Here is a 56895-nt window from a genome sequence, read left to right as displayed (position 1 = left end):
TTGTGCGGCCCGCAAACCGGACAGTCGGGGTCGGGAGCCAGAGTGAGGGTCTGCCACTGATGGGCCAGCGCATCGAAGCGGCGCAGGGTGCCGGCGACCGGGCTCGGCAGGCCGAGCAACAGTTTCAGTGCCTCCAGCGCCTGCAGGGTACCCATCACCCCGACCAGCGGGCCGGTGACGCCGCTGGTCTCGCAGCTCTGACTCACCTTGGTATCCTGCGGATAGAGGCAGGCGTAGCAGGCGTGATCGCTGTTTACTCGTGCCATAAGCTGTCCCTGCCAGCCCACCGCGGCGGCGGAGATCCAGGGTTTGCCCTGGGCCACGCAGGCGGCGTTGATGGCCTGGCGGGTGGCCAGGTTGTCGCAGCAGTCGACAACCAGATCCACCTCTTCCACAAAACCGGGCAGGCTGGCGGCATCGAGCCGTTGGTTGATGGCGATCAGCTCCACCAGCGGGTTGTGGGCGGCCAAACGCTCGCGGGCCAGCTCCGCCTTGGAGTGGTTGACTGCATCAGAGTCGAACAGGATCTGGCGCGGCAGATTGCTGGAATCCACAGTATCGCCATCGGCTAGCCAGAGGGTGCCCACACCGGCCCCAGCCAGATAGAGGGCGAGCGGCGAGCCGAGCCCGCCGAGGCCCACGATCAGCACGGACTTATCTTTGAGCCGCGCCTGACCCGCCTCCCCCACTTCCGCCAGCATCAGCTGGCGGCCGTATCTGAGATACTCTTTGTCACTGAGAGATGCGGCATCAGAGCGCATGTTCCACCTCCCGCATCACACAGGCCGAACGTGGCTCGTCCCCCGCCCCCACGGCGGCGAGCAGCCGCTCGGTCGCCCCCTGCCAGTCGTCGCTCGCCGTGATGGCCGAGACCAAGGCGATGCTGCCGACCCCACTCTCTTTTACCGCCGCGACCCGCTCCTCGCTGATGCCGCCGATGGCCACCGTAGGCCAGTCGCACATCAGGGCGCGGTAGCGGTGCAGCCGCGCCAGCCCCTGAGGGCGCGAAGGCATCGCCTTGGTGTTGGTCGGGAAGATATGGCCGAGCGCTATATAGGAGGGGGCCAGCTCGCGGGCCCGCATCAGCTCGAAGTAGCCGTGGGTGGAGATGCCAAGGCGCAGCCCGGCCGCCTGAATGGCGGCGAGATCGGCGGTCTCCATGTCCTCCTGCCCCAGGTGCACGCCCCAGGCGCCCGCCTCGATGGCCTGTTGCCAGTAGTCGTTGATAAAGAGCCGCGCCCCATGGCGGCGACCGAGCGCCACAGCATCGCGAATGGCCGGTGCCACCTGAGCGGCGGGCAGATTCTTGATGCGCAGCTGTATGGTCTTGACCCCCTGCCCCAGCAGGCGGCGCAGCCACTTGACCGAATCCACCACCGGATAGAGGCCGAGGCTGTGTTCGGTCGCGGCGAAGGGGCCCTGCGGCAGGCGAGCGCTGCTCGATTCATACAGGCCGAAGCGGCGATCGAGGGTTGACCCCGCCAATACGGCGCGGGGGAAGTGAGCCAGAGCGGCGGGCCAACCGAGATGGGCGATGGGGCCCGGGCCTGCCCCCACTCCTTGCGCCGCCGCCAAGCCCTGTTGCAGGTAGGCGCGAGCGAGGGTGATGGCATCCTCTACCGGATAATCCTGCGCCACCACGGCGGCGATGGCGCTGGCGTAACAGCAGCCGGTGCCATGGCCGTGGCGGGTATCGAGGCGCGGTGCGGCGAGCCAGAATTCACGCTGCTCATCCTGGTAGTAGTCGAGGCAGAGATCGCCGCTCCACTCAAGATGCCCCCCCTTGACCAGCACGGCGCGAGCGCCGAGTTCACGCAGACGGCGGGCAGCGAGGCGCACCAGTTCGGGACTGCTGACCGGCAGTCCGGTCAGGGCTTCCAGCTCGGGGCCGTTGGGGGTGATCAAGGAGAGGCGCGGCAACAGCTGCTCGCGCACCGCCTCCAGCATATTGGGCTCCGCCATCGGGGTGCCGGTGCTGGCGATGGCCACCGGATCGTAGACCACGAAGGGCGCCTCGATGGCTGCCAGTCGGCGGGCCAGCACCTCGACGTGAAGCCGGGTCGGCAGCAGGCCTATCTTGATGGCGGCGGGCGGCAGATCGACGCCAAGGGCGTCGATCTGGGCGGTGAAGGTCTGCATCAGCACAGGGTCGACCATCTTCACCGCCACCGAGTTCTGGGCGGTAATGGCGGAGATGACCGAGCAACCATGCACGCCGAGGTCGTGCAATGTGTGCAAGTCGGCCTGAATACCGGCGCCGCCGCCGGAGTCTGATCCCGCTATGGTCCAGACCACGGGACGGGCCTGCGTCACGGCGGACAGGTCGGCGGGGCTGACAGCCCCGCGCTCGCTGCTCACGCCTCCTCCCCTGCGGCCTGCTTCAGGGTCGCCGCCTGGTGGTAGATCTCGCCGCCGGTCTCCTTGAAGGTCTCGGCCATCCGCGCCATGCCGCTCTCGACGTCGGTCTGCTTGAAGGTCTCGGGCTCCTTGTGGGCCATGCCGCTCTCCACCTCGGCCACCACCCGCTCCTGCTGGCCATCCATGCCCACCAGCTTGATCTCCACCGCTTCCAGCTTGGCGGCGTAGTCGCGCACGTCCTGGGTGATCTTCATGGAGCAGAACTTGGGCCCGCACATGGAGCAGAAGTGCGCCACCTTGCCGGACTCCTGGGGCAGGGTCTCGTCGTGGTAGGCACGGGCGGTGTCGGGATCCAGCGCCAGGTTGAACTGATCCTCCCAGCGGAACTCGAAGCGCGCCTTGGACATGGCGTTGTCGCGGATCTGGGCGCCCGGGTGGCCCTTGGCAAGGTCAGCTGCGTGGGCGGCGATCTTGTAGGTGATGAGCCCCTGCTTCACGTCTTCCTTGTTGGGCAGGCCCAGGTGCTCCTTGGGGGTCACGTAGCAGAGCATGGCGCAGCCGTACCAGCCGATGAGCGCGGCGCCGATGCCGGAGGTGAAGTGATCGTAACCCGGGGCGATATCGGTGGTGAGCGGCCCCAGGGTATAGAAAGGCGCCTCGTGGCAGTGCTCCAGCTGCTCGGTCATGTTGCGCTCGATCATGTGCATGGGCACGTGGCCGGGGCCCTCGATCATCACCTGCACGTCGTATTCCCAGGCAATTTTGGTGAGCTCGCCCAGGGTGCGCAGCTCGGCGAACTGGGCCTCGTCGTTGGCGTCATAGACGGAGCCCGGACGCAGGCCGTCACCCAGCGACAGGCTGACGTCGTAGGCGGCGCAGATCTCGCAGATCTCGCGGAAATGCTCGTAGAGGAAGTTCTCCTTGTGGTGGGAGAGGCACCACTTGGCCATGATGCTACCGCCACGGGAGACGATGCCGGTAAGGCGCTTGGCGGTCATGGGCACGAAGCGCAGCAAGACTCCTGCGTGGATGGTGAAGTAGTCCACCCCCTGCTCGGCCTGCTCCAGCAGGGTGTCGCGGAACAGCTCCCAGGTGAGATCCTCGGCGATGCCGTTGGTCTTCTCCAGCGCCTGATAGATGGGCACGGTACCGATGGGCACCGGGCTGTTGCGCAGGATCCACTCGCGGGTCTCGTGGATGTAGCGGCCGGTGGAGAGATCCATCACTGTGTCGGCGCCCCAGCGGGTGGACCACACCAGCTTCTCCACTTCCTCTTCGATGCTGGAAGTGACCGCCGAGTTGCCGATATTGGCGTTGATCTTCACCAGGAAGTTGCGGCCGATGATCATGGGCTCCGCTTCCGGGTGGTTGATGTTGCTGGGGATGATGGCGCGACCGGCGGCCACCTCATCGCGCACGAACTCGGGGGTGATGTTCTCCGGCAGTCTGGCGCCAAAGCCCTGACCCGGATGCTGGGTGCGCAGGAGCTCGGAGCGCACCCGCTCGCGGCCCATGTTCTCGCGCAGGGCAATAAATTCCATCTCGGGGGTGACGATGCCTTGGCGGGCATAGTGCAGCTGGGTGACCCGGCGGCCCGGCTTGGCACGGCGGGCGCTCGGCAGATGCTCGAAGCGCAGGTGATCCAGCCCCTCGTCCGCCAGCCGCTCCTGAGTGAAGGTGGAGCTCAGCCCGTCCAGCGCGTCGGTGTCATCGCGCTCCAGCACCCAGGCTTCGCGCAGGCGCGGCAGACCGCGGCGCACGTCGATGGGGGCGGCCTCTTCCCCATAGGGGCCCGAGGTATCGTAAACCGGCACCGGCTCGTTGGGCTCGAACTGGGGGGCTTCCTTGGTGCCGCCGACGAAGGTGTCGGCCAGCTGGATCTCCCGCAAAGGAACACGGATGTCGGGGCGAGAACCCTGGATGAAGATGCGGCGGGAGTTGGGGTGAGCCATCCCCTTGAGGTTGTCGATAAAGGTCTGGGCGCTGGAGCGCTGCTCGCGGCGGCTGGATTTATTGGTATCAGAAACATTGGTAGACATAGCAAAACTCACATTAACTGGTTGAAGTTATGGGTGTTTGCTTGTCTGGAGTTCGAGGAGAAGATGAACTTGCGGCGGGATGTGTTCGGGGGGAGTGAGTCGGGCATGGATCTTCCCTGCTCTGCCGTCCCGTGTTTCCCTTGTTCTGGAAACCCGGCGCCCTATGAACAACCGGATGGGACAGCCTCCCCCTGTGCGCCTGTAGCGGCCAGAGGCGATCTGCCTCTGGCTGGCGGGAAGATGCTTCTTCCCCGGCGCGGTAACCCGCAAGTTACCCTTGTTTCCCTTCGCAGGTCTTAACCTGATCAGGTTCCACGGATCCCGAATTAACGGTCTCAGCTTAGCGTCGTTCGACGGTCAGCACTCCGACAAGATGGCGCCAGTATAAGTGGGGAAATGGAAAGCACAAGCCTTTAACAAGCCCGACCAGTGCAAACGAAAACCGGGCCAGAGGCCCGGTTTCATCACTACAACGCACTGCCGTTATTGATTGGCTGCTGGCGTCACGCTCAGGCTGACGTTGCTGAAGCCAAGCCCGGAGAGCTCTTGCGCATCGAGCGGGATCTCCAGTCGCAGGCCCTGTTCTCCCCTTCTCGCGCTGAGAGCTCGAGGCGCCTTGCCATCCGCCGCGAGGGGCACGGGCGCACCGATTTCGATATTGCCGGCAAACTGGCTCTCGGCGCTGAAATCGCCGGTGATCCCAGCCCGCACCGGGCGCAGCACTCTGGCCAGGTTGTTCTGCATGGTAGACAGGCCGTTCTGCTGGATGGTCCAGTTCCAGTCCCACCACTTCACTTCACCCGGGATGTAACGCTTGTCCCACTGGTAGCGAATGCTGCTCGCCTTGTCCTTGTACGGCCCGATGACGAAGGTGTGGTTCCAGTTCGGGCGATTGTCCGGATGGGTATACCAGGCATTGCCACCCCAACGCAGGAAGCCACTCAGGGTCAGGTCATAACTGACATCGGCCTTGAACTCATAGGGATAGGAGATATCAGCCTTGTAGAGCTCGATCTTCACCGGGATCTTGGAGCGGGCCGGCACCGTCGGCCGCACGGATTGCGACAGGGAGGTGGTGGTAGAACCCCCGTTCTGGGATGCCCATGACTGGTTGGCCGCAATCTCGATGGAGAGTTCGGTTTCCCCTACCAGTGGCCACTTGAACTTGTTCTTGGTGGTCACCTTCTCGCTCAGGCCATAGGTATTGGTCTTGGACCAGTTGGTGGCAGTATCGTAACGCAGAGTGACGTCATACCCGGATTGCGGGGTGTCGCTGTCGTTGATCGCCCAGCCCACCACCGTCTTGACCAGCTGACGGTCAGACTGGGTCACGTCACCATGTTTGAAGCTGTCAGGGTCCAGGTTGTACGCAAAATTGCTGACCTTGATGGACGTCTTCTCGCCACAACGATAACCCTCGCAGCCGCCGTCATTGTTGCCGCGGATCACCCAGCCATCACCATCACGGGTCACATCCATGTCTTCACCGACATATTGGCTGTGATTGCCGCCCACCCAGGCATAGCCGAGATAATGCGCCAGATAGCTGGTTGGTTTGATGAAATTCGCACTGTCGTGTACCAGTCGCCACTGCACATCCACCTCATCACCATCTGGAATATCCAGAGCTGACAAGGTGGGTATTTCTCCGGTAACAGGATTGACCGGGTAACACCAGGTATTGGACGCCGAGCCAGGTTTTATTTCACCATTATAACCCGGTCCCATTATTACCCAGCCGTTGGCCAGACCGCTTATTTGCCACTGGCCCATCATATTGACAATATTACTTTTAACGCTCTGCGCTTCTTCTCGAGTAATAGGGCGATACTTGTCGCCACAGACCTCCTGACCCAGCGAGAACAGGCGCAACTGGTCTGGATAGACGGGCTCTGCCGCGTGAGCCTGGGCCATCAGCAGGCCGGATATGATCAATGACAAGCCAGTTATTTTTAGTTTTTGCATAGCAACCCCAATATATTGAACATTGACATACATTCACCAGCGCTTATATATCAGCAGGTGACATGTGAGTACGACAATATCAGTCATATTGGCTTTAATATGCGATCCAGACCACGTTTTGATGCATGTATAACATTAATAAAATAATTAACTGAAGGTTTTTATATTAACAAAAATAATATCAGAGCATTCACTTTATTATTTCATTCATCACTTAATCATATTTTAGAATATAGATAAAAAGATATCTCTAATTTAGCAAAATATATATTAAGTAGCGGGATAACATGGCTCTTATTCTGGTTCATCTTCCGGATTGGCTATCAGGATCTCGGTCAGGTGGCCCTGCTGGTTACGACTGAGCACCAGTTTGCGGCCCGGTTGCAGGTCGGCCGGGCTGCCATTCAGCCAGCGAGTATCGTCATCGAAGGACAGCACGCCAAGCCCCTGTAGCCGCAGGGCGCGGCCCGTGACGGCCAGCAGGGAGGCTTCGGCCCGGCGCCACTGGCTGGTCGGCAAGAATCCGGCGATGGCGTCGGCCATGCCAATGCGCTCGGCGACTCCGTCACGGTTGAGGATGGCCAGATGCATGCCGGGTCTGAGTTCATCGTTGCCTGCCACCCCGCTCAGCGCGGCATTGCCGAGCTCGAGTTCGGCCCCCTGAAACTGCAGGCGCAGGCCATCGTTGTGTTCCAGCTCCACCAGCCAGAGCTCGCCATCGGCGGCCAAAGCGCAGAGCGGCAGTGCCAGCAGCAGGAGGGAGGTACGTGTCATAGCAAAAGGCCCATGGTCAAACCGTGCGAGGTTTAACTATGGGCCCGGGGAGTGGTTTTTTCCGCCCGATTCGTCTTGTCGTGCGTCAATCATCCTCGCGGCAGCGGCTCAGGCGCATGCCGTCAAACTTGCACTCCAGCTCCAGCCAGCGTCCTTCGAACGGCGCCAGGCTGTCGTCCGAGGTGACATAACCCCAGATCCGCCCCTGTTCCACCGGCCCTTCCAGATCCATCTCGTCATCCTCCTCCAGCTTCTCGATCTCCCGGATCATCCGCAGCTCGCCCTCGACCACCCCTTCCAGATCGACCCAGGTGCCGCCGAGATCGTCCTCTCTCAGCCCGTCCTTGAAACGGGTCTGTTCGTCGAGCACAAAGGGAATGCCGTTGACCATCAGCTGGCCCAGCTGCCAGGTGGTGCGGCCGGTCAATTTGAACTCCGCCGACTGCGCAGCGCCGAGTGGCAACAAGATCAGCAGCAGGAGAGTGCAGAGAGACTTCTTCATCGGGGATCCTCGGGGTTACACTGCCACACAGGATGCCTCATCCGGTGTGAGATGACCGTGAAATGGCGGTCAAGACCAGGAGATCAAAGCATGAAAATACTGGTGGTGGAAGACAATCCCCAGGTCGCGGAAACCATCATGGATTATCTGGAGCTGGCTGGCCACCGGCTGGACTGCGCCTACCACGGCCAGGCGGCCCTGCAGTTGCTGGCCGAGCAGCGCTTCGACGTCATCATCATGGACGTCATGATGCCGCGCCTCGACGGTCTCAGCACGGTGGCCCGCCTGCGGGAGCAGGGGATCCCGACCCCGGTGCTGTTTCTCACCGCCCGCGACAGCCTGGATGACAAGCTGGCGGGCTTCAAGGCCGGCGGCGACGACTACCTGGTCAAACCGTTCGCCATGGAGGAGCTGGAGGTGCGGTTGCAGGCGCTGGCCCTGCGCGGCCCCCGCAGCGACATGGGGGCCCTGTGCGTGGGCGAGCTGACCCTGGATCCCGCCAGCGGCCGCGCCACCCGGGCTGGGGTCGAGCTCAAGCTCGGCAAGATCCCGTTCCAGATCCTCACCCTGCTGGCCCGCCGGGCCCCCGCGCTGGTCACCCGCCAGGAGGTGCTCGACACCGTCTGGGGCGACGAGGAGCCCGACTCCGACGCCTTGCGCAGCCACATCTATGCCCTGCGCAACGCCCTCGACAAGCCCTTCCCTGCTCCCATGCTGGAAACCCTGCACGGCCAGGGCTATCGACTGGTGACCCCATGACGGGCCGCCAGCGCGGCCTGAACCTGCCCGCAGGGAGGCCATCATGAGCCTGCCCAGCCTGCGCCGTCGCCTGATCCTCACCCTGAGCGGCGCCGGCCTGCTGCTGCTGATCATCATCAGCCTGCTGATGGTGGTGGCGGAGGACAAGATGGAGGAACTCAGCCTGCGTCACTGGCTGGAGGCGGAGGTGACCCGCTACAGCGACGACTGGTTGCGGCTCGGCATGGCGGCCCCCGCCCCCAGCCCGCGCCAGTTCTCCAGCTACTGGACCGAGGCCGGCCGCCTGCCGGTCTGGCTCAAACCCTACCGAAGCCCCGGTTTCTACGAACACGTGCTGGGGGACGAGGACAAGCACTTCCTGGTGCGGCCCCATCCGTCCGGTAAGGGGCTGCTCTATCTGGTGTTCAACGACGACGCCGACGACTACCTGGATCCCTACGAGGATCAGCTGCACCTGGCGACCCGGCTGATCGGGCTGACCCTGCTGCTCGGCTGCATCGGCTTCGGCATCTGGCTGGTGCGCCACATCACCCGGCCGCTGCAGCGGCTGCAACAGCGGGTCGCTCACCTCACCCCGGATCAGGCGGACTTCGTGCCCGACGCCCCCTGGCAGGAGCTCAGGGACATAGAGCTGGCACTGCTGGCCGGTAAGCAGGAGGTGGCCGCGGTATTTGCCCGCGAGCAGGAGTTCAGCCGCTTCGCCAGTCACGAGCTGCGCACCCCCAACATGGTGATCCAGGGCTCGGCCGCCCTGCTCGGCAAGGTGAGCGATCTGCCCGCCCCCGCCGCCCGCGCCACCACCCGCATTCGCGCCGCCGCCGACGAGATGGCGCTGCTCACCGAGACCTTTCTACTGCTGGGCCGCAAGGAAGAGGTGGAGCGCCCGCCCCAACAGGTGGCACCGCTCATACGCCAGGAGCTGGCCCGTCTCGCCCCGCTGCTGCAGCGGGAGGAGCTGGATATCCGGCTGCAGCTGGACGATGAGAGCGAGGCGCTGGCCCCCCTCTCTCTGCTCGCCATTGCGCTCGGCAACCTGCTGAAGAATGCCCTTAGCTACGCCGAGGGGCACATCGACATCGAGCTGGTCGGCCCCCTGCTCACCATCAGCAACCCCACTGCCGCCGCGCCGGATCAGATCCTCGGCTACGGTTGCGGCCTCACCATCATCCAGCGCATCTGCGAGAAGCTGGGCTGGCAGATAGAGACCCGGCTGGAAGAGGGCATCTTCAGCGCCAGGCTGGTGATGATCACCAACGACCCCGCGAAAGATAAGGCATAGCGCTCCTTCCTCATCCCCGACCCTTCTTCCCGTCAATTCAGAGTGCCCTAAGGGCTAGGATGAGGGCGCTGTGGTACCCGCCAGATAACAACAGGGCGCCCAAAGGCGCCCTGTTTGCAATGCGTTGGCGGCAAGCCCGGCGTCACTCCGCCGGCTTGTGCTTGCGACTCGCCTTGAGCTCGAGAAACTCGATGATCTTGCCGGCCACGTCCTTGCCGGAGGCAGCCTCCACCCCTTGCAGACCAGGGGAGGAGTTGACCTCCAGCACCAGCGGGCCGCGGGCACTGCGCAGGATATCCACCCCGGCCACGTCCAGCCCCATGATCTTGGCGGCCTGCACCGCGGTGGCCCGCTCTTCCGGGCTTATCTTGATCGCCTCGGCGGTGCCGCCCCGATGCAGGTTGGAGCGAAACTCCCCCGGCTGGGCCTGGCGACGCATGGCGGCCACCACCTTGCCGTTGACCACCAGACAGCGGATGTCGGCGCCGTTGGCCTCGCGGATGTACTCCTGCACCAGGATGTTGTTGTTGGTCTGTATGAAGGCCTCGATCACGCTCTCGGCAGCCTTCTGGGTCTCGCACAGCACCACGCCGATCCCCTGGGTTCCCTCCAGCAGCTTCACCACCAGGGGCGCACCGCCCACCATGGTAATGAGGTCGGGCACGTCGTGGGTGCTGTGGGCATAGCCGGTCACCGGCAGGCCGATGCCGTGGCGGGAGAGCAGTTGCATGGCCCGCAGCTTGTCGCGGGAGCGGGAGATGGCCACCGAGCTGTTGAGCGCCATGGTGTTCATCATCTCGAACTGACGCAGCACGGCGGTGCCGTAGAAGGTGATGCTGGCCCCGATGCGCGGGATCACCGCATCATAGCTCTCCAGCTCCCGTCCTTCGTAATGGATGGAGGGGTTGTGGGAGGCGATGTTCATGTAACAGCGCAGGGTGTCGAGCACCTCGACCTGATGACCGCGCGCCTGCGCCACCTCGACCAGACGGCGGGTGGAGTAGTTTTTCGGCTCACGGGATAAAATGGCGATCTTCATGACAATTCCGCTAGGAGGCAGTGCCTGGGCAGGATGGGGCGGGAGAGTATAAAGTGCCACAGCGCCAAGACAACGCCAATTGTTTCTCCTGACAACAAGACAAACCACACAGAAACGTGCGCTGCCATCCTGCTGTCACCCGCTTGTCAAACGACGGCACCAGACTGGTCTGTCTCCCGGGTCTGGATGCCGCCTCCTTCAGCGAGGATCAATCGGGCCGACCCCTCAGTGCAGGTTCGGCCCCAGCCAGCGTTCGGCCTCTGCCAGGGTCATCCCTTTGCGTACGGCGTAGTCCTCCACCTGATCCCGCTGGATCTGGGCCACCGCGAAGTACTTGCTGTCGGGGTGGGAGAAGTACCAGCCGGACACCGCCGCTCCCGGCCACATGGCGTAGGACTCGGTGAGCTGCATGCCGATGGCCTGTTCCACGTCCAGCAGCTCCCAGATGCTCCCCTTCTCGGTGTGCTCCGGGCAGGCCGGGTAGCCGGGGGCCGGGCGGATGCCCTGGTAATTCTCGCGGATCAGCTCCTCGTTGGAGAGCGCCTCGTCCGGGGCATAGCCCCAGTGCACTTTGCGCACCTGCTCGTGCAGGTACTCGGCAAAGGCCTCTGCCAGACGGTCGCACACCGCCTGAATGAGGATGGCGTTGTAGTCGTCGTGATCCGCCTTGTAGGCCTTGGCGATGGCTTCTTCACCGATGCCGCCGGTCACCGCAAAGGCGCCGATCCAGTCGGGCTTGCCGCTCTCCTTCGGCGCCACATAGTCCGCCAGACAGTAGTTGGGAAAGCCCTGCTTCTCGCTCTGCTGGCGCAGGTGGTGCAGCACTTTTTTCACTTCAGTGCGCGACTCGTCGGTGTAGACCTCGATGCTGTCCCCCACGGCGTTGGCGGGGAACAGGCCGACGATGCCGGCGCAGCGCACGCTCTGATCCTTTTCCAGCTGATCCAGCATGGCGTTGGCGTCGGCAAAGAGGCGCGTCGCTTCCTCACCCACCACTTCATCTTCCAGGATGCGGGGGAACTTGCCCGCCAGCTCCCAGCTGAGGAAAAACGGCGTCCAGTCGATGTAGGGGCGTAGCACCGAGATGGGCACATTCTCGAACTTCTGTACGCCGAGCTCCCGGGGCGCCGGTGGCTCATACCCCACCCAGTCCAGCTGATGGCGGTTGGCGCGGGCCTCCGCCAGCGTGATGGGGCGCGAGCGCGGCTGCTTGCGGGCGTGCTGCTCGCGGGCGATCTCGTACTCCTTGTCGATGCGGGCGACAAACGCCTCCTTGAGATCCGCACTTAATAGGCTCTGGGCCACCCCCACTGCGCGGGAGGCGTTGGAGACATAGACCACGGGCTCGGAGTAGTTCTGCTCTATCTTCACCGCGGTGTGCGCCTTGGAGGTGGTGGCACCGCCGATCAAGAGCGGCAGCTTGAAGCCCTGGCGCTCCATCTCTTTGGCCACGTGCACCATCTCGTCCAGCGACGGGGTGATGAGGCCCGACAGGCCTATAATGTCAGCCCCCACCTCCCGCGCCGTCTTGAGGATGGTCTCGCAAGGCACCATGACCCCAAGGTCGATGATCTCGAAGTTGTTGCACTGCAGCACCACGCCGACGATGTTTTTGCCGATGTCGTGCACGTCGCCCTTGACGGTGGCCAACACGATTTTGCCGTTGCTGGAGCCGCCCGATTTTTCAGCCTCGATATAGGGCTGCAGATAGGCCACCGCCCGCTTCATCACCCGGGCTGACTTCACCACCTGGGGCAGGAACATCTTGCCGGCGCCGAACAGATCGCCCACCACATTCATGCCGTCCATCAGCGGCCCCTCGATGACGTGCAGCGGCCGCTCGGCCCCGGCGCGCGCCTCTTCGGTGTCCTCCTCTATAAAGTCGGTGATGCCCTTGACCAGAGCGTGTTCGAGCCGCTTGCCCACCGGCCAGCTGCGCCACTCCTGCTCCCGCGGATCCTCGGCCTGGGCGCCGGCACCGCGGTACTTCTCGGCGATGGCCAGCAGCTCCTCGGTGGCGTTGTCATTGAGGTTGAGCACCACCGCCTCGACCTTCTCTTTGAGCTCGGCCGGGATGTCTTCATAGATGGCGAGCTGGCCGGCGTTGACGATCCCCATGTCCATCCCGTTCTTGATGGCGTGGTAGAGGAAGACGGCGTGGATCGCCTCGCGCACCGGCTCGTTGCCCCTAAACGAGAAGGAGACATTGGAGACGCCGCCGGAGATCATGGCGTGGGGCAGGTTATCCTTGATGTCCTTCACCGCATCGATGAAGTCCACCGCGTAGTTGTTGTGCTCGTCGATGCCGGTCGCCACCGCGAAGATGTTGGGGTCGAAGATGATGTCTTCCGGCGGGAAGCCCACCTGATCCACCAGGATGCGGTAGGCGCGCTGACAGATTTCGAACTTGCGGGCGCGGGTATCCGCCTGCCCCACCTCGTCGAACGCCATCACGATGACGGCGGCGCCGTAGCGGCGCAGCAGTTTCGCCTGCTCGATGAACTTGTCCACCCCCTCCTTCATGGAGATGGAGTTGACCACCGGCTTGCCCTGCACGCACTTGAGACCGGCCTCCAGCACTTCCCACTTGGAGGAGTCGATCATCACCGGCACCCGGGCGATATCCGGCTCGCCGGCGATGAGGTTCAAGAAGCGCACCATGGCCGCCTCGGCGTCCAGCATCCCCTCGTCCATGTTGATGTCGATGATCTGGGCGCCGTTTTCCACCTGCTGCTTGGCGACGTCCAGGGCCTCGTCGTAGAGCCCCTCCTTGATGAGCCGCTTGAACTTGGCCGAGCCGGTGACGTTGGTGCGCTCACCCACGTTCACGAACATGGAGTCCGCCGTGATGATGAGGGGCTCCAGGCCCGACAGGCGGCAGGCTACCGGCAGATCCGGCAAGGCGCGCGGCTTGATGCCCGCCACGGCGTCTGCCATGGCGCGGATGTGGGCCGGGGTGGTGCCACAGCAGCCGCCCACTAGGTTGAGAAAGCCGCTTTGGGCCCACTCGCGGATATGCTCCGCCATCTCGACGGCATCGAGGTCGTACTCGCCGAAGGCGTTCGGCAGACCGGCGTTCGGGTGGGCACTCACGAAGGTTTCGCTGATGCGAGACAGCTCCTCCACATACTGGCGCAGCTCGTCGGGCCCCAGCGCGCAGTTGAGACCGAAGGAGACGGGTCTGACGTGGCGCAGCGAATGGTAGAAGGCCTCGGTAGTCTGGCCCGAGAGAGTGCGGCCGGAGGCGTCCGTGATGGTGCCGGAGATCATCACCGGCAGGCTATAGCCCAGCTCCTCGAACACCAGGTCCACCGCGAAGGCGGCCGCCTTGGCGTTGAGGGTATCGAAGATGGTCTCGATCAGGATGATGTCGGCACCGCCCTCAATGAGGGCATGGGTCGATTCGGTGTAGGCGGCCACCAGCTGGTCATAGGTGACGTTGCGCTTGCCGGGGTCGTTCACGTCCGGCGAGATGGAGGCGGTGCGGTTGGTGGGCCCCAAGACGCCTGCCACGAAGCGCGGCTTGTGGGGCTCTTTCGCCGTCCACTCATCCGCCACGGCGCGGGCCAGCCGGGCCGCCTCGCGGTTGATCTCGGCCGAGAGATCTTCCATCTCGTAGTCGGCCATGGCGATGCGGGTGGCGTTGAAGGTGTTGGTCTCGAGGATGTCGGCGCCGGCGGCACAGTACTGATCGTGGATCTCGTGAATGACAGAGGGGCGACTCAGCACCAGCAGATCGTTGTTGCCCTTGATGTCGGTATGCCAGTCGGCAAACCGCTCCCCCCGGTAGTCCGCCTCACCGAGCTTGTAGCCCTGGATCATGGTGCCCATGGCCCCGTCGATGATCAGGATCCGCTCCTTGAGGCAGGCTTCCAGCTTGTTTGTCACATCCGACTTTTTGTTCGACACCGCTCGTTCCTCTTACATCCATGCAACTGCGTAAACAGCATCCTAACAGCAAACAAATCAAATGGAAATCTAGCCGTCTATCTGTCTATATTGGCGCTCTATATACTCACAAATGGGTAATGAGTAACATGTGACCCAAGAGTACCCTATGCCCGTCCTCAATAGGGATACGTGCTTGCTGTTTACTAAAGAGAAAAATAACTATGAGCGTCTACTACACACTCTGCTTCCTGGCAGCGTTGGCGATCTTTATCGCCTTTGCCAATCAGTATGTTGTGAAGATCCAGACCACCATCGCCATCACTGCGGGCTCCATGCTGATCTCCGCACTGATGGTGCTGTTCGGTAAGCTGGGCTGGTTCAATCTGGAACCCCTGGCCGTCAAGACCATGGAAAGCATCGACTTCCAGAATTTCCTGCTGAAGGGGATCCTGGGCTTCCTGCTGTTCGCCGGTGGTCTCGGGATCAACCTGAAAGCCCTGCGCAGCCAGAAGTGGGAAATCACCATTCTGGCCATATTGGCGACCCTGCTCTCCACCTTCCTCATCGGCTATGGCTTCTGGTTCATCGCCAAGCTGCTGGGTTGGGACGTGCCGCTGGTCTACTGCATGTTGTTCGGTGCCCTGATCTCCCCCACCGACCCCATCGCCGTGCTGGCCATCGTCAAGAAGATGAAGGCACCACCCCAGATCGCCATCCAGATCGAGGGGGAGTCGCTGTTCAACGACGGTGTCGGTCTGGTGATCTTCGCCACCGTGTTTGCCGTGGCGTTTGGCGGCGTCGAGCCCACCTTCGGCAGCGTGGCCGGCCTGTTCCTGCATGAGGCCCTCGGCGGCATCCTGTTCGGTGCCGTGCTGGGTCTCATCGCCCACGTGATGATCAGCGCCACCGATGACGGCTCGCTGGAGCTGCTGCTGACCCTCTGCATCCCGACCGCCGGTTTCGCCTTCGCCAACATGATCGGCGTCTCCGGCGCTCTGGCCATGGTGGTGACCGGCATCATGATCGGCAACTGGACCCGTCACAGCGGCTTCTCCGAGCAGAGCAGCCATCACCTGGATCACTTCTGGGAGTTGATGGACCAGTTCCTCAACGCCCTGCTGTTCCTGCTGATCGGTCTGGCGCTGGTGCTGCTGGATCTGGCCTGGCAAGACTGGATCCTGCTGGTCATCGCGGTGCCGCTCTGCCTGGCCGCCCGCTTTATCAGCGTGTCGCTGCCCTATGTGGCCTTCCGCAAGTTCCGCAGCTACAACAAGTTCTCGGTGCGGATCCTCACCTGGGGCGGTCTGCGCGGCGGTCTGGCCATGGCCATGGCGCTGGCACTGCCGTCCGGCGTCATGATGCTGCCGGAGCACGGCGTCGATCTGCGCCAGGTGATCCTGGTGATGACCTACTCGGTGGTGATGTTCTCCATCGTGGTACAGGGCATGACCATCACCCCCATGATCACCGCAGCCAAGAAGGCCTGCGGCGACTACTGAGCCATTGGCTGATGGTCACCTGATGATGAAAAAGGGGCTCCTTCGGGAGCCCTTTTTGTGGTCGCCAGACGGCCGTGAAAGAAAAACTGCAAATAACTGTTTGCTTTTTACCCATGTCGAGGAGAGAATGCGCGCCGGCTAGTTAATCAGCCCTGTTTATGTTTGCCCTGCAATGCTTCACCTCACGATGAATCCTGTCAGTACCCGCATAACCTTCTTCTGATTTACTCGCCCTGAGAACCGTTCAGGCTGTCTGCCTGCGTTGCCCGGCTCTCACGGTGCAGACCCGATCTGCCCACTCCCAAGTAGCATCATGCATCCGCGTGGTCCTTGGCGTATTCCTTGAAAGTGCAGACGCCCCTGAACCGGGCTGGGTATTCCTGCGCGCCCGTCAGCCTACGGCTGGCCGCGCCCATCGACCTGACATTTGCCAATACAAGGAGCAAAAACTTAATTTATATAGAGAAATACCATGATGAAAAGCGTACAAACTCGCAAACCCCTGCGTCGCAGCAAGCCCATCAACCTGCCCGTGCAAGAGCACGACTATGATGCGTTTCTGATCCAGTTCAGCACCCGTTTCAGCGGCGGCTTCGCCGTCTCCTGTGACGGCATTGCCGGCGAGTTCTCCATCGAAGAGCTCAACTGATCCTGCCTGCCCACCGGCAGCGCCCGATGCAGACAGGCCGCAACTCACGGCGGCCTCTTTGCCTCATTCCCCCGGCCCTGCTGATATCCTGCCAGCCATGCCGCAGCCCCTCAGATCGGGCAAGCCTCTACCCCTTCAGCCTCCAGCAACAGACACTCATCCGCATCCTCGGCCAGTTTGACCAACCGGCTTTGCACCAGCCCCAGCTTGGCCAGCAGCGCTACCGAACGCGCGTTGCCCGGGGTGACGATGGCGACCACTCGCTCGATGCCGAGCCGCTCCCGACCATCCTGCAGCGCCGCCTGTGCCGCTTCGATGCCATAACCCTGACCGCGCCAGGCGGGCAGGAAGGCGTAGCCGATGTCTTCACAAGGCAGGGTATCGCGCTTGATCAGGCCGCAGATGCCGAGCTTGGCTCCGTCGCTGCGCCTTGCCACCAGATAGAGACCGTGACCATGACGGGCATAGCTGACCGCCGGCCCCTGCTGGATGTAGTTTTCGGCATCCTGCAGGGTGCGGATGCCCCGATCGCCGATGTAGCGATGAAAGTCGGGATCGTTGAGCAGTTCGAGAATGAAGGGGGCATCGGCAACCGTCAGTTCGCGCAGTTCCAGGCGCTCGGAGAGGATCATGACAAGGGCTCGCTTAGAAGAGACAGGCCCCAAGACTGCCCCCGCAACCGCTCATTGGCAAGGCCGTCACCATGAAAAAGGGCCGCGGTGCGGCCCTGGTCGATGAAATGGGTGGCGTCAGGCCGCCAGCAAGCCGGCATAACCGTTGCCCTGCTCGCGCAGCGCCACGAACACGGCGGCGCAATCGGGCCAGGCGAGGCCGAGCCGCTCGGCCACCTGGGTTGGCCACTCGGGCGGCGCCGCTTCCCCCACATCCGACTGCGCCGCCAGTGCGATGGCCAGATGGATGATCGCAGCCTCGGCAGAGAACTCCTTGGCCAGCAAGGGGTTGTAGTGATACTCCACCGCATGACAGATGCTCAGGGGGAATTGCCAGCGCCTGGCCATCTCGGCCCCGGTCTGGGCATAGTTGAAGCCGACCACCAGCTCCTCGGCCTTGGCGCGCCCCTTGCTGGGCTCCAGATCCTTGATGTGGTTCACCATGTTCTCCGGCAGCCCCACGTGCATGATGAGCCGCCCCATGTCGTAGAGCAGGGCGCAGGTGAACACCTCCTCCCCCTTCATGCCCTTGAGCTTGGCCAGCCGCCTGGCCAGTTCGGCCACGTCGAACACCTTGCCCCAGAAATGCTTGAGCTCGATGCCGGGCACGGCACCGATGGAGCCGGTCAGGCCGCAGGCGAACACCATGTTGCGCACCACGTCGACCCCGAGCCGCACCACGGCCTCGTTGACGGTGGCGACCTGGCGACTGCCACCAAACTTGGCGGAGTTGGCCAGCCGCAGCAGCTTGGCGGAGATCACCGGATCCTTGTTGATCTTCTTGGCAATCAACAGGATATCCGGTTCTTTCTCATTGAAGGTCTGCACCAGTTCGCGCATGACTTCGGGCACGTTGGGCAGGTTCTGGGGCTTGGATAACAGCGAGTCTATGGTGGGCATATTGGTATCCGTCCATGCGATTTCATGATGGTTGTCGTTTGCAGACCGCAAACCCACATTAATTATGAGTAACAAAAACAGCCCATACAGAAATGTTTTTATCGAAATATTTCAATGTGTTAATGGCTATATCGCTATACTGGCATCCCTTATGACATGACGAGGCACAGCACATGAGCGAACCCACCGAGTTCTTCGACGAGCAAACCCTGCTGGAGATGGTCGACAACCAGCTCAGCGACGGCCACCCGCTGCAGGTTAAGGCGACCCTGATGCGGCTGGTGATGAAGGGCACCCCACGCGAGGAGGCGCTGCAATATATCGCCTGCGCCCTGGGGGCCGAGCTGATGGCGATGGAAGCGGATCAGGGCCCCTTCAACCTCGAGCGCTACGGTCAGTTTCTGGACTCCCTGCCCGAGATGCCCTGGGCCGAATAAACCTTCTTGCCCGCCGGCGGCAACCCGGTCGCCGGCCTGCTCCCGTTAGGCAAGCCGTCCCGCCAGCCATTATCATTACTGCCACCGGACAGCAGGGGAGCAAGCATATGCGCTGGCAAGATCGCCGCGAGAGCAACAATGTGGAAGACAGGCGCCAGCAGGGGGGCGGTGGCGGGATCCCCATCGGCGGCAAGGGGCGTCTGATCCTGCTGGTGGTGGTCATGGTGGCCGGCTATTACGGGGTGGATCTCTCCCCCCTGCTCAGCGAGCCGACCGCCCAGAGCCAGCCCCAGCGTCAGGAGATGTCTCAGCCGGCCAAGGATCCCCTCGCCAGGTTCACCTCGGTGATGCTTGCCTCCACCGAGGATTCCTGGGGCGAAATCTTCCAGCAGAGCGGCAACCGCTATCAAGCCCCCAAACTGGTGCTCTATCGCGGCGCAACCCGTACCGGCTGTGGCCAGGGTCAGTCGGTGATGGGGCCCTTCTACTGCCCGGCGGATCGCACCGTCTACATCGATCTCTCCTTCTATCAGGAGATGCGCGACAAGCTGGGAGCCGACGGCGACTTCGCCCAGGGCTACGTGGTGGCGCACGAGGTGGGCCACCACGTGCAGAACCTGCTCGGCATCGAGCGCAAGATGCGTGAGCAGCAGCAGGGGCTGAGCCGGGCCGAGCAGAACAAGCTGTCGGTCAAACTCGAGTTGCAGGCTGACTGTTTTGCCGGTGTCTGGGGCCACTACATGGAGCGGGAACAGGCGCTGGAAACCGGTGATCTGGAGGAGGCGCTCAACGCCGCCCAGGCCATCGGCGACGATCGTCTGCAGCAGCAGAGCCAGGGCCGGGTGATCCCGGACAGCTTCACCCACGGCAGCTCGGCCCAGCGCTACGCCTGGTTCAAGCGCGGCTTTGACAGCGGCAAGCCCGCCAGCTGCAACACCTTCGCCACCCGCTAGACGCCCAAAAAAGGGGCCGGCTCCTGACAGGATCCGGCCCCTTTTCTCATGCAGGGATGAACATCAGTACTGGGAGTTGACGATCACCTCCTCCCCCAACGCGCCAGCCAGCGGCAGCGGCCGGTAGGTGGAGTTTGCCGCGCGCAGCAGCCGGATGCCGCGAATGCCGATCTCCTGCGCGGCCTTGATGTCGCCATCGGCATCGCCGTAGAAGACCTTCATCTGCTTCTCCTTGAGCCACTGCACCTTGGTGTTCTGGCCCGGCTGGTCACCGGCGAAGATCACCGGGTTGAGTCGATCGGCGGGGATCCCCATGGTCTGCTGCAGGGTCTGGCTGACGGTCTCGGTCTTGGTGGCCGAACGGCCGGTAACGAAATAGATGTGATCGCCGCGCTGGAGGTGCATGGCGATGAGCGCCTTGCCCACCTCTTTCGGCACGCTGAAGGCGTCCCAACCGTTGTTCATCTTCTCCCAGAAGGCGGGGTTCTTCAGGTAGCTCTCGTCGTTGGGCGAGAACTCCTGCTTGCCGCGATAGAACCCCGGGCTGGAAAAGAGCAGGGTGTCGTCGATGTCAAAACCGACCGCCATCGGCGGCAACCCATCCAGGCTCCTGGCAATCTGCGCCACCGACACCCAGTGAATGGGCGCCTGCTGGGACAGGGTCACCGCAGTGACACCGGCAGGGCTGACCGGGGCTTCGACGGCCACGGCAGGCAGGGTCAGGCTGGCGGCAATCAGGGAGGCAAGCAGGGCAAAACGGGGAGATAAGGACATGATACGGCTCGTGACATGAAGGAAACAGGGGGCCGATCCTGCCCCATGCCGGCACAGGAAACCGTGAAACCCGCCACAAAACAGGGCCAGGTGGCACGCATCACCACCGCAAGCCCCCATCTTGGCGCAATCGCCAAACAGGATGGCGTAGACGCCAAGGTCGGAGCAGACCACAGGCCCCATACTGGCCGCTCCCATCCACTCAGGAGCCCATCATGGATTACAAGCAACGGCTGCAAGCCTGCCTCAACCGGGTCATCTGCGACCCCGATTTCACCCCGGCCGAACTCGATCACTGGTTCTGCCCGGACTATGTCCAGCTGGTGGATGACCAGCGGCTGGATCGCGCCGCCTTCGAGCAACACCTGCTGGCGCTGCGCCAGAGCCTGGCCCGCTGCGAGATCCGTTTTGTCTCGCTGCTGGCAGAGGGAAACCGGGTGCACTCCCTGCATCGGGTGCGGGCCTGGCGTCACGACGGCGCACGGATCGAGTGCAAGGTGAGCGCCCTGTTCACCTTTCAGGGCGAGCGCCTGAGCCACACCGATGAACTGACCTGCCTGCTGGCGGGGGAGCCGGCCGACCGGGATCTCGGCTCCCGCCTCACGGCCCCGCCGGTTCCCGCAAGCAGCGATTGAAAGCGTGAGAAAAGGCGCTGAAATCCCCGTACCCCAGTTCAAGGGCTATCCGCGACAGCGGCTGGCCCTGTTGCTGCAACTGGCGGGCTCGCCCCATCACCACCTGTTGCCGCCATTGTCGAAAGCTGCAGCCCAGTTGCTGACTGAACAGCCGGTTGAGGGTGCGCACCGAGGCCCCTGAACCGGCAGCCAGCTCCGCCAGCCCGTATTCGATGGAAGGGCGCCTGCAGACCTGCTCCAGCACCCGCAGCAGCCGCACATCCAGCCCCGCGCTCAGCATGAATCCGGTCGCCGCCGGCGTATGTCTCAGCTCGGCTGCCAGTACCGTCAGATAGGCATCCCTGAGGCCCGGCTCCGCCATGTCTGCCAGCCGATCGAACAGGCCGACCAACAGCGGGCTCACCTGGCGGGTCGTCAACTCGCCCCCTCCATCCAGGTCATCCAGATAGACCAGACTGAGTTGGGAGTGGCGCAGCACCCTGAACTCATGGGCAAGTCCGGCCGGGATCAGACAGAGCTGACCCGCCACCAGCAGCACGCCTGTCCCCTCACTGCTGATCACGCCGCCGCCCCGATGCAGGTAGCAAAACTGCGGGCCGTCGTGACAGTGAAGGGACGTGAGCGCGCCCTGGGGGTAGTCGCGATACAGGAGGTTCATGACGAAGCCCCCAGGCCCAGGGCCCGCCCGCAGACAGGTTCTTTCGGCACTTCTTGTCCCACGCTCTCGCCCCGGTGGGCTATAACTGCTGTACGCTTTCTAGTGACATTCAAGTCAATTGCGCCTTATTGGAGATGCCATGGACGTGCACACCGCCGTTGCCCACCCGAACACAGCGACTCCCTCTTCACCCCAGGCCAGGCTCGATGCCATCGACCAGCTGATGGCCAGACTCGAACTCTCTCCTGACGGGCAGATCCTGGACGCCAACCCGCGTTTTCTCGCCATCATGGGCTATCAGCTAAGCGAGCTCAAGGGCCAGCATTACGCCATGCTGTTGCCGCACGACGTGCTCGACTCGCCTGCTCATGCCGCCCACTGGGAGGCATTGAAGGCGGGCAGGGAGCAGGAGGGAGAGTTTCACCGGCTGGATCGGCACGGCCGGGACATCTGGCTGCGGGGCAGTTGCAGCCCCCTGCTGGACGAGCAGGGCGCGCTGAGCCGGATCATCGAATACAGCATGGATCTGACCGAGCAGAAACAGCTCAACGCCAACTTCGAGGGGCAGCTCAACGCCCTGAGCCGGGTCATGGGCAAGGTGGAGTTCTCGCTGGATGGCACCATTCTCGATGCCAACCCGCGCTTTCTCGAGATCGTGGGTTATCAGCTGGATGAGCTGAAAGGCAAACACCACAGGCTGCTTGTCGACCCTGATTATGCCCAGTCGGCCGATTATGGCGCCTTCTGGGAGACCCTGCGCCGCGGCGAATACCTGGCGGGAGAGTTCTGCCGGATCGGCAAGCAGGGGCAGGAGGTCTGGATCCAGGGATCCTACAACCCGGTGCTGGATCTGACCGGCAAACCCAGCAAGATCGTCAAGTTTGCCACCGACATCACGGCTCAGGTGGAGCAGCATCACCAGCTCAAGCGCGCCATGGAGGAGGCCGAAGAGGCCGCCAGGGTGCGCGAGGAGCTGCACAAGTCGCTGCAGGAGATGTCGACCCCGGTGACCCCCATCTGGGACGGGATCCTGCTGCTGCCGCTGGTGGGGATCATCGACTCCATGCGCACCGCCGACGTGATGAACAAGTCGCTGACCAAGATTGCCGAGACCCGGGCCCGGGTCTTCGTGCTGGACATCGCCGGGGTCGCCACCGTGGACACCGGGGTCGCCAATCAGCTGATCAAGATCACCAAGGCGACCCAGTTCATGGGGTGCGAGGCCATCATTTCCGGCGTCTCGCCAGCCATCGCCCGTACCATGGTGGAGCTGGGCGTATCGGTCGGTGACATCCGAACCACGGCGACCCTGCGGGATGCGTTCGAGATCGCCCTCAAGCGGGTCGGATCCACCCTCTAGGAGCGCCGATCATGTTGCTCAACAACGATCTGGGCATCGCCGACGTGGCTGGCTGCATCGTCGTCAGCATGCGGCCAGACCTCGGTGACGAAGGCATGCAGCAACTGATGCAGGCACTCTCCCTGCGGCTGGTGCAGGGGCGCCAGCACGCGGTGCTGCTCGACTTCTCCGGGGTCATGCTGCTCGATCACCACGAGTTTCGGCAGGTTCGCAAACTGGCCGAGGTGTGCCGCCTGCTGGGAGCCGTCTGCCTGCTGGTGGGGCTGAATGCGGGGATCGCCGCCTTCCTGGCGCTGGCCGACGTCGAGCCGGGACCGCTGCGCTGCTTTCTCGACATGGACGACGCCTTCGCCCATGCCCGAACCCTCAAGGGCGAGGAGTAGGCACCATGGAGCAGGAGCTGAGCACCCAGCAGGCCCGCTACCCATTGCGTCACGACATCGATCTGCACCTGACGGTGATGGCGGTGCGTCGCCTCCCCTTCATCGCCGACCTCTCCGAGGTGGATCGCACCATGCTCTCCACCGTGGTCTCCGAGCTTGGCAGCAACATCCTGAAGTATGCCGAACGGGGGGAGATCACCCTTACCCTCCACCATCCCAGAGGACGCCCCTGCATCGACATCATCGCCCGCGATCAGGGCCCCGGCATCCCCGACATACATCAAGCCATGCAGGAGCACTACAGCACCTCGGGTACCCTGGGGCTGGGGCTGCCCGGCGTGCGGCGCATGATGTCTGAACTCACCATCAGCACCCCGCCGGAGGGAGGTACCCTGGTGCAGGCCCGCAAGTGGCTGGGTGCGGCCCCCGTGGAGCCAAGGCCGGTTTCTCCCCTCTCGTGCACTGGGCATCTGCACGCCGGCCTTGGCCTGGCATGGGCCAGCGAGAACCGTCCCTGCTACCCGGAGCGGGTCTCCGGCGATCTGGCCTTCATCCGGCCGGGGCCCGAGGGGGTGTCGCTGGTCCTGATCGACGTGAGCGGTCACGGCGCCTCTGCCAACCAGCTGGTACAGATATTGGAAGCGACGTTGCAGCAGACCCGTGAACAGGAACCCGCCCGTCTGCTGCAACTGCTGCACCAGCGCTGCATCGGTACCCGGGGAGCCGCCGCCGGCGTGGCGCTGGTCAACGGCGAGCGGGGTGAGCTGAGCTATGCCGGCATCGGCAATACCCGCATCTGTCTGCGCGGTCACGCCCCCTGGCGCGGCATCTCCCGCGACGGGGTGCTGGGGGAGCGTTTCCCCACCCCTCTGCTGCAGCGCCAGCCCCTCGTCGCCGGAGACGTGGTGATGCTCTACTCGGACGGCATCAGCGAATCCCTCAACCTGCGCGACGGCGCACTGGATCTTGCCGCCGAGCCCGCCACGCTGGCCCACCAGGTCATCGCCCACAGCGGCCGCAGCACCGACGATGCCAGCTGCATCGTGTTGCGCGTGCTGCCGGCAGAGGAGAAGTAGATGCGGCAACTGATCGGTGAAACCCTGTTGTCCGGCCCTGCGGCGGCCCTCACCGCCCGGCGCAAAGTGATCCAGGTGCTCACCTGCCTCGACAAATCGCCGACCTTCGTGGCCCCGCTGGCGGGGGCAACCTCAGAGCTGGTGCGCCAGCTGATGGCGACCTCGGATCCACTGCAACTGCAGCTGTGGCTGGAACCAGAGGCGCAGGAGCTGTGGCTCACCCTCACAGCCGATGTCCCGCTCTCCCCCGCCCCTGCCGACATGCATCCGGGCAACATCCGGCTGGAGGTGCACGCCGACAATCTCCTCGCCCTGGTCTGCCGGTTGCCGCACTGGCCAGATGCCGGGCGGCAACAACAGATGCAGCAGCAGTTCGCCGAACCGACCCGGGAAGAGCTGTTTGCGGTAATGCAGGCCAAGAACCAGGAGCTGGAACAGGCCTATGAACTGGCGGAGAGCGCGACCCGGGCAAAAAGCGAATTTCTCGCCAACATGAGCCACGAGATCCGCACCCCCATGAACGCCATCCTCGGCATGTCCCACCTCGCCCTGCAGACCCGGCTCGATCCGCAGCAGCTCGACTATGTCAGCAAGATCCAGCGCGCCGCGCAGCACCTGCTCGGCATCATCAACGACATCCTGGATTTCTCGAAGATCGAGGCGGGCAAGCTGGATCTGGAACGGATCGAGTTCGATCTCGACCACGTGCTGGAAAACCTTGCCACCCTGGTGGGTGAAAAGGCGGAAGCCAAGGGCATAGAGCTGTTGTTCGAGGTCGACCACCAGCTCGACACCCTGCTCTATGGCGATCCCCTGCGTCTCGGCCAGATCCTCATCAACTACGCCAACAACGCGGTCAAGTTCACCGAGCAGGGAGAGATCCTGGTCAAGGTCCGCTGTCTGGAGAAGCTGCCGCAGGAGGTACTGCTGCACTGCTCGGTGCAGGATACCGGGATCGGCATGAGCCAGGATCAGCAGCAGCGGCTGTTCCAGTCCTTCCAGCAGGCGGATAGCTCCACCACCCGCAAGTACGGCGGCACCGGGCTTGGCCTTGCCATTTGCCGCAAGCTGGCGGGCCTGATGGGGGGCGAGGTGGGCGTGCAGAGCGAGCCGGGCCAGGGCAGCACCTTCTGGTTTACCGCCAGGCTCGGCCGCGGCAGGCGCAGATCCCGCTATCTGCCGAGCCTGGATCTGCGCGGCCGCCGCATGCTGGTGGCCGACGACAGCGCCAGTGCCCGTACCATACTGGCCGCCCTGCTGCGCGGCATGAGCTTTGTGGTGGACACTGCGGAGTCCGGCCAACAGGCCCTGCAGATGATCGCGGATGCCGAGCAGCAGGGAACCCCCTATGAGGTGGTGCTGCTGGACTGGCGCATGCCGGGGCTGGATGGCATCGAGACCGGGCGTCGTCTCATCGCCCGAGGTGCGGGCCGGCGCCCCTATCGGGTCATGGTGACCGGCTACGGGCGCGAGGAGATCTTTCGCGAGGCCGATGCTGCCGGTTTTGATCGGGTACTGGTCAAGCCGGTCTGCGCCTCCGTGCTGTTCGATACCGTCATCGGCCTGTTCGGGCAACAGGCAGCGACCCTCTCCTTCAAGCATCAGGCGACCCATCACTATCGCTTCGACGGCCTGCAGATCCTGCTGGCGGAAGACAATGAGCTCAATCAACAGGTGGCGTTGGAACTGCTGCAGGCGGTCGGCGCCAAAGTAAGCGTGGCCAGCAATGGTGCCATCGCCCTGGATATGGCGACCAAGGCCCTCTACGACCTGATCCTGATGGACATGCAAATGCCGGTGATGGATGGGCTGGCCGCCACCCGGCAACTGCGCCAGCAAGAGGGAACCGGGCAACACATTCCGATCCTGGCGATGACCGCCAACGTCATGGCCGGCGATCGCGAGCGCTGCCTCGCCGCCGGCATGGACGATCACATCGCCAAGCCTATCGATCCCGACAAGCTCTATGACGCCCTGCAACGCTGGGCAACCTCCTTCAGCCGCGAGGTCGGGGCCAGATTCAAAACGTCGCAACCGCCCCCGGCATCGTCGTTGCTGCCACAGCTGTGCGAGCTCGGGCTCAATGCCGAGCGGGCCTTGCAGCGGCTGATGAACAACTGGGGCTGGTATCAGGATCTGCTGCTGCGCTTCGCCCAGCAGGGTACGCAACCCATAGCAAGCCTGCTGACCGCTTTGCAGGCAGACGAACGGGAAGAGGCACACCGGCATGCCCATACCCTCAAGGGAATAGCGGCCACCCTGGGCGCCGAATCATTGCAGGAGATCGCGGCCACACTGGAAAACGCCATCACCCGGGGCGACGAGGCTGCCGCTCTGCTGCCACTGGCCGAACAGGGGCTGCAACTGCAAGCACAACTGGCGCAGGGGCTGCTGCAGTTGCTGCCAGACGAAGTACCCGAGCAGCCAGAACAGGAGAAGATCGATACCGCTCCCCTGCTGAACCGACTCACCGGGCTGCTGCTGGAGGATGATGCCGAAGCCTTCACCCTGTTTCAGCGCCATCAGGCCCGGCTCGCCCCCCTGCTGGGGGAGAGGGCGCCAGCCATCGGTGAGGCCATGAGCCATTTTCGTTTCGACGATGCACTGGCTCATCTGCAACAAGTCCGGGCCCTCAGACCCGATCTGTTCAACCAAGAGTGAGGGCACCATCATGCTCAACTTGCTGGATCCAGATACCAAACCCACCCTGCTGGTGGTCGACGACACGCCGGAGAACCTCTCCCTGCTCAGCGCCCTGCTCAGCCCCCACTATCGGGTCAAGATAGCCATCAGCGGCCAGCGGGCGCTGGAGATCCTCTCGACCGGCCCCCGGGTGGACTTGATCCTGCTCGACGTGGTGATGCCCCAGATGGATGGCTACCAGGTGATGCAGGCGCTACAGGAGATGCCGCAGGCGCGGGAGATCCCGGTGATCTTCCTGACCGCCCAGGTGGAGGAGAGCGCGGAGGCGCACGGCCTGGCACTCGGGGCCGTCGACTACATCCACAAGCCGATCTCCCCCGCCATCGTGCTGGCCAGGGTCAGAAACCACCTGGAGCTGAAAACGGCGCGGGATCTGCTGCACGATCAGAACGCCTATCTGGAGCAGGAGGTGGAGCGGCGCACCCGGGAGAACGAGCTGATCCAGAACATCACCATCCACTCCCTCGCCTCGCTGGCCGAAACCCGCGACAACGAGACCGGCAACCACATATTGCGCACCCAGCACTATGTGCGGCTGCTGGCGGAGACCCTCTGCGATCACCCCCGCTTCCATGCCGAACTGACCCCCAAGACCATAGATCTGCTGTTCAAGTCGGCCCCCCTGCACGACATCGGCAAGGTCGGCGTACCGGACCGCATCCTGCTCAAACCCGGCAAGCTGGATGAAGCGGAGTTTGCCCAGATGAAACACCACTCCATCCTCGGCAAGGAGGCCATCGTCCACGCCGAGGAGGCGCTCGGGGTGGAGGTGGAGTTCCTGCGGCTGGCCAAGGAGATCGCCTGCTACCACCACGAGAAGTGGGACGGCACCGGTTATCCCTACGGTCTGATCGGCGACGAGATTCCCCTCTCGGCCCGGCTGATGGCGCTGGCCGACGTGTACGACGCCCTCATCAGCAAGCGCTGCTACAAGGCCGCCATGTCCCACCAGGAGGTGGTGCCCATCATACTCGCCGGGCGGGGCAACCACTTCGACCCCGACATCACGGACGCCTTTGCCTCCATCCACCAGCAGTTCCACGAGATCGCCCTGCGCTACAACGACGACAAGGGCGAACGGGAGCCTAACCGCGACTAGGCGGTGGCGGGCAGCAGATCGGTGAAGACGAAGCCGTCCCGCTCCACCGTCTCGCCGATCCGGATGGCCAGCGGTTGGCGGAACATGGGGCCATCCCAGGCCAGGGTATGAAACTCGCCGTTCTCGCCGCACGGGTCCACCCCGGCGGGCAGCGCCGCCAGCAAGGCCGCATCAAACTCATGCCCGCCGAGGGTGGCAGGCAGCTTGCGCGGATCCAGGGTGCTGATCCTGGCCCTGAGCCCTGCCGCCATCATCTGTTGCGCCAGCTCGTCTGTCTTGCTGCCCCACAGCGGAAACAACGGCGTGATCCCCGTCCCCGCCAGCTGCCGCTCCCGATAGGCGCGCACGTCCTCGAGAAAGAGATCGCCAAACGCCATGTGGCGGATCCCCTGCGCCACCACGTCGGCGATGAAGTCGGTCATGATGCGGGCGTAATCTTCGTTGCTGCAGGGCCAGGGCAGGTCGATGGTGGTCAGCGGCAATCCCACGCATTCGGCCTGCGCCAGCAGCAACTGCTTGCGCACCCCGTGCATGGCCACCCGCTCGAACGCCTGGTTGAGGGTGGTGAACAGCCCCACCACCTCGATGGCAGGATCCTGCCGCAGTGTGTGCAGCGCCCAGGCGCTGTCCTTGCCGCTGCTCCAGGAGAGCAGCACCTTGGTCTTCGTCATGATATCTCCAGCAATCCGGTGGCCGGGCACTGGCGGCCAGCCGGCACACCTTGGTTGTCATTCGCCCCGGGCGCGGTGCCCACCCTCGCCTTGCTGCACCAAAAAGCTGCAAGACAGTGTTGCGAATTGTGCGATTTACAGGTCGGGATGCAAAAGCATACCCTCGGTAGTGAGCGTGTCCCCTGCAAGGATGGGGAACAATAACTAAAAAGACGATGGGAAACATAAGGATATGACGACAGTCACGCAAGCTTACGACCACAGCCGTCCCCTCAACCGACAGGACTACAAGACCCTGAGCCTGGCGGCGCTGGGCGGTGCCCTCGAATTTTACGACTTCATCATCTTCGTCTTCTTCGCCGTGGTGATCGGCGAGCTCTTCTTCCCCGCCGACATTCCCGAGTGGTTGCGCCAGTTCCAGACCTTCGGCATCTTCGCCGCCGGCTATCTGGCCCGTCCGCTGGGCGGCATCATCATGGCTCACTTTGGCGATCTCATCGGCCGCAAGCGGATGTTCACCCTGAGCATCATCATGATGGCGCTGCCCACCCTGCTGATCGGCCTGCTGCCCACCTACGCCGTGCTTGGCATCGCCGCCCCCCTGCTGTTGCTGCTGCTGCGGATCCTGCAAGGGGCCGCCATCGGGGGTGAAGTGCCCGGCGCCTGGGTGTTCGTCGCGGAGCACGTACCCGCCCGCCGGATCGGGGTCGCCTGCGGCACCCTCACCGCGGGATTGACGGCCGGCATCCTGCTCGGCTCCCTAGTGGCCACCGCCATCAACCGCGGCATGAGCCCGAGCGAGGTGAGCGACTGGGGCTGGCGTCTGGCCTTCGTGCTTGGCGGGGTGTTCGGCATCGTCGCCATGTACCTGCGCCGCTGGCTGCACGAGACCCCGGTCTTTGCCGAGATGCAGGCCAACAAGGCGCTGGCGGAAGAGCTGCCGCTCAAGACGGTGCTGCGCAGCCACAAGAGCAGCGTCGTGATTTCCATGCTGCTCACCTGGCTGCTCTCCGCCGGCATAGTGGTGGTGATCCTGATGACCCCCACCTACCTGCAGAAGGTGCACGGCATCAGCCCGGCCGATGCACTGACCGCCAACTCGCTGGCCATTCTGGCCCTGACGCTGGGTTGCATCGTCTATGGCCGGCTCATCGATGCCCTCGGCAGCGGCCCCACCTTCATGCTGGGCTCATTGCTGCTGGCCGGCGCCAGCTACGCCTTCTATCACGGGCTGGCGAGTGACACCAGCCAGCTGGTGCCGCTCTATGTCCTGGCCGGTTTCGCGGTGGGGATCGTCGGCGCCGTGCCCTACGTCATGGTCAACGCCTTCCCGGCGGTGGTGCGCTTCTCCGGGTTGTCGTTCTCCTACAACGTGGCCTACGCCATCTTCGGCGGCCTCACCCCCATGCTGGTGACCCTGTGGATGAAGAGCGACATGCTGGCCCCCTCCCACTATGTGGTCAGCCTGTCGGTGCTGGGCTTTGCCATCGGCCTGTGGCTCTGGCTGCAGCAGCGCAGTCAGCGCCAGAGCGCGCCACAGGCCGCCTGAATCCTCCCGAGCCCCGCCCAGTGCGGGGATTTTTTCATATGGCTGGTGTTCAGCCCGACCGACATAAGATAGCCTCCCTCTCGGGCCCCTCGACGGCCCGGGACACTCCTCCACCCTAGTCATCCGAGGTTCATGATGTTCTTTCAGGTCGTATTTCTCGCCTTGCTGGCGCTGCTGCCCATGGTCAACCCGCCCACCACGGCCACCCTGCTGCTGGGGCTGAGCAAGGGGATGTCGCGCGAACACGTGCGCCGCCAGATCAACCTGGCCGCCATCTATCTGTTTGCCACCCTCTGCGTCAGCTTCTTCATCGGCTCCTCCATCCTGGATCTGTTCGGGATCTCCATTCCTGGCCTGCGCCTGGCCGGCGGTCTCATCATCGCCTTCATCGGCTTTCGCATGCTGTTCCCGGCCCCCAGCCAGGCGGACGGGGTCGACATCAACCAGAGCATCGCCTTCGTGCCGCTCACCATGCCCAGCATGTGCGGGCCCGGCACCATGGCGTTGGTGATCAGCGGCGCCGCCCAAATCGCCGAGCTGCCGGACGAATACAACCGCTTCACCATCTATGCCGCCATGGTCACCGCCTTCGCCCTGATGAGCCTGCTCAGCTGGGGCGTGCTCAAGCTGGCGGATCCGGTCTGCAAGATCCTGGGCGCCACCGGCATCGACGCCATGACCCGGATCATGGGCTTCTTGCTGGTCTGCATGGGTATGCAGTTCTGCATCAACGGCATCAAGGAGGTGGCCCAGGATCCGGTGTTCCACAGTGCGCCGACGGTACAAATGGCACCCGCGTTGCCACACGTATCCGGCACCCTTGATCAACTGCAGGATCCGCGCCAGCCCTGACTGAAAACGGTGTCATAAATGCGCAAAAATCGGCGCTGATCTTGCGCCTGATCATGTTGCTGACACACAAATGAGTTAGTTTGTTTTTTATACAGATTCGATTCAGAGTGTGCTTGGTAGGTTTGTGGATGGACACCCACTCACTTCAGGAGATGTGCAAATGGAAAAGATGCTGACCGAGATTGGAAGCTACAGCCTGTTTCATGAATATCTGAACGTGGTCGGTGCCGCCAGCCCCGCTCTGACCCGGATCAAGAGCCGGTGGGAGTACAAACAGAGCGATCGTCTGGTTGCCCAGATCAGGGTCGACCAACAAGGCAATGCGCGCTTCTTCATCGACGCCCGCGCCATTTCAGTCAACTGACCGAGCCCCGTATCTGCAGCCCCGGCCCTTGCCGGGGCTTTTTGTTTCCCATGATCCCGGATAGCAAAACCCCGGCACCTGGCCGGGGTTTGGCGATCACGGGAGTGCCGCTCACTGCCCTTACTGGGTGCCGCCCACGGTGAGCTGATCCAGCTTGAGGGTGGGCTGGCCGACACCGACCGGCACGCTTTGCCCCTCCTTGCCGCAGACCCCGACCCCGCGATCCAGCGCGAGATCCTTGCCAACCATGGAGACCTGGCTCATCGCCTCGGGGCCGTTGCCGATCAGGGTCGCCCCCTTGATGGGCGCGGTGATCTTGCCATCCTCGATGAGGTAGGCCTCGGAGGCGGAGAAGACAAACTTGCCAGAGGTGATGTCCACCTGACCGCCGCCGAAGCTGGGGGCATAGATCCCCTTCTTCACCGAGGCGATGATCTCGGCCGGGTCGTACTGACCCGCCAGCATGTAGGTGTTGGTCATGCGCGGCATCGGCAGGGCCGCGTAGGATTCGCGCCGGCCGTTGCCAGTGAGCGGCACGCCCATCAGACGGGCATTCTGCTTGTCCTGCAGGTAACCCTTGAGGATGCCGTTCTCGATCAGCACGTTGTAGCCGCCCGGCGTCCCCTCATCGTCGATGGAGACGGAGCCGCGCCGACCCGGCAGGGTGCCGTCATCGACGATGGTGCAGTGCTTGGAGGCCACCTGCTCACCGATGCGACCGGCAAAGGCAGAGGAGCCCTTGCGGTTGAAGTCCCCCTCCAGACCGTGACCCACCGCCTCGTGCAGCAGCACGCCGGGCCAGCCTGCACCAAGCACCACCGGCATGGTGCCGGCCGGTGCATCGATGGCGTCGAGGTTGACCAGCGCCTGGCGCACCGCTTCGCGCACATAGCCAAACGCCCGGCTCTCCAGCCCGTCCAGTTCGAGGAAATAGTCGTAGCCGAAGCGGCCACCGCCACCGGCACTGCCGCGTTCGCGACGATCGCCCTTTTCGGCGATGACGGTCACCGAGAGGCGCACCAGCGGACGCACATCGGCGGCCAGGGTGCCGTCGGTGGCGGCCACCAGCACCTCTTCATAGACGCCACTGATGGAGGCCATCACCTGATTGATGGCGGGATCCAGGCTTCTGGCGAACTTGTCCATCTGCTCCAGCAGGGCGATCTTCTGCTGCTTGTCGAGGGTCTGCAGCGGATCCAGCGCCGGGTAGAGCAGGTTTGCCGAGGTTCTGGCCCACGCCTTTACCTTGCCCTGCGCACCGGCAGCCGCGATGCCACGGGCGGCAGTCACCGACTGTTGCAGCGCCAGCAGGCTCAGCTCGTCCGAGTAGGCGAAACCGGTCTTCTCGCCGCTGACGGCGCGTACCCCCACCCCCTGATCGATGTTGTAGCTGCCATCCTTGACGATGCCGTCCTCCAGCATCCAGGACTCGTGCCAGCTGCGCTGGAAATAGAGGTCGCCGAACTCCACCTGATGGCTCATCAGGCTGCCGAGCAGCTGCTGCAGGCGCCCTTCGTCGAGATCGTTCGGGGCCAACAGGGAGGCACTAACCTGGCTCAATAGACTCAATCTTTCTCTCCACTCTCGATGCGAGATGTCGTAACGGTTAAATCCCCGACCGTGGGTTCGCTTGGCGAAACGTCAGTGGACGTCCAACCCACCATCGGGTTTGCAAGCGTCCGACTCCCCCACCACAGGGCGAATCGAACCTGCACATGTTCATAGCAGACGGGCATGACCCAGCACCGGCATGGTGCGTTGCAGTTCGTCGACAAGACCAGTATCCAGCGGCGCCAGCACGGTGCCGCGCCCGCTGGCCAGGCTGGCCAGCACCCTGCCCCAGGGGTCGATCACCATGCTGTGGCCCCAGGTCTGGCGCCCCGTCTCGTGGGTGCCGCCCTGATTGGCGGCCACCACGTAGCACTGGTTCTCGATGGCGCGGGCCCGCAGCAGGGGTTCCCAGTGCGCCTCGCCGGTCACGGCGGTGAAGGCGGCAGGCACCAGCAGCACGCGGGCGCCGGCGCGGGCCAGCCGGCGGTACAGCTCGGGAAAGCGCAGATCATAACAGATAGAGAGGCCGAGGGGACCAAACGGGGAGTCCACCAGCACAGGCTCCTCGCCGGGGCTGAAGGTCTCCGACTCCCGATAGCGGCCGTGATTGTCCGCCACGTCCACGTCGAACAGGTGGATCTTGTGGTAATGGCCCTTGCGCTCGCCGCTGGGGTCAAACACCAGGGTACTGGTGTGGATATGGTCGGAACCGGCGATGCTGGTGGGCATGGCCCCGGCCACCAGCCAGATACCGTAGTCACGGGCCCATTCGGCCAGTTGCTGCTGGATCGGCGCTGCTCCGCCCAGAGTAGGACCTATGGTCTCGGCCCCGTCCAGATAGCCCTGCCGCTCGCCAAACAGGGCGAAATTCTCCGGCAGCAGCACCAGCAGCGGCCGCTCCTTGGGCAACAGGGCCAGCTCGGCGGCGATCTGCTCCCGGTTATCCTGCCAGTGACGGCCTGATACCAGCTGTATTGCGGCTAACCACATGGTTCTCTCCTTGTCCACGTTACTCGCGATCCACAATATTCGGGTCTTTATCCATCTCTGCCAACAGTTTACGCAGATGATGCCTGACTAATCCCCGTTCGCCCCGTTCCGCCCATTTGAGGCAGTCGAACAGCTCCCACACCAGACCATCACCGTCTCCCATGTAGGCAGGGAAATCCCAATGGCTGGGAGCAGGCCCCGCGACCTCCAGTGCCGATAGCGAATGGGCTTTATCAAAAAGAGGCAAGTAAGGCTTGGCAAGCGGAAAACCGGCATCGCGATCAAGGATATGGATCTCGATGCTGGACATATCCAGGAAGATATAACGCCAGTAGGAACAGACATCTTCATGTCTTCCTTGCCAGCAGTGGAACACCGTACGTTCGCCCACGATGGAACGTACCAGTTCTTCCCCATGCTGATGAAAGCCCGGTTCGGCCAGCAGCAATACATCGACATCGGATACCCGGTCAGCCGTGCCCTTGGCAAGCGAGCCAACCACCACCCCGGCAGCAATGGCGGGATGGGCTTTGCCATGTTCCACCACTGCCTGCAGCAGTGCGAACTGAAGCGGTGGAATCTTGGCCCAACGAGCCTCGTCCATCATGACTGCGACCCTAGCATGACCGCATCGCCAGCCTGCAGGGTGTAATCCAGCACTATGATGCGCTCCAGCACCGGGCGGAAGATGGCCTTGAGGGCATCGTGATCCGGGTGGGGCAGATAGCGCTGGCGGGCCGCCTCGTCGGCAAAGGTCATCAGCACGCTGTGGGTGAAGCCCTCGGCCCGCCCCTCCGGGCTGTCATCCCGCCCCCACTCCACCGCCAGCACGCCGCTGACCTGATGGGGGATGGCGAGAAAGGCGGCGCGCACCGCGTCTATCTGTTCGATCTGGGTGCCCGGCTTGAAGGCGATCAGCAGGATATGTCGGATCATGGCTCACTCCTTGTGATGTTGCCGAACCGTCCGCTCAGCGCTGGGCGGGGCCGGCGTGCTTGGGGCTGAGCAGGAAGGGGGTCACCTCCTGCGCCGGCAGGTTGGGGGCCACCGCATCGACCGCCTCCTTCTGCTGCTGATTGAGCTTGATGCGGGCCCGGTTGCGCCCCGCCTCGATCAGCTTGGGGTCGTCGAGCGGGCCGGAGATCCGGAAATCGATGCGGGTGACCACGTCCACCACCGGCTCCAGCAGTTTGGAGAGCGCCAGCACGTAGAGCCCGGTGATCGGGGTCAGCGAGAAGGCCGCCACCACCGGCAGGGTGCCGCCCAGGTTCGGCGAGAAGCTCAGCTCGTAGTCGAGCCGCCAGCGCACCAGGTCGGCGACGCCCTCGCCGCGCAGGTTGCCGGCCGCCCCCTTCATGTAGAAGTCGTCGTTCTCCACCACCCCCTGCTTGATCCTGGCGGAGGCCGACATGGACTCGAAGTAGAAGCCCTTGTCGAACACGTCACGAAAATCGAGGCGCAGCTTGCGCAGCAATGAGTCGAGGCTGAGCAGGGAGAGCAGTCGCGCCCCCTTGTCGTTGACCTCCCGCAGGGTGCCCCCTTCCAGCTGGTAGTCGACCTTGCCGGCCAGGGTCGGCAGGTTCGGCCGGTAGGGCACGTCGCGCCAGCTCAAGTCCAGCGCCATCTTGCCGGGCGCATCGCCGATGGGCGAGGTGTAGCCGAGCCGCTTGAGCAGCAGCTCGCTGTTGTTGCTGCTGATGTGGGCGCGGGCACGGGTCTGCATGCCGCCCTCCCCGGCCAGCCACTCGGCGCTGCCGCTCAGCTGGCTGCCCGCCAGCCGCATCTCCAGCCCCTTGAGACTCATCTTGTCGGCCCCCGGGATCAGCTCCCCCTTCACCTCCCCCAGCGGCAACTCACCGAAGCGGCAATCCACGCAGCTGAAGGTGAGCCAGGGGATGGCATCCATGATGGCTCTGTCCTGTCTGGCATCGGGATCCGGGCTCAGATCCGAACTCTTGCCGGACCAGTAGATACGGGCGAACTTGGCATCGATGGGCTGGCGATCGGAGACCGGCAGGCGCACCACCCCCATCACGTCCGGGCTGTCGATCATCACCTCGGTGGCCTGATTGACCGGCCCCACGGTGAAGTGCACCGCCTTGAGGTTGGCACTGCCGATGTCGGCACGGGCCAGCTGGCCGTCCACCCACCACTCCTGCGGCAAGAAAGAGGGGCCCACCACCGCATTGCCGCTCGGCGCCGTGCTGGCCGGCAGCCACTGCTTGAGGCGGGCCAGCCAGCCGGCCACGTCGGCCTGCTGCTGGTTGATGGCGAGCAGCATGGGCCGGTCGCGCAGCACCCGGGCACCGGGCTGACCCACGTCCACCCGCACCCGGCTGAGGTAGGGCACGCCGTCGCCGTACACCAGCCGGCTCTGCATGTCGACGTCGGCCCCCAGCACGGCACGGATGTCGGCACTGCCGTCGCGGCCGCGGGCGGTCACCTTGAGCGGCAGCCGGCTGTCGGCCGCCTTGACGAGCGGTGCTGGCAGATCCAGCCCCATCCCCTGCAGGTTGGAGTCGAGCGCCAGCTGGAAGCTGAACGGCTGATCGCTCGGCAGGGTCAACCCCAGGCTGCCGGCCCAGTTGCTGCGCCCCTTGAGGATGGCCAGCGCCGGGATGTCCTGGCGCTGGCGGCGGCTGTCCCACTGCCCCTTGAACTTGAGATCGACCTGATAGCGATTGGGCTGCTGGCGGCCCTGATAGTCGAGGGTGAGCGGCTGGTTCCACAGGCTCGCCTTGAGGTTGCTGAAACGGGTCTGCTCGTTGTCATACTCGAGCCGCCCCTGAACCTGCTCCAGCGGCAGATCCAGGCTGGTGATCCGCACCTTGTTGTTGCTGAACAGGGCGTCGCCGCTGGCCTTGACCTCGCTCTCGCCATCCAGCGGAATATCCAGCTTGACCGAGCCCTTCATGGGGCCGCGGATCTCCACCTCCTGCAGCGCCTGACCGACCGAGCCACCGAGCGGCGAGTCCTGCAGGTAGTCACTGATGGCCTTGCCCTCGCCCTCAACCTTGGCATCCACGTAGAGGTGGGCCCCCGGGTAGAGATCCGGAATCCAGGCGTGCACCGAGTCGGAGCTGGCTTTGCCGAGCCGGGTGGCGCGGCTGTTCATGTCGAGGCTGGCGTTCTGGAACAGCAGATCGATCTGCAGGTCGGTAAGCGGTTGCCAACCGGGGAAGAATTCGTAGGAGGCCTGCTTGAGCGGCACCGCCACCTGGAAGATGCCCTCGCCCTTGCTGTAGGGGAAGTCGCGGAACTCGCCGTACCAGAGCAGGTCAGCCCCCTTGGCCTTGCCCCCCTTGATGGCCCCGCTCAGGTAGTCCACCAGGCTCTTGTCCATCACCTGCAGCGGATAGTAGCGATCGGCGTTGGCCGCATTCTTGACGTCGATGCGGCCGGTCAGGGCGAGGAAGGGGTGTTCGAACAGCTCGAGCCGAAAGCGGCTGGCGAGGCTCAAATCCGGGTTGTCCAGCACCAGATCCTGGCCATAGAGCACCCAGCCCTGCGGCACCTGCCACCAGTCGAGCCGCGCCGAGAAGCGATCGACGGGGATCGGCTCCTTGAAGTGGCGGGCCGGGTCTATGGCATCGTTTGCCAGTTGCAGCCTGGCGCTGCCGCCGGTCGGAGTGAGCCAGAACTCGCCGTTGAGGTCGCGCACGCCGGGCACGTCGCGCCAGGCGTTGACCCTGATGTGGGAGAGCTGGCCGCTGACGGAGAGCCCCTGCCAGCCGGCATCCGCCTGCAGGATCAGATCCTCTATCTTGCCGGTCGGGCGGGTGCGTTTGAGGGTCTCGGTCAATTCGGGATAGATCCCCGATACCAGCTGGCTCAGATTGGCGATCTGGTCCAGATCGATGGCCGGCACATAACCCTGGATGCGATCGCCGACCCGTTCGAGCTGCAGCCGGCTGTGCAGCCAGGGCTTGCCGTCGAGCTTGAAGGTGACGTCGTGGCTGGCAAACTGCCACTCCTTGCCGTCCCGGCGCAGCTGGATCTTGCCCCCCTGCAGCCCGAGCCGGTGCAGGTCACCCTGTTTTTTTTCATCCTGCCAGATGAGGTAGTTGTCGCCGAACGCCAACAGCGAATCCCCCAGCTGACCGGCCTTGAACTCGCTCCAGAGCTGGAAGTCGAGCTGGCCGCTCACCTTGGGCTCCCCTGCATGGGTGCGCGCCAGCATGGGGCTGATGTCGAGCTGGCGGGCCCCCAGATAGAGCTGGCCCTTGAGCCGGTCGAGCCGCACCTGAGGGGCATCCACGTCGACGATGAGGTCGAGGGTGCTCTCGCCCACCCCGTTGATGAGGTAGGCCTTGCCGACCCCTTGGTGGCGCTTGCCGCGGTTCTGCCAGCGCAGCTGGGCGATGTCGAGGGCTCGCACCTCCCCCAGCGCCGTGGTGAGGCTGAGGCGGGTGTCGTGAATATCGAAGGTGGAGAGCTGGGTCAGCAGAAAGCGCAGCAGGGCCTGCTGCTGGTCGCTGCCGTCACCGGTTTCCGGCTCCGCGGGCTGACTCAAATCCAGCGCTATGTCGCCATCGCTCAGGATCAGCTGACCAAATACCGGCTTGAGTTCGTTGAGGGAGCGCCAGAAGTCGAGGTGGGCCCACACCTTGCCAAGGCGCAGGGCGAAGCGACCCGAGTTCGGCGCGATCACCAGCTGCTGCAGCTCGAGGGCCGGGCCGCGCTGGGTCCAGTCCAGCCCGATGCGATCGACGCTGGCCTCCAGCTTGCTGTCGGCCAGCAGGGTATCGAGCAGCGCCTGTCTGTGCTGATTGAGCAGGGGGCCGCCAACGCGTACCAGACTGACCAGGATGGCCAGCAGCACGAAGAAGACCCCGAGGGCCAACCAGCCCCGACTCAGCCAGCGATAGACCAATTACATCATCACCACGTCGAACTGCTCCTGCCCGCAGAGCGGCTCGCTCACCACCCTGACCTGCTTGCCGATGAACACTTCCAGCTCCGCCAGACTGTGGGACTCCTCGCCCCGCAGATAGTCGGCCACCGCCGGGGCGGCATAGACGGTGAACTGATCCGCGTCGTAAGCCCGGTTGACCCGGATGATCTCCCGCAGGATCTCGAAGCAGACCGACTCCACCGTCTTGACCCGGCCGCGCCCCTTGCACTCGGGGCACTCGGAGCAGAGCACGTGCTCCAGGCTCTCGCGGGTACGCTTGCGGGTCATCTCCACCAGGCCGAGCTGGGAGAAGCCGTTGACGTTGGTCTTGGCTCTGTCCTTCGACAGCGCCTGCTCCAGGCTGTGCAGCACCCGGCGGCGGTGATCCTCGGACTGCATGTCGATGAAGTCGATGATGATGATGCCGCCGAGGTTGCGCAGGCGCAGGTGGCGAGCGATGGCCGCCGTCGCCTCGACGTTGGTATTGAAGATGGTCTCTTCCAGATTGCGATGGCCGACGAAGGCCCCGGTGTTGATGTCCACCGTGGTCATGGCTTCGGTCTGGTCGATGATGAGGTAGCCGCCGGATTTGAGCTCAACCTTGCGCTCCAGCGCGCGCTGGATCTCGTTCTCCACGTCGTAGAGATCGAAGATGGGGGATTCGCCGGAGTAGTACTCCAGCTTGCCGGCCAGCTCAGGCACGTACTCCTCGGTGAAGCGCTTGAGCTGATCGAAGCTCTGGCGCGAGTCCACCCGGATCTTGTCGAGCTCGGCGCCGACGAAGTCGCGCACCACCCGAAAGGCCAGGCTGGGATCCTCGTAGAGGATCTTGCAGGGGGGATACTTCTGCTTGCGCTCCAGGATCTTGCGCCACAGGCGTTTGAGGAAGGCGGCATCCTGCTCCAGCTCCTGCTCACCCACCCCTTCGGCGGCGGTACGGATGATGTAGCCACCCAGCTCGTCCACATAGCCGGCCACGGTGCGCTTGAGGCGCTCGCGCTCCGCCTCTGATTCGATGCGCTGGGAGACACCCACATGGGCGCTGCCCGGCATGAACACCAGATAGCGGGACGGCAAGGTGATGTCGGTGGTGAGGCGGGCCCCCTTGGTGCCTAGCGGATCTTTCACCACCTGCACCATGATGTCCTGCCCCTGGCGCACCAGCTCGGCGATGTTGCCGGCCTGGAACTGCTCCTTCTCCTTCACCGCCACGCACTCGGTGTGGGGGACGATGTCGGAGGCGTGCAGGAAAGCCGCCTTGTCCATGCCGATGTCGACGAAGGCCGCCTGCATGCCGGGCAGCACCCGGCTGATCTTGCCCTTGTAGATGTTGCCCACGATGCCACGCTTGGCCTGACGCTCCACGTGCACTTCCTGCAGCAGACCGTTCTCGACCAGGGCGACCCGGGTTTCGGAGGGGGTGACGTTTACCAGCAGTTCTACCGACATAAGTTACCTTGCCTTTCTAGTTTTAAATTCTGGCAGCCAAACCGGCGCGCAACCGGTGAGTAACGCAGTAAGAAACAGCCGGCGGTTGTCACCGACCTATGCCTTGCCTGTGATGGCTTCAAATTCTGGCCGCCCTGTTCGAATGCCATGCCGGCCAGCGAGGCGGCGGCGCTGACCACGGCGGCGACGGGATTAGCGAACCTGTTCCAGATGATGCTTGATCAGCAGATCCGTTTCCAGCAAGGGCAGGCCGACCACGGCGCTGTAGCTCCCCTCGATGCGGCTGACGAACTTGCCGGCGATGCCCTGGATAGCATAGGCGCCGGCCTTGTCGCACGGCTCGCCGGTACGCCAGTATGCCTCGATCTCGGCCTCGTCCAGCTTGCGAAAGGCCACATTGGTGGTGACCAGCCGCACATCGCAGCGCTCCGGGGTGGCCAGCGCCACCGCCGTCATCACCTGATGCACCTTGCCGGAGAGCGCCTCCAGCATGTCCTTGGCATCGAGCAGATCGGAGGGCTTCTCCAGCACCCGGTCACCCAGCACCACTATGGTGTCGGCCCCCAGCACCGGCAGCGCCGTGGGCGCGGCGGCCACGCCGGCCATCGCCTTGTCGCGTGCCAGCCGGCACACGTAATCCTGGGGCTTTTCACCCTCTTCCCGTTGCTCCGGCACATCCAGCTTGAGGACTTCGAAACGGTAACCCAGCTGGGTCAGCAGTTCGTGGCGGCGGGGTGAGCCCGAGGCGAGATAGAGTTGCAGTTCGTTGTGCTTGTTCATAATCGCTTGATGAGATGAGGTACGGTTACAATTAGTTGTTTTTACTCACATTCACTTGATATTGAAGCGCCGGCGCACCTTGCGCAAGACCAGGAAGACCCAGGGCCATATTAGCATGGTGCTCAGGGTCGACCAGAAGTAGGCGAAATTGAGGCTGGCCCGGCTGAACAGGTGCTCGGCCCAGAAGATGGTCACCTTGCCCACCAGCGAGAGGCAGCCGATGATCAGCGCCTGTTGCCAGAGGGAGAAGTTGCGGATCTTCTGGAACTGGAACGCCGCCAGGTAGGTGGTGATGGCCATCGCCATGGCCCGCACGCCGAGGGTGCTGCCGAGCAGCACGTCCAACAGCAGGCCCGCCACCCAGGCGGTACCGACGTTGGTCCGGTGCGGCAACGCCAGTGCCCAGTAGATGAGCACCATGGCGAGCCAGTCAGGCCGGAAGGGTTCGAGTTGGAAAGGAAGCGGCAGGATCGACAGGCTCAAGGCCAGCAGGATCGAGATCCAGATCCAGATCCTGCCGCTGGCGGGTTGTAACATCAGCGCGTCGCTCCCGCAGCAGAAGGCGCCGGCGTGGTAGCCGGGGCCTCTTCATCGTCATGCACTTCCGGTTTCTTGTCGGTCCACAGCAGCAGCAGATAGCGCAGGCGGTCCAGCGCTACCAGCGGTTTGGCCTCGACCTGGGCGAAGGGCTTGCCCTCCACGTAGTCGGAGCGGGTCACGGTCGCCACCGGATACCCTTCCGGGAAGCGGCCGCCGAGGCCCGAGGTGACCAGCAGATCGCCGACCTGCACGTCGGTATTGCGCGGCAGGTTGCGCAGCTCCAGCTTGTCGAGCTCGCCGCTGCCGGAGGCAATGGCACGCAAGTCGTTGCGCAGCACCCGCACCGGGATGCCGTGGCTGGAGTCGGTGATGAGCAGGACGCGGCTGGTGGTGGAGCCCACGTGCAGCACCTGACCTATCACCCCCTGATCGTTGATCACCGGCTGGCCGTTGTAGACACCGTCCAGCGCCCCCTTGTTGATCAGCACCTGATGGCTGAAGGGGTCGGAATCCACCGACAGCAGCTCGGCCACCATCTTGCGGGACTCCTTGTGCACCGGCGAACCGAGCAGCTCGCGTAGGCGCTGGTTCTCGTGCTCCAGATGATCCATCTTGAGCAGGCGCGAGCGCAGGGTGAACAGCTGTTGTTCCTGCTGCTTGGTCTGCTCGATGAGGCCGGCCCGGGTCTGCACCTGGGTCGACATGGTGTCAAGCAGGGTGCCTGGCGCATTGGCCATGTATTGCAGCGGGCTGACGAGTGAGCTGAGGTAGACGCGGACGTGGCTGAACACACCGAAGCGGGAGTCCGCGACGATGGCAGCAATGGAGATGATGACGGCGAGAAACAACCGTAACTGAAGCGAAGGGCCTCTACCAAAAATGGGTTTCATGGGTCGTCAAAAAAGAGCCGGCACGCTGGCCGGCTTTGGGTCTTATTCGTAGTGGAACAGATCGCCACCGTGCATATCGATCAGCTCCAGCGCCTTGCCGCCGCCACGGGCCACGCAAGTCAGCGGATCTTCGGCCACCACCACAGGGATGCCGGTCTCTTCCATCAGCAGACGGTCGATATCTTTGAGCAGGGCACCACCACCGGTCAGCACCATGCCGCGCTCGGAGATGTCGGAGGCCAGCTCGGGCGGTGACTGCTCCAGCGCCACCATCACGGCGGAGACGATGCCGGACAGCGGCTCTTGCAGCGCTTCCAGGATCTCGTTGGAATTCAGGGTGAAGCTGCGCGGCACACCTTCGGCCAGGTTGCGACCACGGACTTCGATCTCGCGCACCTCTTCGCCCGGATAGGCGGAGCCGATCTCGTGCTTGATGCGCTCGGCGGTGGCTTCCCCGATCAGGCTGCCGTAGTTGCGGCGCACGTAGCTGATGATGGCTTCGTCGAACTTGTCGCCGCCGATGCGGACGGACTGGGAGTAAACCACACCGTTCAGGGAGATGATGGCCACTTCGGTGGTACCACCACCGATATCGACCACCATGGAGCCGGTCGCTTCGGAGACCGGCAGGCCGGCACCGATGGCGGCAGCCATGGGTTCATCGATCAGGTAAACCTCGCGGGCGCCGGCGCCCAGAGCGGATTCCTTGATGGCGCGACGTTCCACCTGGGTGGAGCCGCACGGTACGCACACCAGCACACGCGGGCTGGGGCGGAAATAGTTGTTGTCGTGAACCTGCTTGATGAAGTGCTGCAGCATCTTCTCGGTCACGTAGAAGTCGGCGATCACGCCGTCTTTCATCGGGCGAATAGCGGAGATGTTACCCGGGGTACGACCCAGCATCTGCTTGGCGGCATGACCGACAGCAGCGACCGATTTGGCGTTCCCGCGCTCTTGGCGAATGGCGACAACTGAGGGTTCGTTAAGGACGATCCCTTGATCTTTTACATAGATCAGGGTGTTGGCAGTTCCCAAGTCGATCGACAGATCGTTGGAAAAGACGCCTCTGAGCTTTTTGAACATGGCTACGGGAAATCCTAAGAATTTGGAGGTGCAGAAAACCGGCTAACTTTACCAATGCCCACCCCAATCGGCAAGCGCTCAAACTGTCGCCAGCCCATCGGGCGCGACAAAAATGCGAGTCATCACTCACCCGCACAAGCCGGCAAACGCTAATAAACAAGGGGATAGGGGGCCGGCGGCCGGCCAGCGCCCCCGCAGCCCCGCTCAATGCATCACTTCGCGCCGATAAATAATTCTGTCATTACCGCGACTTGAGCCGAAAATGGCCTCCCCCTGCAGAGTCTGGGGATCCGACAGCCAGAGTGGCTGTGTCGGCTGTTTCACTAGCTCCACCCGATAGGGAATGCGCACCGCTATCTCGGGTTTGCCAAACTGCAGCAGGATTTCGCCATCTTTGGCCACCGCCGCCATGCCGCCCGGTGGCGAGCTGCCCAGCCCCAGCTTTATCTTGCGATTGCCCCCTATGTTGAGCTCGCTGCTGGCAGTATCGAGGCTCTGGCCTGCGCCCGAGAAGCTGAAGCCCTGATTGGCCAGCGACAGCAAGGTGCATTGATCCAGCCTGTTTTGCTGCCAGCCACCGGCCTCGTAATACTGCATCTGCTGCGCCACGGCCAAGGCGGCCGATGCCACCCCGGTCTCGGTCTTCGCCAGCAGCCGGCCGAAATAGACCTGCATCGGCACTGTGTCGATCAGGCGGGCGTTGCAACTGCCACCACTGCAGTCACCCACCACCCCATCGTTGAAATTGGGCATGGCGATCAGGCTTCTGTCGCCATCGTTATCCCGCATGTATAGGCCAAACAGCAGCGACTTGTAGGGGCCATCCGGCTGGACGTCAGACACGCGAACGAACTCGCTGCTGCCGGTAAAGGCGGCTCGTCCATCGAGCCATGGCAGCGGCTGCAGGCTGCGCAGGCGGCTCGACAGGGTCTTGCCATCCTTGTCGTTGGCCGCGGTGATAAACGCACTGCCCTTGGCGAAATCCCCCGTGTAATTCGCCGTCTGGGCACCGGCCAGGTTGCGGGCGCGCACATCCAGCGCAACCCCGAAGGGCTGCCCCATATATGTGAAGGGATCGCAGGCCGGTACTATGTCGCCGCTCACCAGCTCGAAGTCGGCCGGGATGAAGCGGCCCACCGGCTGGCTCTGGCTCGGCGGGACTGTGGTATTGAAGTAGCCATTGGTCGGCGGGGTCGCCGTCAACCTGAACACCCCCACCTCGCTGACGCTCTGTTCCATGCTGGTCGTCCCGTTGGCCGCGGCGCCATGGTCATAACTGGTTTTACCCAGGCTGGCGGTTTTGCCCGGCGTCGGCGCCACCAGGGTATTGCTCAGGGCGATGCCGCTGAGCGAGAAATTGGGGGTCGCGAGATTGCCGGTGCAGATGTCGCCGTCGTTGGCTGACTCCCAGGCCACTGCCTTGATGTCGACCTGAAATGATTCCCCCGCCTTCTTGAAGATCGGGCAGCTGGCATAGTTGCCCGTACATGCTGCCGCTGCGGTCGTGATGCAGAGCCCCACCGGCCGCGCCACAAACGCATCCGAGCCCAGCATCACCAGGCCAGCTTCACTGCCGGTGCCGTCGTAGCGGGCATCCAGCTGAACCTTGCCGGCATCCGGATAGGTGACCGTCATGCTCGACTGCCCCTGGGCATCGAAGCTGAGGGAGAGCGCAGTGGCATTGCCCTGGCTGGTGCCGATCACGCTGTTGTTGACGCTCATTCTGCTGTTGTAGATGTTGCTGGCGGGCGAGACATAGCTGCTCCAGAACTTGATGCTCTTGCTCTGGTTGGCAAACCCCGGTACGCACTGCTTGGTCACGTCGCTCTTCTTGACCGCCTTGATGGCCACCGTCTGCGGCTGGTTCGAGTAGGTGTCGGGCACATCGAAGATGAAGCCGCTGTCGGCAAAGGTGAGGGTGCAGGCGGCGCTGCTCAACGCCCCGCCACCCGAGCGGCAGAGGGTGGTGCTGAGCGGCTTGGTCGAGGGCGTCGAACCGCTGACCCCCACGGTAACCGCGCCTGCCGTCGTGTTTCTGAGCTGCAACGTCGTGCTGCCGCCGCTGAAGTTGACTACGTTGCCCCCGACCCAGCCGCCGCTGGTCGTCGTGGTGGGGAGCAGGGTCGCGCTGACCGGATCGGTGATCAGCACGCTGCAATCCGGGTTGGCACAGGCCCGGATGGTGAGGGTTTCCGGGTTGCAGGTCAGCGCATTGCCGCTGTGATCGAACTCGAAGTGATCGATCTGGGTACCCACCGGGCTGGATCGCAGAGCGCAGATCCGCACGTTGTCTATCTCGTGGTAGTTGGTGACCGAGCCGGTGGAGCCGGTCAGCGACAGCAGGAAATTGGCCGGCACCGCCGCCTGACCGGCCTGGCTCGCCATGTTGAGGGGGCCGATCAGGGAGCTGTAACCAGCCCCGGTGTCTCGCTCCACCGTGGCCAGCGAGCTGCCAGCCACCCGGGAGTCGACCGTGATGCGATAGCGATGGGGCCGGTTGCCGTTGGTGCCGCTGTCGACGGTCGGGCTCAGGTAGCTGCCGGTACCGGCGAGATAGTTGTAGCCTGAGGTGCCCGACCCCGAACCGCGGATGGAGACCGCCTGCGGCCGCGACCCCAGGTTGGCACTTCCCCCCTCGTTGGCATAGTTGCCGTACTCATCGAGCCCGACCCCGAGCCAGCCGCCGGCAAAGCCGCTGATCCCGGTCTTGTAGCCATAGCCCAGCGGGCCGCCGAAGGCCCCCGGCTGCGGCGTCAGGGTCGAATCGGAAAGCACCACCGCCATGCCGTCGGCCCCGCTCGTGCCGAAGGTCTTGTAGGCGTATTGATCGAATTCGATCGTCACCAGGTTGCCGGCCCCCGGAAAGAGGCGCTGGAAGGTAGCCGAGGTGGCTTGATCGGTGACGTTCTGGGTGAGTCGCAGGCGGCCATTCTGTACCGATGGCAGGGTACTGTTGTTGCGCTGGGCCACCACCCAGCTGTCCGGGTTTATCTGGCCGCTGTCGAAATCGTCGGTAAAGCAGGTCAACGGCGGCGGCACCGAGTAGTCGTTGATGCTGGACTGGGTATCCATGGTCAGGTAGCGGGCCGTCACCCTGCCATAGACGGTGGCATTGTTGTTCATGGTCAAACGGCCGTCGGTGTAGAGATAGCCATAAAATGTGGTGGCGTTATCGAGCACCATGTTGCCGTAGCTAACCCAGACAAGGCTCCCCTGACCATTGCTGTTTACGCTGACCGTATTGAGCAGGGTGACGTCCTGATTGACAAAGATCCGGGTTGTGCCGCTACCGGAGAGGCGAATGGTCACGTTGTCGATATTCAACTTGTCGATGAAATAGTCACCGTCCCCCAGTATCAGAGTCGCCTTGTTAAGCAGAGTCAGGGTCTTGATCTGATACGAGCTGCGACTGGGGAAGGTCATGGTGCAGCCGTCCACTTTCATGGTGCGATAGGCAGCGTTGGAGGCAGTTTGAGCGCCTGATGAGCAAGTCAGGTCATTGCTGGCAGCTATGGTCGGGAACTTGTTGTTGCCTGTCAGCGCAAGGCCGCGGATATCGCTGCCGGTGACGGTGCAGACCTTGTAGCCACCCGCTCCGTTATCGCAACGGGGAGTATTGTTCTGATCCGGCTGGATGGAGCAGAAGTTGAGCGGCAACCCGCCGGTACCGTTGATCTTGGCGTTGTTGAGCTGGCTCAGCTGATAGCCGCTGATCTGGTGGCAAACATCGTTGTTGTCATCATGATGACCCTGCACCACGGCCGGAAAGAAGGTGCCGGTATCGATGGGATCGAAGGCCCAGACCTGGCTAGTGAAGAGGGCCAGCGCCCACAACCATTTCATCATCAGCCTCCGTCATACGCTTCGACCATCAGGGTGCGGCTCACCCTGAAGTCTGGACTGGCACTGGTCAGGTCATTGCGCAAACCGCAGGTGCCGACACTCTCGAGCCGATAGCCGGTGCTCGTCACGTTGTTGTAGCTGGTCGCCAGGGTGCGGCACTGCACCACCGCCTGACAGTCGACCAGCCCGGGGTTGCCGGCGAAACTGATCATTCTGCTGGACTCGCACTGTGCCGGTGGCTGGGGCTGGGCCGCCGTCCGGTTGGGGAACAGTCGATACAGCGCCACCTCCAGCCCGCTCTGGGCCGCCAGCAGGGCCCGCACGCTGCGCACCTCCACCGTGTTCTTTTCGCTGCTGTCGAGCAGAAAACGCCCCATGACCGCCGCCAGCATGGCCATCACCACGATCACGAACAGGGCGATCAGCAGGGCACTGCCCCCCATCTTCTTGCTCTGGCGCCGCTCAGGGAACATTGAACACCCCCAGCTTGTGGTTGAAGGTGACCGCTTCCCCCTTGCGCTCGAACACCAGCCGCACGCCGAACTCCCCTTCGCTGTTGAAGGCCGTGGCCTCCCGATAGAAAGAGCCGGCCCGCAGGGAGTCGGCCATCAGGATCCCCAGCGGCATGGCCGCGCTTGCACCATTCAGCGCCATGCTGGCGCGGTACATGGACCCCGCCTGCACACAATAGCGTACCTGTTCGCGGGCAAAGTAGACCCGGCTGCCAGGGGAGAGGCCGGCCAGACTCTCGGTCGCGGCGTAGCGCAGGGTCTGTGCCCCCGAAACCGGAGCCAGCACTTCGGTGACCCTGGCGACGCAGCGCCCGTACTCGCAACCATTGCTGAGCGAAGGCTGGTTGGCATCGGGCAGCGGGAAGACGGCCAGCAGATCCCCCGCCGCGACTGCACTGGCATCCGGGCTCAAGGGAGCGACGGCCGAGGCGGGGGTGGCCATCACCAATTCGAGGGTGGTTGTGCTGCCGGACACATTCCGGTTGAGGGCGATGTAACGGCTGGAGGTGCTGATGGGCCAGAAGCGCAGGCAGGGGCCGCTGTCGCTCCAGCTGCCGTCCAGGGTCTCGATGCGCTCGGAACCCGGCAGCGCATTGCGTACTTCGCGGTTGAGCCGCTCCATGGCGAAGCGGGCATCACTCATCAGCTGCTCGCGGCTGCTGGCATCCCCGTAGATCTGGCTGCCGATGCCGATGAACTGGCTGGCGAAGGTGGCCATGATCCCCAGCAGCAGGATCACCATCACCAGCTCGATCAGGGTAAAACCGCCCGCCGTCCGCATCAGTAGTTGCCCCGATAGAAGGAGAAGTCGAGCACGCTCTCATCCGGCAGTTTGATCTGCAGATCGATGCGCTTGCCCACCGAACAGGGGGACGCACAGCTTTTGAAGGTGCCATCGCTGAAGTTGACCGGACTCACCGCAATCCTGACCTGATAGTTGCGATACTCGTCGCTGGCGATGATGCCGCCGCTCTGGGTGTAGAAACTGGCATCCTGCCAGCTGCCGGCGGTATCGAAATCGTCCACGTCGTTATAGGCATAGGGAGAGGGCTCACCATCGGGGCCATACTGGCTGGTCTGCCAACCAGTAATCGCCGGAGCAGGAGGCTTCTGGGTGCAAGTCACACCAACTGGACAACTGCAATCCCCGTAAAACTGGCCATTGAATGTCTCGCCACAGCGATAACGGCCACCGTTGTGATCCGACTGCTCGTCGAACGACTTTTGCTGGATCTCGCCGGCCAACCGCTGGGCCAGCTGAGCCGCCCGCACCTGCTGCACCGGATCCACCGCGCTGGGGGCCTGGTTGACGAGCAGACCCAGGATGCCGGTCAAGGCCACCGCCAGCAGCACTATGCCGACGATGAGTTCAATCAGGGTAAAACCGCGATCAGGGGCTCTCATGAATGAAGCCCTCCGACTCTATCTTGATGCCGCCCGTCTCCTGGCCATCGCTGACCCGCAAGGTACAGCCCGTGGCACAACTCCCGAGCGGCCTGCCCATCTGATCAAAACGGATCACGAAACTGCTGGCGTTATTGAGGGAGATGCTCATACCGGTGGAAGGGGTGACCAGGCGGCCACGGGTGCGCTGATTGTCGCTCCAGCCGGCCATGGGGCCGGGAACCGGACACGCCGCACCGGCAACCGCCTGCGTGATATGGGCAAAACGGGAAGCCTCCACCACCAGCTGGGTACAGCGGTCGGCGGGTTCATGCATGTTGATGGTCTGCACCAACCGCAGCCGGGTCAGCAGCTCATCACGCAGGGTTTGGGTTTCAACGCCGCCTTTGCCCAGCCATTTGGGCACGGCAAAGGCGGCTAGAATCCCTAGCAACAGGATCACCAGTACCAGTTCAATCAGGGTAAAGCCCTTGGTTGCAGGCATGGGGATTCTCTTCAGGGAAAAGAGAAAGCGAGGCCGAAGCCTCGCCTTCTCAAACAATCAGTTACCACAACCACTGACATCAACACTAAAGGGAGCACTCTCTGATGCCTCATTGTATTTGACTTGGCAATTAGCGTTATTGCCTGCAGCATCTGGCTTGAAGGTCCCTTTGGATGCAGATACTTCATCCCATCCATCTAAGGTAACTACGCTTGCAATGGTATCTGCTGTCGGATAGCCAAACTTAGCCTTAACAGTAGTTCCCGCAACAGATACAGCAGCAGAAGACTTTTCGATACCCTGAATTGCAGCTTTGCTGTAAACCAGGTTGGCCGCACTTTGCAAGGATGCCTTCACACCATCAGCAGCAGCCTTGCGAGCATCATCCTGCAGATTCAGGAACTTGGGTGCAGCGGTCACTGCCAGGATACCCAGAATGATGATCACGATGACCAGTTCGATCAGGGTAAAACCCGCCTGTTTTTTCATCTTGTTTTCCTCTGTCAATTAATGTTGGTGGTCACCTGACCGGAAGCCGGACGGTAACTGAAACTCATGAATGCATCAGTGCTGCCTTGTGGATCCTGATACTTGCCATCACTACCCTTACTCAAACTATTGACCAGATAGTAGCGGCAGACCGAGTCCAGGCCGTTATTGGTCACACTGACATAGTATTTCAGGTCATTGCCACTACCACGCACCTCGCTGAAGCTGGTGGTAGCCTTGGGCGGGTTCTGCAGCAGACCCTCCCAAATCTTGAGACAGCGCGGGGCCGTCAGATTGACCGGGTCCACGTCGATGCCACCGCCCGCCGAAGTATCCATGGGGTAACCGGGCGACAATTCGCCATTGCTGACCTGGGTATCGGTCGGCGTGGTCAGGTAGAAGCGGGAGCCGTCATAGAGCACGGTATTGAGGCTGTCCTGCTTGGCGCGCCCTTCGGCCTCCCATTGAGCCCGCACCAGCGATACACCAGTAGCAAACCCGCCGGAGACCCCCTCCACGCTGGCCTTCTTGGCCTCGTCGGTCACATCGAGAAAACGGGGCAAGGCCGTCACCGCCAGGATCCCCAGGATGACGATGACGATCACCAGTTCGATCAACGAGAAACCCGCCGCCCGATGGGGAATCGCCACACCGGAATATCTTGGTACCAGTCGCGTTGTTGTCATGGACCCTCCGTAATAACCCGCATTATTTCATGCAGATATAAAAAAATCATTTAACTGAATCGCAAAATGAGGCTCATTCAGGGCTTTTGGCGCACTCTGCCGTCAGAAAATTGATAAATCAGCCAATTATTCTCCCAGCCGAACTGGCACCCTTCGCCATCCAGGCTCGCCAACGCCTGCACCGGCGGCTGGGTCGACGCAGCGGTACCGATGAGTTGCTCCCACAGCCAACGGCAGTTTTCCGACGGCGTCATCACTGTACCGGCACCCAGTGGCCAGCCCCGCTCATCAAACTGCCAGGCCATTCCATCGGCATGCAGCACGGCGGGACGCCGCTGATCGAGCCAGAGCCCATGCAACCTTTGTGCGCGCTCGGCAAATTGCTCCCCCAGCAGGGTCAGGCTGACGGCCAGCGCCTCCTCCCGGTGGACAAGATAGCTCCGGGCCAGGGTCGCCACCATGATCAGCAACAGGATCCCCACGGCCAGCCGCCGATAGCTCCCCAGCCAGTGCTCATCCTGTAGTGACTGTCGACTCACCCATCTCGCTCCACGCTCTGCCGCTTATCCACTCCCCGCCCCACTGACGGTAAAGATACCGGCTTACTTGCCGCGTACGGCCCGCATCATGTCCCACATCGGCGTGAAGATACCCAGCGCCAGGATCAAGACCATGACCGCCACGATCCCGATCAGGATCGGCTCGATCCGGGCGGTGAGGCTCTTGAGGTCATAATCCACCTCCCGCTCGTAATACTCGGCCGCCTCGTGCAGCAGATCATCGACCTGGCCGGTCTCTTCCCCCACCGCGATCATCTGCATCACCAGCGGGGTGAACAGGCCGCTGCTGCCAGCGGTGCGCAGCAGGCTCTCGCCCCGCTCGATGCCGGCCCGCATGTCGCGGATCCGGCCCGCCATCCAGGCGTTGTCTACCGCATCGGCCACCAGGCTCAGCGCCGTGTTGAGCGGCACCCCGGCCTTGAGCATCATGGAGAAGCTGCGGGCGAAGCGGGCCAGCAGGGAGCGCTCTATGATGGTGCCGACGATCGGCAACTTGAGCTGCCATCTGTGCCAGGTCAGCTTGCCCTTGACCGTGCTCACCCAGCGCCGCCAGCCGAACACCATGGCCAGCAACACACCGAGCATCACCCACCAGTAGTGCACGAAGAAGTGAGAGGTGGCGAGCAGGATCCGGGTCGCCAGCGGCAGCTCGACGCCAAATTTGGCAAACATGCCGGCAAAGACCGGGATCACCATGATGTTGAGGATCACCATGGCGATGCCGATGGCAATCAGCACGAAGCTGGGGTAGCGCATGGCGGTCTTGATCCGCTTGCGGGTTTCCAGCTCCAGCTCGAAATAGTTGGCAAGCTGCAAGAACGCCTCTTCCAGCTGACCCGTGTTCTCCCCCACGTGGATGATGGCCACGAACAGGCTGCTGAACACCCTGGGGTGGGCCTGCATCGAGCTCGACAGCGGCCGGCCGTTGCCCAGATCCTCTCCCAGCGCGTGCAGCGCCCGCTTGAGCGGCTTGCTGTGGGCGCTCTCCTCCAGCCCGGCGATGGCGCGCAGGATGGGGATGCCGGCCCGGGTCAGGGCATACATCTGGCGGCTGAACACTACCAGCTCGTCCAGCCGCACGCCCCGCTCCAGCAAGAGGGACCAGTCGAGGGCGGCCGCCTTCGCCTTGCCGGGTTTCAGCTCGGTCGGCATCACGCCGCGGCGCATCAGCTGCTCGGCCGCAGCCATCTCGGTGGCCGCGTCCACCACGCCGCTGACGGCATTGCCCTGGCTGTCGCGCCCCTTGTAGGCAAAGCTGCTCATGGTGCGCCTCGCGCCAACCGGCCGTGTTCATTGCCGATGAAGTTGGTCATCACTTACCCCAGGTCCTCCGCCAGCCGCAGTACCTCATCCACCGAGGTGATCCCCTGGCGAGCGTAATCGAGCGCGGTCAGCGCCAGCGGCCGGTAGTGCGGGTGCTGGCGGGCCGCCTTGGCAAACCCTTCGGCGTCGTTGCGACGCAGGGAGTCCATCATGGGCTGATCCAGCTCCAGCAGCTCGTACACCCCGATCCGGCCGGCATAGCCGGTAAAGTTGCAGCTCTGGCAGCCGCGCCCCTTGTGATAGACGTGCTGGCCCGGCGCTTCGCCGGAGAGCACGGTCAGCCAGGTGGCCTGGCCTTCATCCGGCGCCTTCTCCTCGACGCAGTGCTCGCACACCCGCCGCACCAGCCGCTGGGCCACCACGGCCCGCAGCGCGCTCGCCACCAGATAGCCGGGGGCCCCCATGTCGATGAGACGCAGGGCGCTGGTAACCGCATCGTTGGTGTGCAGCGTGGTCAGCACCAGGTGACCGGTGATGGCGCCGCGCAGGCCGATCTCCACCGTTTCGTTGTCCCGCATCTCGCCCACCAGCAGGATGTCCGGGTCCTGACGCAAAGTAGAGCGCAGCACGTGGGAGAAGGTAAGTCCGATCTTGGGATTGACCTGTACCTGATTGACCCTGGGCAGCCGGTATTCCACCGGATCTTCCACCGTGATGATCTTCTGGCTGGCCTGGTTGAGCTCGGAGAGGGCGCCATAGAGGGTGGTAGTCTTGCCGCTGCCGGTCGGCCCTGTCACCAGGATCATGCCGTGGGGTCGCTTGAGCTGACGCCGGAAGCGGGTCAGGATCTCCGGCGGCATGCCGGTCTCGGTCAGCGACAGGATGCCGGAAGATTGGTCCAGCAGCCGCATCACCACGGATTCGCCGTACTGCACCGGCATGGTCGACATCCGCACATCCACGTCGCGGCCGCGCACCTTCATGTTGAAGCGGCCATCCTGCGGCAGCCGCTTCTCGGAGATATCGAGGCCGGCCACCAGCTTGAGGCGCAGTACCAGCGCCTGGGCGATACGCACCTCGCTCAGGATGTTCTCGTGCAGGATGCCGTCGATACGCTGGCGAATGCGCAGCACCTTCTCGTCCGGCTCGATGTGAATATCGGAGGCTCCCACCTGCACCGCATCCTCGAACAGGGAGCGCAGCAGCTTGGCCACCGTCGCCTCCCCCTCGTCACCAGCCCCCAGATTGCTGGAACCCAGCTCGAAGCCGGCGTCCTGATACTCCTCGTGCAGCTGTTCGGCGAAGCTCTCTATTTCGCGGGTGCGGCGATAGAGGCGGTCGAAATACTCCAGCAGCTGGCCTTCCCGCGCCACCGCCAGCCCCATCTCCCGCGGGCGCAGCAGCGCCGCGATGGCGTCGAGGGCGCTCAAATCGGCCGGATCCGACATGGCTACCGTCACCTTGTTGTCGGTGAGGTTGACCGCCAGCGCACGGTAGCGGCGCGCCTGCACTTCCGGCAGCAGCGGCACCGCCGACGCATCTATGGTGAGGTTGTTGAGATCGAAGAAGGGCACATCCAGCTGGCGAGCGAGGAACTGCAGCAGTTGCACCTCGCTGATGAAGCCAAGATCGATCAGGGTGGTCCCCAGCTTGCGGCCGGTCTGACGCTGCTGCTGCAGGGCGAGCTGCAGCTGATCATCCGAGATGATCTGCTCTTGTACCAGCAGGTCGCCGAGGCGCATTTTCAGTCTGGGTTGTGCCATGCAAACTCCAAAAAAGTGATCCCGGCCGCCCGTCAGGGGGCAAGCTGGGCAATCCGCTGTTCGAGCCAGCTGGTCGACGCCTCGCCCAGGTTGCCGTGCAACTGGGCATTGCGATAGGCATCCAGCGCCCGCTGGCTGTGACCCTGACCATCTTCGGCCACACCGAGTCCGAGCCACCAGCGGCCCTGATCCGGCTGCTGGCGCAACAATTTCACGTAGAGATCCGCCGCCTCGGCATGTTGACCCAGCTCCTGGCTAAGCCCGGCCCAGGTGGCGTAGTAATCCAGATTGCTGGCCAGATCCGGTCGATGGCCGGTCAGCCAGCCGAGCGCCTTGAGCTGATCGCCGCCGCTGATGGCGAGCCGCGCCAGCAGCAACCGAAAATCGGCCTGTTCGGGATCGAATCTGAGCCCCTCTTCCAGCAACTGGCTCGCCTCGCTCAGCCGCCCCTCGCCGTAGAGCAGGCCCGCCAGCTGCTCGCGCGCCCCCTGATTGCGGGGATCGTGGGCCAGCACCTGATAGTAGTTGTCCTGGGCATCGCGCAGTTGCCCCTTGGCCATGGCGGTGGTGGCCTTGCGCTCGGCCAGGGTGGCCAGTTCGGCCTCGGAGAGGTTGACCGTCTCTATCTTGAGCACACCGGGCTTGCGCGGCGCGGCCGCGGGGGCCTCCTGCTCCGCCGCGAGCTCGGCATAGAGGTCAGGTTGCAGCTCCTCGTCGCTCGGCCCCTCCTCATCGATGGCGGCCACGTCGGCGTCATCGGCTGCGCGCTCCTGCGCCTCCTGCGCCTCCTGCGGCTCGGCGGTAGGCGGGACGGCAAGGTGGCGCGGGGTCGGCAACGCCACCACCTGATCCACCGGCTCCTGTTCTGCACTGGCCGGCACCGCTGCGGGAACCGCACGGGCGATGGCGTCCGGTTTGGGCTCGCCGGCCGCCTGCTGCTGACGGGCCTCGACGACCCGCTGGCTCTGCTGCCAGTAGATCCAGGTACGCCAACCCAGAATGCCGAGGGCCAGCCCGCAGATCAGGGTCAGCAGCAACATCCACCAGCCCTGCTGGCGCACGGGTGGCACATAGACAGCCCCCTCGCCCCCCTGCTGACGCTGCTCCAGATCCTTGAGCATCTGATTGATCACGCTCATTGCCAGACTCCATAGGCGAGGGCGCAGCCCAGCAGCAGCACGAGAGGCCACCAGCGCCGCGGCACGAAGCGGCGGGCATCGTCGGTGTCGCGCACGGCCAACCGCACCAGCCGGCTGTCGATCTGGCGCGCCCCCTGACCATAGGCCAGCATCAGACACTTCTGCGCCAGTATGTTGATGAGTCGCGGAATGCCGCGCGAGGCGCGCCACAACTGGCGCAGCGCCCGGCCGCCAAACAGCGGGGCACCGCGATAACCGGAAATCTGCAATCTGTGCTCCAGGTAGGCCCGGGTTTCATCGAAACGCAGCGGCCGCAGGCAGTAGGAGAAGCCGATCCGCTGGCGCAGCTGGCGCAGATGAGGCTTGGCCAGCCTGGCATCCAGCTCGGGCTGGCCGAACAGCACGATCTGCAGCAGCTTGCTCGATTCGGTCTCCAGGTTGCCAAACAGCCGGATCGCCTCCAGCGTCTCGTCTGGCAGCGCCTGCGCCTCGTCGATCAGCACCACCACCCGGCTCCCCTGCTGGTGCAAGGCGATCAGGTGGCGATGGATGCGATCGGTCAGATCCAGCTCGCTCTGATCCCGCACCGCCAGTCCCAGCTCCAGCGCCAGGGCGATGCGCAGCTCGGCCGGGTTGAGGTGGGGATTGGGCAACCAGGCCAGACGCACCGGCCGCTCCTCGGAGCCCAGTTCGCTCAGCAGCTTGCGGCAGAGCAGGGTCTTGCCGGTGCCGACCT

Annotated in this window: 50 protein-coding genes and 1 riboswitch (2 of these 51 only partly in view); of the genes, 15 read left to right on the top strand and 35 right to left on the bottom strand. The window is 63.6% G+C overall.

Annotated features, from left to right (window positions below; genetic code table 11):
• From CK627_RS05995 to CK627_RS22820, 6 genes are all read right to left on the bottom strand, one after another.
• Positions 1 to 761, bottom strand: the 5' portion of a protein-coding gene (locus CK627_RS05995; RefSeq protein ID WP_095591886.1) for a HesA/MoeB/ThiF family protein. It extends 16 nt beyond the left edge of the window; only the first 761 of its 777 coding nucleotides appear in the window; it begins with the start codon at positions 759 to 761; the stop codon falls past the left edge of the window.
• Positions 751 to 2358 carry a thiamine phosphate synthase gene (thiE, locus tag CK627_RS05990; protein ID WP_095591885.1) on the bottom strand — a complete coding sequence of 536 codons (1608 nt, stop codon included), beginning with the start codon at positions 2356 to 2358 and terminating at the stop codon, positions 751 to 753. The genes CK627_RS05995 and thiE overlap by 11 nt, the downstream gene beginning before the upstream one ends.
• Entirely contained in the window at positions 2355 to 4397 is a 2043-nt protein-coding gene (gene thiC / locus CK627_RS05985) for a phosphomethylpyrimidine synthase ThiC (protein WP_095591884.1), read from the bottom strand. The genes thiE and thiC overlap by 4 nt, the downstream gene beginning before the upstream one ends.
• A gap of 264 nt (positions 4398 to 4661) precedes the next feature.
• Positions 4662 to 4775, bottom strand: a riboswitch (TPP riboswitch).
• 105 nt (positions 4776 to 4880) lie between these two features.
• Positions 4881 to 6362 carry a beta-barrel pore-forming toxin aerolysin gene (aerA, locus tag CK627_RS05980; protein WP_017787365.1) on the bottom strand — a complete coding sequence of 494 codons (1482 nt, stop codon included), beginning with the start codon at positions 6360 to 6362 and terminating at the stop codon, positions 4881 to 4883.
• A gap of 294 nt (positions 6363 to 6656) precedes the next feature.
• Positions 6657 to 7136, bottom strand: a complete 480-nt coding sequence (locus CK627_RS05975; protein ID WP_095591883.1) for a hypothetical protein — start codon at positions 7134 to 7136, stop codon at positions 6657 to 6659.
• An 85-nt stretch (positions 7137 to 7221) separates the two neighbouring features.
• The gene (locus CK627_RS22820; RefSeq protein ID WP_167385285.1) at positions 7222 to 7638 is read right to left on the bottom strand and encodes a hypothetical protein; all 417 of its coding nucleotides are present in this window, start codon (positions 7636 to 7638) and stop codon (positions 7222 to 7224) included.
• Positions 7639 to 7728: 90 nt separating this feature from the next.
• Here CK627_RS22820 and CK627_RS22815 point away from each other — a divergent pair, with 90 nt between their 5' ends.
• Together CK627_RS22815 and CK627_RS05965 are read left to right on the top strand one after the other, a co-directional pair.
• Entirely contained in the window at positions 7729 to 8397 is a 669-nt protein-coding gene (locus tag CK627_RS22815) for a response regulator transcription factor (RefSeq protein WP_010635346.1), read from the top strand.
• A 43-nt stretch (positions 8398 to 8440) separates the two neighbouring features.
• On the top strand, positions 8441 to 9676 hold the full coding sequence (locus CK627_RS05965) for a sensor histidine kinase (RefSeq protein WP_095591882.1): 1236 nt from the start codon (positions 8441 to 8443) through the stop codon (positions 9674 to 9676).
• 142 nt (positions 9677 to 9818) lie between these two features.
• On the opposite strand, the gene rimK is transcribed toward CK627_RS05965, so the two are convergent.
• Both rimK and metH read right to left on the bottom strand, forming a co-directional pair.
• Positions 9819 to 10715, bottom strand: coding sequence for a 30S ribosomal protein S6--L-glutamate ligase (rimK, locus tag CK627_RS05960; protein WP_005308166.1), 897 nt, complete (start codon positions 10713 to 10715; stop codon positions 9819 to 9821).
• Between the two features lie 225 nt (positions 10716 to 10940).
• Complete coding sequence (gene metH, locus CK627_RS05955) at positions 10941 to 14624, bottom strand: methionine synthase (RefSeq protein WP_095591881.1); 3684 nt, start codon at positions 14622 to 14624, stop codon at positions 10941 to 10943.
• Positions 14625 to 14827: 203 nt separating this feature from the next.
• On the opposite strand from metH, the gene CK627_RS05950 reads away from it, so the two are divergent.
• Both CK627_RS05950 and CK627_RS05945 read left to right on the top strand, forming a co-directional pair.
• On the top strand, positions 14828 to 16105 hold the full coding sequence (locus CK627_RS05950) for a cation:proton antiporter (RefSeq protein ID WP_005308162.1): 1278 nt from the start codon (positions 14828 to 14830) through the stop codon (positions 16103 to 16105).
• 472 nt (positions 16106 to 16577) lie between these two features.
• Positions 16578 to 16754, top strand: a complete 177-nt coding sequence (locus tag CK627_RS05945) for a hypothetical protein (protein ID WP_005308161.1) — start codon at positions 16578 to 16580, stop codon at positions 16752 to 16754.
• A 110-nt stretch (positions 16755 to 16864) separates the two neighbouring features.
• Here CK627_RS05945 and CK627_RS05940 read toward each other — a convergent pair whose 3' ends face one another.
• Together CK627_RS05940 and CK627_RS05935 are read right to left on the bottom strand one after the other, a co-directional pair.
• Complete coding sequence (locus tag CK627_RS05940; protein ID WP_095591880.1) at positions 16865 to 17386, bottom strand: GNAT family N-acetyltransferase; 522 nt, start codon at positions 17384 to 17386, stop codon at positions 16865 to 16867.
• A gap of 117 nt (positions 17387 to 17503) precedes the next feature.
• The gene (locus CK627_RS05935; RefSeq protein WP_005308156.1) at positions 17504 to 18325 is read right to left on the bottom strand and encodes an HDOD domain-containing protein; all 822 of its coding nucleotides are present in this window, start codon (positions 18323 to 18325) and stop codon (positions 17504 to 17506) included.
• 173 nt (positions 18326 to 18498) lie between these two features.
• Between CK627_RS05935 and CK627_RS05930 the strand changes: the two genes are divergently transcribed.
• Positions 18499 to 18762 (top strand): hypothetical protein, encoded by a 264-nt coding sequence (locus CK627_RS05930; protein ID WP_005308154.1) that lies wholly within the window; start codon positions 18499 to 18501, stop codon positions 18760 to 18762.
• 107 nt (positions 18763 to 18869) lie between these two features.
• A complete protein-coding gene (gene ypfJ, locus CK627_RS05925) occupies positions 18870 to 19715 on the top strand; it encodes a KPN_02809 family neutral zinc metallopeptidase (RefSeq protein WP_095591879.1) in 846 nt (281 codons plus the stop codon).
• Between the two features lie 63 nt (positions 19716 to 19778).
• Here the strand turns inward: ypfJ and aphA are convergent, their stop codons facing one another.
• Positions 19779 to 20489, bottom strand: a complete 711-nt coding sequence (aphA, locus tag CK627_RS05920) for an acid phosphatase AphA (protein WP_167385284.1) — start codon at positions 20487 to 20489, stop codon at positions 19779 to 19781.
• 215 nt (positions 20490 to 20704) lie between these two features.
• Between aphA and CK627_RS05915 the strand changes: the two genes are divergently transcribed.
• Positions 20705 to 21124, top strand: a complete 420-nt coding sequence (locus CK627_RS05915) for a nuclear transport factor 2-like protein (protein WP_095591877.1) — start codon at positions 20705 to 20707, stop codon at positions 21122 to 21124.
• Here CK627_RS05915 and CK627_RS05910 read toward each other — a convergent pair.
• Complete coding sequence (locus CK627_RS05910) at positions 21090 to 21782, bottom strand: AraC family transcriptional regulator (protein ID WP_095591876.1); 693 nt, start codon at positions 21780 to 21782, stop codon at positions 21090 to 21092. The genes CK627_RS05915 and CK627_RS05910 overlap by 35 nt on opposite strands.
• 139 nt (positions 21783 to 21921) lie before the next feature.
• On the opposite strand from CK627_RS05910, the gene CK627_RS05905 reads away from it, so the two are divergent.
• From CK627_RS05905 to CK627_RS05885, 5 genes are read left to right on the top strand one after another with little or no spacing between them, the layout of a single operon-like run.
• Positions 21922 to 23142, top strand: coding sequence for a PAS domain-containing protein (locus CK627_RS05905; RefSeq protein ID WP_010635353.1), 1221 nt, complete (start codon positions 21922 to 21924; stop codon positions 23140 to 23142).
• An 11-nt stretch (positions 23143 to 23153) separates the two neighbouring features.
• Positions 23154 to 23525: an STAS domain-containing protein gene (locus CK627_RS05900; protein ID WP_095591875.1), complete on the top strand. Its 372-nt coding sequence runs from the start codon at positions 23154 to 23156 to the stop codon at positions 23523 to 23525.
• A gap of 5 nt (positions 23526 to 23530) precedes the next feature.
• Positions 23531 to 24601 (top strand): ATP-binding SpoIIE family protein phosphatase, encoded by a 1071-nt coding sequence (locus CK627_RS05895; protein ID WP_095591874.1) that lies wholly within the window; start codon positions 23531 to 23533, stop codon positions 24599 to 24601.
• Positions 24602 to 27262 (top strand): response regulator, encoded by a 2661-nt coding sequence (locus CK627_RS05890; RefSeq protein WP_095591873.1) that lies wholly within the window; start codon positions 24602 to 24604, stop codon positions 27260 to 27262. It begins immediately after the preceding gene.
• Complete coding sequence (locus CK627_RS05885; RefSeq protein WP_095591872.1) at positions 27201 to 28403, top strand: HD-GYP domain-containing protein; 1203 nt, start codon at positions 27201 to 27203, stop codon at positions 28401 to 28403. The genes CK627_RS05890 and CK627_RS05885 overlap by 62 nt, the downstream gene beginning before the upstream one ends.
• On the opposite strand, the gene CK627_RS05880 is transcribed toward CK627_RS05885, so the two are convergent.
• Positions 28400 to 29074 (bottom strand): Dph6-related ATP pyrophosphatase, encoded by a 675-nt coding sequence (locus CK627_RS05880; RefSeq protein WP_095591871.1) that lies wholly within the window; start codon positions 29072 to 29074, stop codon positions 28400 to 28402. The genes CK627_RS05885 and CK627_RS05880 overlap by 4 nt on opposite strands.
• A 232-nt stretch (positions 29075 to 29306) precedes the next feature.
• Here CK627_RS05880 and CK627_RS05875 point away from each other — a divergent pair, with 232 nt between their 5' ends.
• The 3 genes from CK627_RS05875 to CK627_RS05865 all read left to right on the top strand — a co-directional run bounded on the left by CK627_RS05875 (position 29307) and on the right by CK627_RS05865 (position 31839).
• Entirely contained in the window at positions 29307 to 30623 is a 1317-nt protein-coding gene (locus tag CK627_RS05875) for an MFS transporter (protein WP_005308131.1), read from the top strand.
• A 135-nt stretch (positions 30624 to 30758) separates the two neighbouring features.
• Entirely contained in the window at positions 30759 to 31475 is a 717-nt protein-coding gene (locus CK627_RS05870) for a MarC family NAAT transporter (protein ID WP_167385282.1), read from the top strand.
• A 160-nt stretch (positions 31476 to 31635) separates the two neighbouring features.
• A complete protein-coding gene (locus tag CK627_RS05865) occupies positions 31636 to 31839 on the top strand; it encodes a hypothetical protein (protein ID WP_005308127.1) in 204 nt (67 codons plus the stop codon).
• Positions 31840 to 31959: 120 nt separating this feature from the next.
• Here CK627_RS05865 and tldD read toward each other — a convergent pair whose 3' ends face one another.
• The 22 genes from tldD to mshM form a co-directional block, all read right to left on the bottom strand.
• On the bottom strand, positions 31960 to 33408 hold the full coding sequence (tldD, locus tag CK627_RS05860; protein WP_167385281.1) for a metalloprotease TldD: 1449 nt from the start codon (positions 33406 to 33408) through the stop codon (positions 31960 to 31962).
• A gap of 150 nt (positions 33409 to 33558) precedes the next feature.
• Entirely contained in the window at positions 33559 to 34380 is an 822-nt protein-coding gene (locus CK627_RS05855; RefSeq protein ID WP_095591868.1) for a carbon-nitrogen hydrolase family protein, read from the bottom strand.
• Positions 34381 to 34399: 19 nt separating this feature from the next.
• Positions 34400 to 34987, bottom strand: coding sequence for a nucleotidyltransferase domain-containing protein (locus CK627_RS05850; protein WP_095591867.1), 588 nt, complete (start codon positions 34985 to 34987; stop codon positions 34400 to 34402).
• On the bottom strand, positions 34984 to 35316 hold the full coding sequence (locus CK627_RS05845; RefSeq protein WP_095591866.1) for a Dabb family protein: 333 nt from the start codon (positions 35314 to 35316) through the stop codon (positions 34984 to 34986). Before CK627_RS05845 ends, CK627_RS05850 begins: the two co-directional genes overlap by 4 nt.
• Positions 35317 to 35350: 34 nt before the next feature.
• Positions 35351 to 39253, bottom strand: a complete 3903-nt coding sequence (locus tag CK627_RS05840) for a YhdP family protein (RefSeq protein ID WP_167385280.1) — start codon at positions 39251 to 39253, stop codon at positions 35351 to 35353.
• Positions 39254 to 40723: a ribonuclease G gene (gene rng, locus CK627_RS05835; RefSeq protein ID WP_005308119.1), complete on the bottom strand. Its 1470-nt coding sequence runs from the start codon at positions 40721 to 40723 to the stop codon at positions 39254 to 39256.
• 192 nt (positions 40724 to 40915) lie between these two features.
• Complete coding sequence (locus CK627_RS05830) at positions 40916 to 41503, bottom strand: Maf family protein (RefSeq protein WP_010635366.1); 588 nt, start codon at positions 41501 to 41503, stop codon at positions 40916 to 40918.
• Positions 41504 to 41554: 51 nt separating this feature from the next.
• Positions 41555 to 42040 (bottom strand): rod shape-determining protein MreD, encoded by a 486-nt coding sequence (gene mreD, locus CK627_RS05825; protein ID WP_005308115.1) that lies wholly within the window; start codon positions 42038 to 42040, stop codon positions 41555 to 41557.
• On the bottom strand, positions 42040 to 42933 hold the full coding sequence (gene mreC, locus CK627_RS05820) for a rod shape-determining protein MreC (RefSeq protein WP_024942712.1): 894 nt from the start codon (positions 42931 to 42933) through the stop codon (positions 42040 to 42042). Before mreC ends, mreD begins: the two co-directional genes overlap by 1 nt.
• 42 nt (positions 42934 to 42975) lie before the next feature.
• A complete protein-coding gene (locus CK627_RS05815) occupies positions 42976 to 44016 on the bottom strand; it encodes a rod shape-determining protein (protein ID WP_005308111.1) in 1041 nt (346 codons plus the stop codon).
• 204 nt (positions 44017 to 44220) lie between these two features.
• The gene (locus CK627_RS05810; protein WP_095591865.1) at positions 44221 to 47862 is read right to left on the bottom strand and encodes a DUF6701 domain-containing protein; all 3642 of its coding nucleotides are present in this window, start codon (positions 47860 to 47862) and stop codon (positions 44221 to 44223) included.
• The gene (locus tag CK627_RS05805) at positions 47862 to 48332 is read right to left on the bottom strand and encodes an MSHA biogenesis protein MshP (protein ID WP_095591864.1); all 471 of its coding nucleotides are present in this window, start codon (positions 48330 to 48332) and stop codon (positions 47862 to 47864) included. The genes CK627_RS05810 and CK627_RS05805 overlap by 1 nt, the downstream gene beginning before the upstream one ends.
• Complete coding sequence (locus tag CK627_RS05800) at positions 48322 to 49152, bottom strand: PilW family protein (RefSeq protein ID WP_095591863.1); 831 nt, start codon at positions 49150 to 49152, stop codon at positions 48322 to 48324. The genes CK627_RS05805 and CK627_RS05800 overlap by 11 nt, the downstream gene beginning before the upstream one ends.
• Positions 49152 to 49775: a type IV pilus modification PilV family protein gene (locus tag CK627_RS05795; protein ID WP_095591862.1), complete on the bottom strand. Its 624-nt coding sequence runs from the start codon at positions 49773 to 49775 to the stop codon at positions 49152 to 49154. The genes CK627_RS05800 and CK627_RS05795 overlap by 1 nt, the downstream gene beginning before the upstream one ends.
• Positions 49762 to 50259 carry a prepilin-type N-terminal cleavage/methylation domain-containing protein gene (locus CK627_RS05790; protein ID WP_095591861.1) on the bottom strand — a complete coding sequence of 166 codons (498 nt, stop codon included), beginning with the start codon at positions 50257 to 50259 and terminating at the stop codon, positions 49762 to 49764. The genes CK627_RS05795 and CK627_RS05790 overlap by 14 nt, the downstream gene beginning before the upstream one ends.
• 57 nt (positions 50260 to 50316) lie before the next feature.
• Positions 50317 to 50748: a prepilin-type N-terminal cleavage/methylation domain-containing protein gene (locus CK627_RS05785; RefSeq protein ID WP_095591860.1), complete on the bottom strand. Its 432-nt coding sequence runs from the start codon at positions 50746 to 50748 to the stop codon at positions 50317 to 50319.
• Between the two features lie 14 nt (positions 50749 to 50762).
• A complete protein-coding gene (gene mshB / locus CK627_RS05780) occupies positions 50763 to 51434 on the bottom strand; it encodes an MSHA fimbrial major subunit MshB (RefSeq protein WP_095591859.1) in 672 nt (223 codons plus the stop codon).
• A 77-nt stretch (positions 51435 to 51511) separates the two neighbouring features.
• Positions 51512 to 51973: a hypothetical protein gene (locus tag CK627_RS05775; protein ID WP_095591858.1), complete on the bottom strand. Its 462-nt coding sequence runs from the start codon at positions 51971 to 51973 to the stop codon at positions 51512 to 51514.
• Between the two features lie 63 nt (positions 51974 to 52036).
• Positions 52037 to 53257 (bottom strand): MSHA fimbrial biogenesis protein MshG, encoded by a 1221-nt coding sequence (gene mshG, locus CK627_RS05770; RefSeq protein WP_017408810.1) that lies wholly within the window; start codon positions 53255 to 53257, stop codon positions 52037 to 52039.
• A 53-nt stretch (positions 53258 to 53310) separates the two neighbouring features.
• Positions 53311 to 55020 carry an MSHA fimbrial ATPase MshE gene (mshE, locus tag CK627_RS05765; protein ID WP_011704368.1) on the bottom strand — a complete coding sequence of 570 codons (1710 nt, stop codon included), beginning with the start codon at positions 55018 to 55020 and terminating at the stop codon, positions 53311 to 53313.
• Between the two features lie 32 nt (positions 55021 to 55052).
• On the bottom strand, positions 55053 to 56159 hold the full coding sequence (gene mshN, locus CK627_RS05760; protein ID WP_167385279.1) for an MSHA fimbrial biogenesis protein MshN: 1107 nt from the start codon (positions 56157 to 56159) through the stop codon (positions 55053 to 55055).
• Positions 56156 to 56895 carry the 3' portion of an MSHA fimbrial biogenesis protein MshM gene (gene mshM / locus CK627_RS05755; RefSeq protein WP_041216125.1) on the bottom strand. It continues 151 nt past the right edge of the window, so only the last 740 of its 891 coding nucleotides appear in the window; the start codon falls outside the window, past its right edge; the stop codon is at positions 56156 to 56158. Before mshM ends, mshN begins: the two co-directional genes overlap by 4 nt.

This window comes from Aeromonas dhakensis (genome assembly GCF_002285935.1).
In the GTDB taxonomy this organism is placed as follows: domain Bacteria; phylum Pseudomonadota; class Gammaproteobacteria; order Enterobacterales; family Aeromonadaceae; genus Aeromonas; species Aeromonas dhakensis.
Note: the sequence above shows the minus strand (reverse complement) of the source record. Positions and strands in the feature narration are given on the sequence as shown.

Excerpts from the sequence above, each read along its gene's own strand:
- thiC (WP_095591884.1), bottom strand. The coding sequence starts at position 4,397 with ATGTCTACCAATGTTTCTGATACCAATAAATCCAGCCGCCGCGAGCAG.
- aerA (WP_017787365.1), bottom strand. The coding sequence starts at position 6,362 with ATGCAAAAACTAAAAATAACTGGCTTGTCATTGATCATATCCGGCCTG.
- CK627_RS05975 (WP_095591883.1), bottom strand. The coding sequence starts at position 7,136 with ATGACACGTACCTCCCTCCTGCTGCTGGCACTGCCGCTCTGCGCTTTG.
- CK627_RS22820 (WP_167385285.1), bottom strand. The coding sequence starts at position 7,638 with ATGAAGAAGTCTCTCTGCACTCTCCTGCTGCTGATCTTGTTGCCACTC.
- CK627_RS22815 (WP_010635346.1), top strand. The coding sequence starts at position 7,729 with ATGAAAATACTGGTGGTGGAAGACAATCCCCAGGTCGCGGAAACCATC.
- CK627_RS05965 (WP_095591882.1), top strand. The coding sequence starts at position 8,441 with ATGAGCCTGCCCAGCCTGCGCCGTCGCCTGATCCTCACCCTGAGCGGC.
- rimK (WP_005308166.1), bottom strand. The coding sequence starts at position 10,715 with ATGAAGATCGCCATTTTATCCCGTGAGCCGAAAAACTACTCCACCCGC.
- CK627_RS05950 (WP_005308162.1), top strand. The coding sequence starts at position 14,828 with ATGAGCGTCTACTACACACTCTGCTTCCTGGCAGCGTTGGCGATCTTT.
- CK627_RS05945 (WP_005308161.1), top strand. The coding sequence starts at position 16,578 with ATGATGAAAAGCGTACAAACTCGCAAACCCCTGCGTCGCAGCAAGCCC.
- CK627_RS05940 (WP_095591880.1), bottom strand. The coding sequence starts at position 17,386 with ATGATCCTCTCCGAGCGCCTGGAACTGCGCGAACTGACGGTTGCCGAT.
- CK627_RS05935 (WP_005308156.1), bottom strand. The coding sequence starts at position 18,325 with ATGCCCACCATAGACTCGCTGTTATCCAAGCCCCAGAACCTGCCCAAC.
- CK627_RS05930 (WP_005308154.1), top strand. The coding sequence starts at position 18,499 with ATGAGCGAACCCACCGAGTTCTTCGACGAGCAAACCCTGCTGGAGATG.
- ypfJ (WP_095591879.1), top strand. The coding sequence starts at position 18,870 with ATGCGCTGGCAAGATCGCCGCGAGAGCAACAATGTGGAAGACAGGCGC.
- aphA (WP_167385284.1), bottom strand. The coding sequence starts at position 20,489 with ATGTCCTTATCTCCCCGTTTTGCCCTGCTTGCCTCCCTGATTGCCGCC.
- CK627_RS05915 (WP_095591877.1), top strand. The coding sequence starts at position 20,705 with ATGGATTACAAGCAACGGCTGCAAGCCTGCCTCAACCGGGTCATCTGC.
- CK627_RS05910 (WP_095591876.1), bottom strand. The coding sequence starts at position 21,782 with ATGAACCTCCTGTATCGCGACTACCCCCAGGGCGCGCTCACGTCCCTT.
- CK627_RS05905 (WP_010635353.1), top strand. The coding sequence starts at position 21,922 with ATGGACGTGCACACCGCCGTTGCCCACCCGAACACAGCGACTCCCTCT.
- CK627_RS05900 (WP_095591875.1), top strand. The coding sequence starts at position 23,154 with ATGTTGCTCAACAACGATCTGGGCATCGCCGACGTGGCTGGCTGCATC.
- CK627_RS05895 (WP_095591874.1), top strand. The coding sequence starts at position 23,531 with ATGGAGCAGGAGCTGAGCACCCAGCAGGCCCGCTACCCATTGCGTCAC.
- CK627_RS05890 (WP_095591873.1), top strand. The coding sequence starts at position 24,602 with ATGCGGCAACTGATCGGTGAAACCCTGTTGTCCGGCCCTGCGGCGGCC.
- CK627_RS05885 (WP_095591872.1), top strand. The coding sequence starts at position 27,201 with ATGCACTGGCTCATCTGCAACAAGTCCGGGCCCTCAGACCCGATCTGT.
- CK627_RS05880 (WP_095591871.1), bottom strand. The coding sequence starts at position 29,074 with ATGACGAAGACCAAGGTGCTGCTCTCCTGGAGCAGCGGCAAGGACAGC.
- CK627_RS05875 (WP_005308131.1), top strand. The coding sequence starts at position 29,307 with ATGACGACAGTCACGCAAGCTTACGACCACAGCCGTCCCCTCAACCGA.
- CK627_RS05870 (WP_167385282.1), top strand. The coding sequence starts at position 30,759 with ATGTTCTTTCAGGTCGTATTTCTCGCCTTGCTGGCGCTGCTGCCCATG.
- CK627_RS05865 (WP_005308127.1), top strand. The coding sequence starts at position 31,636 with ATGGAAAAGATGCTGACCGAGATTGGAAGCTACAGCCTGTTTCATGAA.
- CK627_RS05855 (WP_095591868.1), bottom strand. The coding sequence starts at position 34,380 with ATGTGGTTAGCCGCAATACAGCTGGTATCAGGCCGTCACTGGCAGGAT.
- CK627_RS05850 (WP_095591867.1), bottom strand. The coding sequence starts at position 34,987 with ATGATGGACGAGGCTCGTTGGGCCAAGATTCCACCGCTTCAGTTCGCA.
- CK627_RS05845 (WP_095591866.1), bottom strand. The coding sequence starts at position 35,316 with ATGATCCGACATATCCTGCTGATCGCCTTCAAGCCGGGCACCCAGATC.
- rng (WP_005308119.1), bottom strand. The coding sequence starts at position 40,723 with ATGTCGGTAGAACTGCTGGTAAACGTCACCCCCTCCGAAACCCGGGTC.
- CK627_RS05830 (WP_010635366.1), bottom strand. The coding sequence starts at position 41,503 with ATGAACAAGCACAACGAACTGCAACTCTATCTCGCCTCGGGCTCACCC.
- mreD (WP_005308115.1), bottom strand. The coding sequence starts at position 42,040 with ATGTTACAACCCGCCAGCGGCAGGATCTGGATCTGGATCTCGATCCTG.
- mreC (WP_024942712.1), bottom strand. The coding sequence starts at position 42,933 with ATGAAACCCATTTTTGGTAGAGGCCCTTCGCTTCAGTTACGGTTGTTT.
- CK627_RS05815 (WP_005308111.1), bottom strand. The coding sequence starts at position 44,016 with ATGTTCAAAAAGCTCAGAGGCGTCTTTTCCAACGATCTGTCGATCGAC.
- CK627_RS05810 (WP_095591865.1), bottom strand. The coding sequence starts at position 47,862 with ATGATGAAATGGTTGTGGGCGCTGGCCCTCTTCACTAGCCAGGTCTGG.
- CK627_RS05805 (WP_095591864.1), bottom strand. The coding sequence starts at position 48,332 with ATGTTCCCTGAGCGGCGCCAGAGCAAGAAGATGGGGGGCAGTGCCCTG.
- CK627_RS05800 (WP_095591863.1), bottom strand. The coding sequence starts at position 49,152 with ATGCGGACGGCGGGCGGTTTTACCCTGATCGAGCTGGTGATGGTGATC.
- CK627_RS05795 (WP_095591862.1), bottom strand. The coding sequence starts at position 49,775 with ATGAGAGCCCCTGATCGCGGTTTTACCCTGATTGAACTCATCGTCGGC.
- CK627_RS05790 (WP_095591861.1), bottom strand. The coding sequence starts at position 50,259 with ATGCCTGCAACCAAGGGCTTTACCCTGATTGAACTGGTACTGGTGATC.
- CK627_RS05785 (WP_095591860.1), bottom strand. The coding sequence starts at position 50,748 with ATGAAAAAACAGGCGGGTTTTACCCTGATCGAACTGGTCATCGTGATC.
- mshB (WP_095591859.1), bottom strand. The coding sequence starts at position 51,434 with ATGACAACAACGCGACTGGTACCAAGATATTCCGGTGTGGCGATTCCC.
- mshG (WP_017408810.1), bottom strand. The coding sequence starts at position 53,257 with ATGAGCAGCTTTGCCTACAAGGGGCGCGACAGCCAGGGCAATGCCGTC.
- mshE (WP_011704368.1), bottom strand. The coding sequence starts at position 55,020 with ATGGCACAACCCAGACTGAAAATGCGCCTCGGCGACCTGCTGGTACAA.
- mshN (WP_167385279.1), bottom strand. The coding sequence starts at position 56,159 with ATGAGCGTGATCAATCAGATGCTCAAGGATCTGGAGCAGCGTCAGCAG.